Below are 56,173 nucleotides of genomic sequence, written 5' to 3' on the forward strand. Positions count from 1 at the left end.
AAATACGGACGGGAAACACGTCTGAAAATGAAAAAACGGTTACCTGATTGTTCAGGTAACCGTTTGGATGGGGTGGCCGGTATTTTGCAAAGGTCTCGGCCTTATTGCAGCTATTTAATATTTAATCAAAACGACTCAATCATTGTGCGGCAGAAGCAGCAGATGCTTCTGAAGCGGCTTGTTGGGCTTCAGCAGCGACAACTTTGGCTTCGTCAGCAGCTTGACCACCCCATACGGCAGGATATTTGTAACCGGCAAAGCGTTGTTTAGCGTAAGATTTGAATTCTTCCGAATTATAGGCGGCTTCTACGTCTTTCAACCATTGCGCGTCTTTGTCGGCGGTTTTCACGGCTGCCCAGTTGACGTAGGCAAAGCTAGGCTCTTGGAACAGGGTTTCGGTCAGTTTCATGCCGCTGCTCATGGCGTAGTTGCCGTTTACCACGGCAAAGTCAACATCGGCGCGACTACGCGGCAATTGCGCGGCTTCCAGCTCGACAATTTTGATTTTTTTCAGGTTTTCGGCGATGTCGTTTTTAGAGGCGGTCAATGGGTTGATGCCGTCTTTCAGTTTGACCCAGCCCAATTCGTTCAACATCACCAAAGCACGGGCGAAGTTGGATGGGTCGTTTGGCGCGGAAACGCTGCTGCCTTCTTTCACGTCATCCAATGAGGCCAATTTGCCCGGATACAAACCCAATGGCGCGGTCGGCACTTGGAAGGCTTCCACGATGTCTAATTTGTGTTCTTTGCGGAAATCTTCCAAGTATGGTTTGTGTTGGAAGACGTTGATGTCGATTTCACCTTCGGCCAAAGCCAGGTTAGGTCGCACATAATCGGTAAATTCGATTAATTTCACGGTGTAGCCTTGCTTTTCCAAGGCCGGTTGGATTTGTTCTTTCACCATGTCGCCGAAGTCGCCGACGGTGGTACCGAAGACGATTTCTTTTTTGGCACCGGTGCTGTCGGCAGCCGGTGAGGCGGCAGAAGCGGCCGGAGCGGCTTCTTGTTTTTGCCCGCCGCAAGCGGCCAAAGCCAAGGCCAAAGCGGCGGCTGAGAAGGTTTTCAATACGCTGTTTACGTTCATAACGATACTCCTTAAATGTGTGTAGCAGAAATCATAACATGCCGTCTGAAAAAAGATGAATGATTTTTCAGACGGCCTTTATAAACAATTCTTCTATCGTTTGTCGAGGCGGCGCGAAATCCAGTTGCCCAAGCCCTGCATGGCAATCACCATCAGCACCAAAATCGCCACGATGAAGATAATGACCTCGGTTTGATAGCGGTAATAGCCGTAGCGGATGGCCAAGTCGCCCAAGCCGCCGCCGCCGATCATACCGGCCGCCGCGCTGTAAGAGAGCAGGCCGATGGCCAATACGGTAATACTGGACACCATGCCGGCGCGCGCTTCATTGAGCAGCACTTTGCGGATGATGGTGAGCGGTGTCGCCCCCATGCTGATCGACGCTTCAATCACACCGCGCGGCACTTCGCGCAGGTTTTGCTCGACCAAGCGGGCAAAATAAAACAGGCCGGAAACGCTCAACACCAGGGAAGCCGCGTAAGGGCCGATGGTGCTGCCGATGATGGCGCGGGTGGCCGGGATCAGCGCAATCATCAAAATCACAAACGGAAACGCGCGCATTAAATTGACCAAGTTGTCCAACACAAAATTCAGCGGCTTGTTGTAGTGCAATTGGCGGTTGGAAGTGACAAACAGCAACACGCCCAATAAAGTGCCGAACACCACGGCAAACAAGGTGGATAAACCGACCATGATAAAGGTTTCGCCCAAGGCTTGGTAAATCTCACCTTTCATGCCGCTGATGGTGGCGAGGGCTTTGGAAAAAGTCAAATCCGCCATCTCAATCCTCCCGAATCAGTTCGCGCCCGATTTCCGATTGGGCATGAATTTGGTTGTTGTTCACTTCTACCACTTCCAACAGGCGGCCGTTGTCCAGCAGGGCGGCACGGTCGCACAAGCGGCGGATGACGCTCATTTCGTGGGTCACGATGACGATGGTGACGTTGAAGCGTTTGTTGATGTCTTCCAAGCACTCCAACACGCTGCGGGTCGTGGCCGGATCGAGCGCGGAAGTCGGCTCGTCGGCCAGAATCACTTGCGGATTAGGTGCTAACGCGCGGGCAATGCCGACACGCTGCTTTTGTCCGCCCGAAAGCTGGGCAGGGAAGTGACCGGCGCGCTCCTGCAAACCGACAATTTCCAAACATTCCGCCACGCGCGCACGGATTTTTTCAGACGGCCATCCGGCAATTTCCAACGGAAAAGCCACATTATCCGCCACCGTGCGGTTGCTCAACAGATTAAACTGCTGGAACACCATACCGATATTTTGCCGTGCCTGACGCAACTGCGCGCCATTTAGCGTCATCAAATCCTGATTGCCGACCAAAACACGTCCCGAATCCGGCCGCTCGAGCAGATTAATCAACCGCAATAAGGTCGATTTGCCCGCGCCGGAATAGCCCATCAAACCGAAAATTTCACCGTCTTTAATTTCCAAACTGGTCGGCCCCACTGCTGTAAACCACGATTTATCGCGCGTTTGGTAGCGTTTGGAAACTTTGTCTAAAATAATCATAATGTTCTCAAATACAACAAAGCCCGATGTCTGACACAACGGGCTGGTTTTGCAGTCGAAATAAATGTCATCTGCAAACGCTTTAGCTGTTTGTGCCCGCAAGCTGTGTCAAATCGGCATAAAAGTGTGAATGGGAAATAGTAACGAAAACGTGAAATAGTGTCAAGAATCAAGGCCGTCTGAATGTTTGGGGCGGGTTTGTTTTGAAAAATACCGAGTGTTGTGATAGAAAGCCGTCTGAAGTCGGCAGGCAAGTTTTTAGACGGCCTGTTGAGTGTTCTATATCTTATGATTAATCGATAAAAAATGAAAACCATCAAAATTTTAGCCAGCCTAGGCGGGGTAATGGCGGCGGTTCCTGTATGGGCGGCAACCTGCACACCAGCGCAATTAGACGAAATTTTAGCACCGGCAACCGCTCAGCATAACAGCGTAGAAGTTGCCTGCTCGGCCACGTTGCCGAAAAACCGTACCATTAGCAAACGTTTGTATTTTACGGGCGCGGGGGCAAGCAATCAGGTGTTTGATTGTAATGGCAATACGGTTGCACCTACCCATATTACGGGTGGAGACAGCATAGTAATTCGCTCAAAAAAACAGCAAAACCAATGGCTGCGTCCGGAAAACTTTACCATTCGCGGCTGCAAAGTGGCCGGTTCGGTACGTGTGATGGGTATGGGGACGAATGGGGAAGCGGAAGCATTGCGCTTGTCTTCGCTTGAAGCCGGCCATACGGAGCGTGCGCAGGCAGCTGCGCCAAGCCGTATTCGTTTGGAAAACATGAATATCAGCGGAAATGGCCGTATTCCTTTGTATCTGGCGCCGGGTGTGAATCATGTGACTGTTGCCAACAGCCGCATTACAGGGCATAGCAAAAGTGTGGCTGTTTATCTGGATGCAGAGAGTGGCCACAATACCTTTACCCGTAATAATATTGACGCCAAAACATCAAAGCGGGAATTGATTACCATTGACGGCTCGGCACATAATACGTTCAGCCATAACCGTTTTTCCGCGCTTAATCATGGCGGTATTTATTTTTACCGCAATTGCGGCGAAGGCGGCACCATCCGTCACCAAACGCCATCTTACAATACTTTAAGCCAAAATGTGTTTTACTATCATAAATATAGAGGACACTTGCCGGCAGTATGGCTGGGTGCACGTCATGGCAACCGCAATTATTGTGAAGCAGATGCGGGCTATGCGTTTGGCAGTAGTTTGGATAACCGCGACTTTGCCGATTTTAATGTGGTTGAGAACAACCAAATCTATCGCTTACCCATCCGTAGAATAATTCGTGATGAGGGTAGCCATAATCGAATTAGTGAGAATCGCACGATAAAATAATTTAACTTACTATTTGATTAAATTGATAAAAGGCCGTCTGAAAATGTTTCATACCTTTTCAGACGGCCTTTTTCTTTTCATTCACTTAAGGATTCATAATCCGCGCCACTAAGGCTTTTTCTTTGCCCTGCATATTTGGAATTTTCACCTGAATACCGTTGCCAGGGGCGACATCAACTGCTTCGCCTTTGCGGGTCATATGCTCAAGCGTGATGGTTTGGTTGCCGCTCGGGTGGATGATTTCGATGGTGTCGCCCACGGCAAAGCGGTTTTTCACTTCAACGGTTGCCCAGCCTTCGTTGTCGATGTCGGTCACATGGCCGACGTATTGGCTTTGTTTCGCTACGGAATGGCCGTTGAGGTAGTTTTGGTAATCTTGCGTTTTGTGGCGCTCCAAGAAGCCGGAGGTGTAGCCGCGGTTGGCCAAGCCTTCGAGTTCGCTCAACAGGCTCAAGTCAAACGGGCGGCCGGCGACGGCATCGTCAATCGCTTTGCGGTAGCTTTGCGCCACGCGGGCAACGTAATACAGCGATTTGGTGCGGCCTTCGACTTTGAGGCTGTCCACGCCGATTCGGGTGAGTTTGTCGACCACTTCAATGCCACGTAAGTCTTTGGAATTCATGATATAAGTGCCGTGTTCGTCTTCCATTATCGGCATGAATTCGCCCGGGCGGTTGCTTTCTTCAATCAGGAATACTTTGTTGGCGGCAGGATGGCGCTGCTGGCCGTTGATGCCTTCGAAGTTTTGGTTGGCTTCTTCCTGTGCTTTTTCAAAGTTGAAACCTTGCAGCAGTTTGGCATCACCCATGTCGTCGGTTTCTGCATCGTGTACTTTGTAATCCCAGCGGCAAGAGTTGGTGCAGGTGCCTTGGTTGGGGTCGCGGTGGTTGAAGTAACCTGATAATAAACAACGGCCTGAGTAAGCAATACACAATGCGCCGTGAATAAACACTTCCAATTCGGTGTCGGGGCATTCCTGGCGGATTTCGGCGATTTCGTCCATACTTAATTCGCGTGACAAGATGATGCGCTCCACGCCGATTTTTTCCCAGAATTTTACACCCCAATAGTTGGTGGTGTTGGCTTGCACCGACAAGTGAATCGGCATATCCGGCCATTTTTCGCGCACAGTCATAATCAGACCGGGGTCGGCCATAATCAGCGCGTCGGGCTTCATGGCAATTAAAGGTTCCATATCGGCCACAAAGGTTTTCAGCTTGGAATTGTGCGGCAAGGTGTTGACGGTCAGGAAGAATTTTTTATTGCGCTCGTGCGCTTCTTTAATGCCTTGTTCCAACACGTCGAGTTTGGCAAATTCGTTGTTGCGCGCGCGCAGCGAGTAGCGCGGCGAACCGGCATACACGGCATCCGCGCCGAAATCGTAAGCGGCGCGCATGCGTTCCAAACCGCCGGCGGGTAGGAGTAATTCAGGCGCTTTCATCTTGTGTTCTTTGTTTTATAAATGTTTTCAGACGGCCTTGAGATACGTGGAGGCCGTCTGAAATAAAATTAATCGGAATGGGCGGATTATCCGCTTTTTTGCTAGGGGGGTCAATTTTTATCGGCCGATTCAGCATTGTTTTTCTTGGTTTTTACATATGAAACATGGCTTGTGTCATTAAATGGTTGGGTGCGGTAGATGTGGAAGTCAACGGTTTCAGACGGCCTATATTAAGTGTAAAAAGGCCGTCTGAAATCAAATTTGTGTGATAAAAGGCATTCAAAGTTTGTATTTTCTTGTAAAATGTCTCGTTTATTTGCCACGATTTGCCGTCATGCGCTTCAGGCATGGCGGAAACTTCTGATAAGAGCGGGATATGGATTTTCGTTTTGACATTATTTATGAATATCGCTGGATGTTCTTCTACGGCGCGTTGACCACGCTGGGTTTGACTTTGGTGGCAACTTTAGGCGGCACGGTATTGGGTTTGTTCGGCGCGCTGGCGCGGTTGGTGTATTTTGAAAAAGGCGGCGTGTTGCTCAAAGCGGTGGCATGGCTGTTGCGCACGTTGTCGCTGGTGTATGTGACGCTGTTTCGCGGTACGCCTTTGTTTGTACAGATTTTTATTTGGTACTTTATTTGGGTGGTTGCGCTGATTCACCCGACCGACGGTTGGTTGGTGAGCGGTGATGCGGCGGTGGAGCTGCGTCGCGGTTATGGTGCGCTGATTGCCGGTACGCTGGCTTTGATGGTGAACGCGGGGGCGTACATTACGGAAATTTTCCGCGCAGGTATCCAGTCGATTGACAAAGGCCAAATCGAAGCGGCGCGCTCCTTAGGTTTAACTTATCCGCAAGCGATGCGCTATGTGATTTTGCCGCAGGCGTTGCGCCGTATGTTGCCGCCGTTGGCAAATGAATTCATTACCTTGCTGAAAGACAGCTCGCTGCTCTCGGCGATTGCGGTAGCCGAGTTGGCTTATGTGCAAAACACGATTTCCGGCCGCTATTCGGTGTATGAAGAGCCGCTGTATGCCGTGGCACTGATTTATCTGCTGATGACGACTTGCCTGGGCTGGATCTTCCTGCGTTTGGAAAAGCGTTATAATGTGGTACATCGTTGATTAAATGAATAGAAAAGGCCGTCTGAAACTTAATGTTTCAGACGGCCTTTGATTTTGTGCGTTCAAATATAACGTGTCCGCTTGGCGGGTGCAACCGGAGGCCGTCTGAAAGGGGTTAAGCTTGATATTCTTCCGGCCAGTATAAACGCATCGGATTATCAACCAACAGGTTTTGGCGTTCGGCTTCGGTCGGGGCGATTTGCGCAACCCAGTCAACCAGCAACCCGTCGTCCGGCATGTGGTCTTTTAAGTTTGGGTGCGGCCAGTCGGTGCCGAACAATACGCGGTCGGGAAATTCCTGCATCAGGCGGCGGGCAAACGGCACGACATCGGTGTAGGCGCATTGTTCTCCGTCGAGGGCTTTCGGGCCGGTGTTGCTCAGGCGTTCCGGGCAAGAGAGTTTGCTCCAGAAATTTTCGTTTTCGCGCATGAGTTTGACAAACAGCTCAAAATCGCCGCCGTGGGCAGGTTGGGCAACGTCAGGCCGGCCCATGTGGTCAACCACCACGGTGGTCGGCAGCGAGGTGAAGAAATCATAGTATTCGGCCAAATCGGCGGCTTCGAAATAAATCGCGATGTGCCAGCCCAAAGGCGCGATTTTGTCGGCGATGGTGCGCAAAGCTTCGACCGGCGCGGTATCGACCAAGCGTTTCACAAAGTTGAAGCGTACGCCGCGCATACCGGCGGCATGCAAGTGCTGCAATTCTTCTTCCGTCACACCGGCTTTCACCGTAGCCACGCCGCGTGCTTTGTTGCCGGCGGTTTCGAGGGCATCGACTAAGGCGCGGTTGCCGGTGCCGTGACAGGTGGCCTGCACAATCACGTTGCTCAAAGCCGAGCAAGTCGCGCAGGGCAAACAGCTTTTCTTTGCCCGCATCGCAAGGGGTGTATTTGCGATCGGGGGCGTAGGGAAATGTGTCGCCCGGGCCGAACACGTGGCAATGGGCATCGATTGCGCCTTGAGGTAAGGGCAGTTTAGGCTTGGACGGGTTAGGGTGGAAATCCAACCAGCCCGGTGTTTTTTCAAATGCGCTCATGAAGTTCTCCTATGAGGCCGTCTGAACTGTTTCAGACGGCCTTTTTCTTTTAGTAAGGCAGTCCGACGTAGTTTTCCGCCAGCGTTTTGGCTGCGTTTTCGGTCAGATTCAATTGGTTGAACTCGGTTTCCTGCATTTTGCGTTCGAAATCGTCGCTGTCGGGGAAGGTGTGCAGCAGCTTGGTCCTGTACCAAGAAAAACGCTCGGCCACCCACACGCGTTTCAAACAACGCTCGGAGTAGCCGTCGATTCCCGCCCTGCTTTGGTTGCGGTAGTAATCGTCAAAGGCATCGGCCAGACATTGCACGTCGCCCGCGGCCAGATTCAAGCCTTTGGCGCCGGTCGGCGGCACAATGTGCGCCGCATCGCCTGCCAAGAACAAAGATTTGTAGCGCATCGGTTCGCTCACGAAGCTGCGCAATGGCGCAATGCTTTTTTCCAAACTCGGGCCGGTGACCAATTTGACGGCGGTTTCGGCCGGTAAACGGTTTTTCAATTCTGCCCAGAAGCGTTCGTCTGACCAATCTTCCACTTTGTCGGCCAGCGGCACTTGCAGGTAATAGCGGCTGCGGGTGGTCGAGCGTTGGCTGCACAACACGAAACCGTTGTCGTGTTTGGCATAAATCAATTCGTCGGAAACCGGCGGCGTGTCGGACAACAAGCCCAACCAGCCGAACGGATACACGCGTTCGTAAGATTTCAACACATCCGCCGGAATACTTTGGCGCGATACGCCGTGGAAGCCGTCGCAACCGGCGATGAAGCCGCAATCCAAACGGTGTGCTTCACCGTCTTTGGTGTAGGTCACATAAGGCGCGGCGGTATCGATGTCGTGCAGGGCAACGTTGTCGGCTTCGTAAACGGTCACGCCGCCGGTGGCTGGGCGCGCGTCCATCAAGTCGCGGGTGACTTCGGTTTGGCCGTATACAACCACGTTTTTGCCGACTTCTTTTTCAAAATCGATGCGCACATGCTGGTCGTTGAACAACAACTCCACGCCGGTATACACCAAGCCTTCTTTGTGCATGCGCTCGGCGGCGCCGGCTTTTTCCAAACCTTGCACGGTGGTGTGTTCCAACACGCCGGCACGAATGCGGCTCAACACATATTCGCCGCTTTTGCGCTCTAAAATCACATTGCCGATGCCGTTTTGATACAGCAACTGGCCGAGCAGTAACCCCGACGGGCCTGCGCCGATGATGGCAACTTGGGTTTTCATGGTTTTCTCCTAAACTTGATTCAGTAACTCAATCCCAATGTATGTTCAGACGGCCTTAGGAAAAGATGTGTATAGCTTGGCCGCTTTTTATAGTTGATGTGAAGATGCGGGTGTTCGGGTGTTTCAGACGGCCTGTTTTGATTCAGGCCGTCTGAAAACGTCGGCGGTTTAGTCAATATATTTCAAACCGGCTTTTTCCAAGCCTTCGCGCATTTTGTAGTAATCCAAGCCTAAGGTGCCGTTGGCGAAGATTTGGCGTTTGTCGCCTTCGTTGGCTTCGCGTTTTTCCGCGGCATCAGCAATTCCCATGGCGTGCCCGGCCGGAACCACAACCACACCGTCGATGTCGGCCACAATCACGTCGCCCGGGTTGACCAGCGCACCGGCGCACACCACAGGCACATTCACGGAACCCAAAGTCGCTTTAATCGTGCCCTTGGCGTGGATGGCTTTGGAAAACGCCGGAAATTCCATTTCGGTCAAATCCGCCACATCACGTACGCCGCCGTCGATAATCAGACCTTTGCAGCCTTGTGCTTTGAACGAAGTGGCCAGCAGGCCGCCGAAAAAGCCGTCGGCATTGTCGGAAGTGCAGGCGGCCACGGCTACGCCGCCCGGCTGCAATTGTTCGGCGGCAACGTGCATCATCCAATTGTCGCCCGGTTGTAAGAGAATGGTCACGGCGGTGCCGCAGATTTTTGCGCTCGGGTTAAATCGGGCGTATGTAAGGTTTCATCAGGCCGATGCGACCCATGGCTTCGTGAATGGTGGCGCTGCCGAAGCGCGACAGTTTTTCTACGGCGGCAGGGGCGGCGCGTTTGATGTTGCGTTTCACCACGCCCAATTGGTTCAGATATACGTCGGTCATGATTACAGTCCTTTCGCTTTCAGGCGGGCATCCAAGCGTGGGAACACGCGGCGGGCGTTGCCTTCGTAAATTTGGTGTTTGTCTTCCGCTGAAATGTCGGCCGCTTCGATGTAGCGTTTGGTGTCATCGAAGTAGAAGCCGGTGCGCGGGTCGATATCGTGTACGGCGCCAATCATCTCGGAGGCGAACAAGATGTTTTTGTTCGGCACCACGTCGAGCAGCAAATTAATGCCCGGTTGGTGGTATACGCAGGTGTCGAAGAAAATGTTGTTCAACAAATGCTCTTCCAACTCCGGCTTTTTCAGCACCATCGCCAAGCCGCGGAAACGGCCCCAGTGGTAAGGCACTGCGCCGCCGCCGTGCGGAATCAGGAAGCGCAGGGTCGGGAAGTCTTTAAACAAATCTCCTTGCAGCAATTGCATGAATGCGGTGGTGTCGGCGTTCAGGTAATGCGCACCGGTGGTGTGGAAACAGTTGTTGCACGAAGTGGAAACGTGAATTATGGCCGGAATATCGTATTCCACCATTTTCTCGTAAATCGGATACCAGTATTTATCGGTCAGCGCGGCGAAGTCCAATGGCCGCCCGATGGGTCGGGATTCAGGTTGATGCCGACGTTGCCGAATTCATTGACGCAGCGTTCCAATTCGGCGATACAGGTTTCAATCGGTACGCCCGGGCTTTGCGGCAGCATAGCTACCGGCACGAAATTGTCGGGGAAGAGTTGCGATACGCGGTAGCACAATTCGTTACAAATCGCCGCCTAAGCGGAAGACACTTCAAAATCGCCGATGTGGTGCGCCATAAAGCTGGCACGCGGTGAGAACAGGGTCATGTCGGCGCCGCGCTCTTTCATCAGGCGCAATTGGTTTTTTTCGATGGTTTCGCGCAATTCGTCATCGCTGATTTTCAATTCGCCGGCTTTCGGCATTTGCGAAGGGTTACCGATGGCGGCGATTTGTTTGTTGCGCCATGCTTCGAGCGAAGGCGGGGCGGTGGTGTAGTGGCCGTGGCAGTCGATAATCAGGCTCATGGGTTGCTCCTTGATGATTTTTTATGGGGTAAACAGGCCGTCTGAATTAAACACAAGGGATTTGCCCTTAAGGCAGAATAATTGGAGTAAATTCAAACCGAATGGAATAAATATTTAATAAAAACAGTATCTTATTCTATTTAAAATTTATTGAATAGAATTTTTTTCTTTTTCATTGTCTCCTGTGTTGGAATTAAGATTAGTTTTTTTTTTCCAAATTCTTTTCAATTCTTTTTCATTAAGGAGAATCACAATGAAAGTTTTAACTTACCAAGATTTAGAAAATATACAAGGTGGATTTGGTCCTATTGGTGCCGTAGTAGGCGCTGCTGGCGGAGCAGCTGGCTACTTGGTAGAACAGCAGATCAGTGGAAGCAAATTTTCACCTACCGCGCTAGGGACTTATGTATTGGGCGGCGCGGCTGCGGGCGGAACCGCAGGCCCAATGGGGGTTATTTGGGGGTTTAACGGTGCATTGGCCGGAGGCAGTGTACGTGGAGTTGCTGCACGTCAAGGCTGGTAATGTATAGTTCTATTAAAATCAAGATATTGCTGAATATCTTATTAATAGCAGGATGGCTGGTTTTACAGTACTTCAACAGTAAGATCAGCAAGGCAGCCTCGGGGGATCTGATTTTGTTGTTCGCAACCATTGCACTCTGGTCTGCAAATACTCCTCAAACAAGTAAGCAGAAAACCTTTCTTATACTGGCTTATTGCTCTGCCTTTATATGTTATCTCCTAATCTATTTAGCAGGACGATACGGCATATAAATCCTACTCATAACCAACGGTGGAACGAAAGTTCCGCCGTTACTGATTAAAAATAGTGCATCTATTTTCAGACGGCCTTGAATCAAATAGGCCGTCTGAAAGTAGGGTTTAGCTGTCGCCGTAGATTTTTTGTTTCAACAGCAGGCAGACAGTCATCACCAGCGAAGGAATCGCCAGAATCACGAAAATGGTGACGAAATCCAGTTTCCAAGCAATCAATTGGCCGGTGAGGAAAGTGCCGGCAATCGCGCCGAAGCGGCCGATACCCAACATCCACGACACGCCGGTGGCGCGGCATTCGGTGGGGTAAAACTTGGCGGCCAATGCAGGCAGCGAGCTTTGCGCCGTGTTTTGCACCACACCGGCAAACAGCACCACCGCAATCAACATGCCCAAGCCTTGGCCGAGTGCCCAGCCGATACAGGCCACCGACAAAGCGGTAAGGAAAGACAATAATGCAATCAATCGGTTGCCATTGAATTTGTCCATCAGCCAGCCGCTGGCAATTGCGCCCAAACCTCCCAAGGCAAACAAGCCGGAAATGCGCGGGCCGAGTTCAGGCGGCATATTCACTTCTTTAAACAACACCGGCATCCAGTTGATCATGGCATAGAAAATAATCAAGCCCATGAAATAGGCCACCCAGAGCAAAATCGAACCGGCGCGGAAGTGGCTGCCCATTATCATCGCCATCGGATTGCTGGTTTGCTGCGCGGCCTTGTTTTCCGGCAGCACAAACACGGCGTTATCCAAATCAGCTTTCGGGTTAATGCGCTTGAGGATTTTGCGAACTTTTTCGGCAGGCTGTTTTTTCGATACCAAAAACGAAGCCGAACGCGGCATGATGAAAATCATCAATACGCCCAAAATCAAAGGCAGCAAACCGCACCACAGCATCGTCGTGCGCCAGCCGTATTCCGGAATGATAAACGACGCAAAGAAACCGCCTGCCGCCGCACCCACCGGGAAGCCGCAATACATGGTATTCAGGATTAACGAGCGTTTGTGGTCGGGGCAGTATTCAGACAGCATCGCCACCGCATTGGGCATGGCCGCGCCTAAGCCTAATCCGGTGATGAAGCGCAAAATGGTCATCTGTGTCAAATCTTGGACAAAAGCAGAAGCCACGCAAAAGCCGGAAAAGACCAAAACCGAAGCCGTCAACACGATTTTGCGGCCGAATTTATCCGCAATCGGTCCTGAAGTCATCGCGCCGATGGCCAAGCCGAACAGCGCCGCGCTTAATACCGGTGCCAACTGGCTTTTTTCAATGCCCCATTCTTCCAGTAAGCTTGGGGCGGCATAGCCGATGGCTGCCGTGTCCATACCGTCAAAAAAGGCAATCAGCAGACAGATGATAAAAATCATCCATTGATAACCGGAAAATTTATTTTCATTTAAAAAATTTTGCACATTAATCGTGCGGCCGGTGGTTTCCATGAGTTTCTCCAAATGTTATTGAATCACCATGTAATCATTAGAAACCTAATGATTTATAGGTATGTTTTTTTGGTTTCATTATTGTAGATAAAACTGTTAAGTTAAAGTGTGTAACCTTTCTAAGAGTTATAACAAAAATGCATAACAAAAAGGCCGTCTGAAAGCGAATCCGCTGCTCTGGAGCAGATTTGATAGCAAAAACGGATAGATAAAACATAAGGGCTATAATCAAAATGATATGGTTCATATGAATGAATTCACTAAAATAGCAGTATGCTACAAATGATTATAAGGGTGGAAACCATGAAGCAGCCAGTACGCGAGAGCATTGCCGATTGGCAGTGCGATATATTGATTGCCGGAAGTGGGGCAGGCGGATTGTCGGCAGCAGTGACGGCCGCGCATCACGGTTTGAACGTTTTAGTGGCCGAGCGTGCGGCAACTTGCGGCGGCGCGACGGCACGTTCGGGCGGCTGGGCCTGGACGCCGGGCAACGCTTTTGCCAAGGCAGACGGCGTCAACGAACCGCGCGATGATTTCCGCAGCTATCTCAAAGCTGTGATTGGTGGGCAGGATTATGATCACGAGCGCATTGAAATGTTTTTGGAAAACGTGCCCCACATGATCGGCTTTTTTGAGCAGAAAACGCCGCTGAAATTCACACCAGGCGCGAAAATTTGTGATATTTACGGCAATCTGCCCGGCGCCGGCACCGGTCACCGTTCGGTGGCGGCTATGCCGTTTTACGCCAAATCGCTGCCGAAACACCTGCTGGACATTCTGCCCGACCAATACAAAATGACTTCGTTTTGGGGCATCGGCATCATGGCGGGGCATTTCCTTAATGCCATGAAAAAGCCGCAGAGTTTTCTTCATGCGGCCAAACGGTTTTCGATTCACTTGTGGGACAAAGCCGTATACAAACGCAATATGCAGATGGTCAACGGCTTGGCGCTGATTGCGAAGCTGGTGCAGGCTGCCGATGAAAAAGGCGTGCGTATTGAAGTGAATACCGCCGTCAAAGAACTGATCGAAAATGAAAACGGCCGCATTATCGGTGCGTATCTCGAGACAAGGCAAGGCTTGGTGCGCGTATCGGCAGCCAAAGGCGTGATTTTGGCCACCGGCGGCTATCCGGCCAATGTCGAGCGGCGCAAGAATTTCCCGCGCAATCCGAGTGGTGAAGAACATTGGACGCTCACCCCGCCTGAAGCCGATGGTGCCGGGTTGGCATTGGCCGAAAGTGCAGGCGGTTATTTGGACGATTCCGGCCGCTCGCCGGCGGCGTGGTGCCCCGTTTCACTGGTGAAATTTAAAGACGGCAGCGAAGGCGTGTTCCCGCATATTTCCGACCACGCCAAGCCGGGCATTATCGGCGTATTGAAAAACGGCAAACGCTTTGTCAACGAAGCCAACGGCTATTACGACTATGTGGCCGGTATGCTCAAGGCCGTGCCGGAAGGCGAAAAAGTCGAATCATGGCTGATCGGCGACAAACGCGCAGTGCGCAGCTATATGTTCGGCTATGCCAAACTGCGCCCGATTCCGCTGCGGATTTACACCGATTACCTGCGCTGCATTACCCAGGCCGACACTTTGGATCAATTGGCGGAAAAGTGCGGCATCGATCCGGTGGGTTTGATGACCACGGTGGCCGAGTTTAACCAACTGGCCAAAGCGGGCAAAGACCCGGATTTCGGCCGTGGCGACACGCCGTTTAACCGTTCCGGCGGCGATGGCTCGACCGGTTTTCCCAATCTGTCTTTAGCGCCGTTGGGCAAAGGCCCTTATTACGCGGTAAAAGTGTAGGTCGGCTCGTTCGGCACATTTGCCGGTATTGCGGTGGATGCGCGGTCGCGTGTGTTGCGTTCAGACAGCCTGACAACTATTTTTTTACCAAGGAGCAAACAATGAGTAAACGCCTGATCGGTATGGCGCCTTTGAGTGTATTGGGCACCGAACCGGTGGATTTTATCCAAGCTGCGGCGAAAACCGGTTTCGATTTCATCGGTCTGCGCACCCGTCCGGTAACCACTACCGAAAAAGATTTAAACCTGCTGCACCATAATCCGCGCATGAAAGAAGTGTTGGCAGCCTTGAAAGACACCGGCATGAAAGTGGCCGATACCGAATTTTTAGTCATCGACGAACACGTCACGCCCGATGTTTGGCTGCCTATGCTGGATGCCGCGGCGCAATTGGGCGCGCAAAGCCTGACGGCAACCATCACCGACCCTGATTTGGCGCGCGCGACGGATGTGATGGCGAGCTTGGTTGAAGATGCCAAACAATCCGGCATCATCATTACCTTGGAGCCGATTTCTTATCAAACCGTCAAGCTTTTAACCGAAGCGGCGGATGTGGCCGAACAGACCGGCTGTCAGGTATTGTTCGACACGCTGCATTTCCACCGCGCATTCGGCGAGCCGGAACACATCATTCCCGCTTTACCGTATTTGGCCAATATGATTCAATTGTGCGACGGTATTCTGGCCGAACGCGCCGATACGCGTGAAGGCTTGATTGAAGAGTCGTGTGCCAAACGCGGCGTGCCGGGCGAAGGCGACTTCAAACTGGCCGAATGCGTGGCTTTGTTACCGGAAAACATGCCGGTGAGCATTGAAGCACCGAACCCGAAATTTGCCGAATTAGGCTTGGAAGGCTATTTGCGCTATTTGAAAGCGGCCACCGAACAGGTATTGGAAAAGGCGGCGGCTTTGCGTGTGTAAGTCGGCATTTTTTTTAGGCCGATATCAAAGCGGCATTATTCATGATGCTGTTTCCAATACAAATCCTGCGCCACCAAGCGCACAGGAGCGTTGGCTGCGCCGTATTGGTCGTAGCCGCCGCGGCGTTCGCAGATTTCAAAGAAAAATTGGTTTTCGATCAATTGTGAATAAGCATGCAGGAATTCGCCGCCGTTGCCGTCGGCATCGTAGAGCAGATGATGTTCGCGCAGACAGTTGATGAAATCGTCGGCAAAACCGAATCGCGCCTGCAAATCGTCGTAATAATTCTGCGGGATGTCGAGCAGGTTGGCGCCGTTTTGACGCAGGAAGGCCACAGTTTCAAAAATATCGTCGCTGGCAAAGGCGATGTGTTGCAGGCCGGCGCCTTTGTAGTTGGCCATTGAGCGTGAAACCAAAGTATTTTGGTTGTCGGAAATATTCAACGGCAGGCGGATTTGGCCGTTTTGGCTGCGCAACACGCGGCTTTTCATCAGGCCGTAAGGGTCGGGCAGGGTCAAGTCGTTTTCAATATTGAAGCCGAATAATGCGGCGAAATGCAGTGTCCACCGATCCATCATGTCGTTGGGCACGCCATAAGCGGTGTGGTCGATGTGGCTGAGTTTCGGCTCGCCTTGGAATTTGGTTTTGTGGAAATCGACGCTGTAAATGTCGCTGTCGACAAAATACTGCAAGCCGCCATTGGGCAAACGGATGGCGTGCACATGGCGCTCATTCGGGCCGACTTTGCCTTGATAGAAAATATTGCCGTATTCGATGGCGCGCTGATACATGGCTTCGGCATCGCTGACTTTATACGCCGCCGCGCACACCGATGTGCCGTGTACGTTGAAAAAGGCATCGGCCAAAGAATCCGGCTCGGCATTGAGAATCAGGTTGACACCGCCGTGTTGGTAGAGCGAAACGTTTTTGCTTTTGTGCAAACCGGTTTTTTGGAAGCCGAATTGGCGCAAAATATTATCCAAACGCTGGGCGCTGGCATCGTTGACGGCAAATTCGACGAAATCGGTGTCTTGAAATTCAGGCGCGGCAGGCGGGGTGAACAATTCGGCCGATACGGTCAGGTTTTGCTGTTTCAGACGGCCGGCGATTTGTTCTTCCAGATACAGCAGCGAGCGGATGGCATCGGATGTGGTTGATACGCCCGGTGCGGCGTGGAATTTGTCGTTGAACACTTCCAGCGACAAGGGGCCGGTGTAGCCGTTGGCGATAATCGGCGTGAGAAACGCGGCCACGTCCAAATCGCCTTGGCCGGGGAAATTGCGGTAATGGCGGCTCCATTCGAGTACGTCCATTTTCATCAGCAGCGCATCGGCCAATTGCAGGAAGACAATTTTTTCCGGCGGAATCTCGTTCAGACGGCTTAAATCATCGTTAATGGAAAGGGTATGGAAGCTGTCGAGGATAATGCCCAAATTCGGGTGACCGGCTATCCCACGCGTGGCGGTAAGAGGAAACGTGTTTGCCCCAAGCCAAGGCTTCGTAGCCGACCTGCATGTTGTGTTTGGCGGCGATTTCGGCCAGTTTGTGCAAATCATCGGCAATCAGGGCATCGTCGGTGCTGGTGTTGGGTAGGACATTGCTGCACACGAGCAGGCGGTCAGTGCCCAGTTCTGCCATCAATTCGAATTTGCGCTCGGCGCGGTTGAGCTGCTGCGCCAATCTGTCGCGTGCGCCGCCTTCAAAATCGCGAAACGGCTGAAACAGCATGATTTCGAGGTTCAGGTCTTCACACATTTTGCGGATGTCGCCGGGCGGGCCGTTGAAATACAGCAAATCGTTTTCAAAAATTTCCACGCCTTCAAAGCCGGCTGCGGCGATGGCTTGCAGCTTTTCGGGCAGGGTGCCGCTTAAAGATACGGTGGCGATACAGTGTTTCATGAGGTGGCTCCGTTGGCCGTATGGGCGGCGCGGGTGATTAGGAAAAATATGCCGGGCTTGCTGTTTTGATATAACCTTGTCGAAAGGCCGTCTGAAAATCTGATTTCAGACGGCCTATTTTAACGGCTTATTTCAACGCACTCAAACTTCAGCGCCCGGTTGGTTGCGGTACAGGAGGTATTTGATGGCCAACGACACGGCAATCAACAAAGCCGGTATGGTCAAAGCCATTGCCACGGTGGAGAAGTTCCAGCCTGCATTGAGCATCCATGCGCCGGCAAATGCGGAAATAATCGCACCGGTGCGGCCGATACCGTGCATCCAGCTGTTGCCGGTCGCGCGGGCGCTCAACGGGAAGAAGTTGCTCGACAGGGCGTTCATGCCGGTGCCGCCGCCGTTAAACGCCGCGCCGATGTAGAATGATGTGATACAAAGCAGCAGATATTCCGCGCCCAAGCTGCTCATGAATACCAACACCACGGCGCCGCTGATGTAGGAGAGTGCCAATACGCGGTGTGGCTCGAAGCGGTCCATAAACCAGCCCAGCATAATCGAACCCAGCGGGCCGCCCAATTGGAACATGGCCGAAATAATCGAAGCTTGCGCTGCTGTCATGCCGGATTCTTTAATCATGGTCGGCATCCAGCTGCCCAACAGGTATACCAAAAACAGATGGCTGAAGTAAATCACCCACAGCAGCAAAGTGCCTTTGGTATAGTGCTGGTTCAACACGGTTTTAATCGGGTTTTCATTGCTTTGTACTGTTTGCGGTTGCGGAACGAAGAAGGTCGATTGCTCGGTAGTGCTGCCCGGGGCGCATTGTTCCACGATTTTACGGATTGCTTGGCGGTCGGCGCCTTTGTGCACCATATAGGCCAGAGATTCCGGCAATTTGAAAATCATAAACAGGCTCAGCAGCATCGGCACCACGCCGCCGAACCAAAACACGCTCGGCCAGCCCCATTGCGGAATCATCCAAGCCGCCAAAAAGCCGCCGCCTGCTGCGCCGACAGTAAAGCCGGCAAATACGATGGTCACCAACAGCGAGCTGCGGTGTTCGGGTGAGTATTCTTTGGCCAAGGTCGCCACCATCGGCATGATGCCGCCCATGGCAAAACCGGCGATGAAGCGGAATACAATCATGTGCCAGATCTGCGTGGCAAACGCCACCAACAGTGTGAACAGGCCGAAAATAAACACGCTTACAATCAACACTTTGCGTCGTCCGAAGCGGTCACCCAACGGGCCGGCGGCCAGCGCGCCGAAGGTCAAACCGAACAGGGCTGCACTCAATACCGGCGCCAAATCGTTGTTGGATAAATTCCAGGCTTCTTTCAGGCTCGGGCCGACGAAGCCCATGATCACCACATCGAAGCCGTCCATCACCACAATCAGAAAGCAGAGAAAAATCACCAATTTTTGGTAGGTACTCACGCCGCGGCTGTCGAGTAGCTCGCGGACGTTGATTTCATGATTTTGCGACATTGGTTTCTCCTTATCTATCGCGTTTTTCTTATCAAACGGTGTTGAGTTGGTTTCAGACGGCCTTGAAATAAAAAGAGGCCGTCTGAAACCATCAATACTGAATACGCGCCACTTCGCGCAGATGCTCGGCGGTCGTGGTCGGCAGGCCGAAATATTCCAAGTAAACCGGAATCTGTTCAAACAGCATATCGGTACCGACCTGAATCACGCAGCCTTTGGTTTTGGCGGCGGCCAAAAATGCCGTGATTTCGCTTTGCAGCACCACATCACCGACAAACGCTTCCGGCGCAATGCGTGCCACATCAACCGGCATAGGATCGCCTTCATACATGCCCATCGGTGTGGCATTCACCACCAAATCAAAACCTTGCGGGTCGTTGCTGCCGGTTTCAACGATTAAATCGGCATAGTGCTGTTTCAGACGGCCTGCCAATGCCTCGGCAGCGGCTGCGTTGACATCAAACAAAGCCAAAAGCGCCACGCCCGCTGCCGCCAAAGAGGCTGCAATCGCGCAGCCCACGCCGCCGCTGCCGACCACCAAAGCCGCTTTGCCTTCCGGTGCAAAACCTTTGCGGCGCACACCGCGCACAAAGCCTTCGCCGTCGAACATATCGCCTTCCAGCTTGCCGTCGGCACCACGGCGCACGGCATTGCATGAACCGGTAATTTGCGCGGTCGGCGTCAGGCGGTCAACCAAATCGATGGTGGTGACTTTGTGCGGCATGGTCACCAGCGCGCCGATGACATTTTCGCAGGTGAACACGCTTTTCAGAAAATCAGGATAAACCGGCGTTTGCGAAGAAAACGGCACCACCAGCGCATTGATGTCGGCCGCTTCGAAATAAGGGTTGTAAATCATCGGCGATTTGAAGGTTTGGGTGGGGTAGCCGATGTGGGCAATGACTTGGGTCAAGCCGTTGATGTTCATGAAGCTTCCTTTGTATTTGAGTGAAATATGGGTTTTTAACGATAAATTTTTCAGACGGCATTTATATCGATGCTCAGGCCGTCTGAAAAAATAGAATCATAAACCTAATCTGCGGCGGCTGGTTGTTTATTTTTGAATATTCAACCAAGGCCGTCTGAAAAAGTAAGATTATTGTTCAGACGGCCTTTATGACTTCATGAGCCAGCCCAAACACGTGCCGGAACCATCACTTCGCCGCGCATGATGTTGCGGGCAGTGCGGATTAAAGCCGCGCCGCTGACTTTGCCGTTGCCGTCGGTTTCCAACGCCACGCTGAATTCGCCGCTTGGGTGTTCGATGGAAAGCGAAGCCGGATTGTCGGCCACGGCCAAACCGCCGGCCACGCTGTCTTTCATCACACAGGCAGTGGCGATGGTGACGGCTGCCAATACGCCGATGGCTTCGTGACAGACATACGGAATAAAGCAGCGGGTGTGTACCGCACCGCCGTCAACAGGGGCGTTGAGCAGACACATTTTCGGATAGTTTTTGGCGGAAACATCGCCCAAACCCATTTTTAAAGAGGCTGTCAGCCGCAGCTTTTCCAAGATGGTTTTGAGTTCGCCGTCGTTATTTAATTCTTCCACGCTTTCATAGGCAGTGCGCTTCACATCGGTGGCGCGCACCAATATCATCGGCATACCGTTGTCTATGCAGGTGGCTTCGAGCGGGCCGAAACCTTCGATGTCGAACACGTCGCTGGTGTTGCCGGTTGGCAAGAGGCTGCCGGCTACCGAGCCTTCGGTATCTAAGAAACGGATTCGGATGGGGGCGGATGTGCCGGTTACGCCGTCGATTTTGGTATCACCGTCGTAATTGATGATGCCGTCGGGCGTTTCGACGGTGATGTCGCTCAACATGCAGGTGTTCAAGGTCAATACGCGCACAGTCGTTTCATCGCCTTGCGCCTGAATCAACCCTTTTTCCAACACAAACGGCACCACTGCCGCCAGCATGTTACCGCAGTTGGGTTTGGTATCGACAACATCGTTTTTCGGCTGCAATTGCGCAAACAAAAATTCCAAATCCAGGCCTTCTTGTTCGCTCACGGACACCACGCCCACTTTGCTGGTTAAAGGATGCGCGCCGCCGGCACCATCGATCTGGCGCGGGTCGGGCGACCCCATCGCCGCGAGCAACACTTGATTGCGGGTCGCCTCGTCGGCGGGTAAATCGGCAGCGGCAAAAAACAGGCCTTTGGAACTACCGCCACGCATCAGCATGGCAGGGACAGCGGTTTGGGCAGCCATTTCGATTCCTTTGGAAATGTAGTGGTATGTAATGGATTATTATAGGTAAAGAAATGTTTGGCGTTGAGGCAACTATCAGCTATATCAAATTAGTATAATTGCAAAGTCAAGCTATACTATAGTCGTTTAAAATAAAAATAATACAGCGTTGCCAGCTCCCTTATGTATACCTGTACACGGTGGTCGCTGCCGCCTTGTCTTATTTCTATTTTAAACGACTATTAAGATAATCAATATCATAAAACCAATAGCCAGAGATTGAGAAAAAGTCATGGATTTGAAACAGTTACGGTATTTTCAGCAGGTGGCGCAACAAGGCGGCTACACCCGTGCTGCCGATATTTTGGGCGTGGCGCAACCGGTATTGAGCCGCCAAATCCGCCTGTTGGAAACCGAATTAAGGCAAAACCTGCTCAACCGCCACGGACGGGGCGTTTCCCTCATCTAGCCGGGCAGGATTTTGCTGGAACACTGCGGCGTGATTTTGCAACAGATTGAAATGATTCAGGAAGATTTGAGTTTGAACAGCGGCAAGCTCAGCGGCCATATCACGCTCGGCTTGCCTCCGACGATTGCCAAATTACTGTCGCTGCCGATTATCCGAGAATTCCGCCAACATCTGCCCGATGCCCAATTGCGCATTACCGAAGGCTTGAGCGCACAGCTGCAAGGCCGTTTGCAGCAAGGTAAAATCGACATGGCGCTGCTGTATAATCCTGCGTATTCGGCCGATGTGAAAACGCAGTTGCTGTATGAGGAGCATCTGTATCTGATGGCACCGAAAAATGATTGCCTCCTCAATGCCGACACGCCCGTCAACGCCGAGCATTTGGCCGCCTTACCGCTGATTCTGCCTTCCGTGCCCAATACCTTCCGACTGCTGGTCGAACAGGAAATGGCGCGGCATAATCTTGTGCCCAATATCGTGATGGAAATAGACAGTGTGGAAACCATGTTGCAACTGGTGGCTGAAGGCATGGGTTATTCTATTTTGTCGAAATATTCGATTGATTTGATGAATTATAAAGAATCGATTCAGGTGATTCCGATTGAATCGCCGCAATTCGTCAGCCGTCTGTTTTTGCGACTTCGGCCAAACATGCGCTTACGCGCACGCAGAAAGAAGAGGATAAGATTTTGAAGCGGGTATGTTTGAATTTGGTGGAGGAAGTTTCAGACGGCCTTGATGGGCATGAATCAAGGCCGTCTGAAAACAAATAATTTACGACTATCAATAAAGCAGGAGGTTGTCATGAAAGCGCAATGTTTGTGCGGTGCAGTATCGTTGGAAGTCGAGCATAATTGACGTGTTCATGCATGTCATTGCGGAATGTCCAAAACTTGGGGGTCGGGCGCATATTTTGCTGTGGACGCGTTAGGTGCTCCTAAAATCGAAGGCAGCGAATATATATAAGCAGATATCGATCATCAGATTGGAATGAACGTTGTTTTTGCAAACAATGCGGCACGCATTTATTTTGCCACCTCATTCCTTCTGACGGATATGCAGTCAACGCGGGTTTATTCAAAAATGAAGCGTTACATTTGGATATGCAATTTTTCAGCGATTTACAACCGGCCTATTATCAGTTGGAGAATCAAGTAAAGTCATGACAGAGGCGGAAGTTATGAATCAGTTTAGGCAACCGTAAAAATACAGGCTGAGACCTTTGTAAAACTCCCTAAAAACCCACAGCACAAAGAACCGACGTCATTCCCGCGCAGGCGGGAATCCATTTTTGAGCATGGCAAACTATTGAATGAAATAAGTTTCTGAAATTTTAAGATGGATTCCCGCCTGCGCGGAAATGACGGCTGTTTAGTTTTTTATTGGTGGTGCATGAGGTTTTGCAAAGATTTTGGCCTGTTTGTTTTTCAGGATTGCAAACCTAGCTTCTTCAACAAAGCCATGCTGCCAGAATCGACCAAACGGAAAGTTTCGTCAAAATCGCCGGTGTACCACGGGTCGGGCACATGGTCATAACCGCTTTCGGGAATCAAATCGGTCAGCTTGAACAATTTCTCGGGATGTTTGCCGAACAGCTTTTCCAAATCACGCAAGTTGTTGTCGTCCATCGCCAGAATGTAATCGTAATGGTCGATGTCGCTGCGTTTGACTTTGCTGCTGATGAAGCCGGTGTGGTCCATGCCTTGCTGCGCCAGTATTTGCCGTGTGCCTTGGTGCATGTTTTCACCATCGTGCCAGCCGGAAGTACCGGCGCTGTCAGTATAAACGCGGTGGCCGACACCGGCTTCTTTGGCACGGTGGCGCAACACGAATTCACCCATCGGCGAGCGGCAGATGTTGCCGAGGCACACGAATAAAATACGGTATGTTTTCATGATTATTCCGCGAAAAACGGGTTGTGGCCTGCCGATTTCAAGGCTTGGGCGTAAGTTGGCAATTCGCTGTTTTCCGGCACCACATCATGCAGCATGTAAACATGTTCCACGCGGCATTCGGCCATCAAATCCAAGAAGTTTTGCTGGATAACGGCGATATTGTCGGTTGGCGATAAGGCCCAAGTATAGACTTGCGGTGTAATTTCAAACGCGCTGTCGGTGGCATTAAAGCCGAACTGAATCTGTCCGCCGGCTTTGGCGGCCACTACCACACCGACGCGCGGGCTTTGCATGCGGATAGCACGGATGGCGTTGGTGGAGAAGACGTCCATCGCCATCCGTTGGCGCATGTGGCTGCCGGCCGTTAATGCAGACAGCGGCGTATCAGGCGACAGGGGATTGACGAATAAGGTTAAGCCCGGCTGGGCGAGGGCTTCCTGCCACACCTGCATCAGTGGTAAACCGGCTTTTAACAAATTTTGGTTGAGCGAGTCTTGCAGCTTTTTGTCGCCGTAGCCTAAGGCAAACACCACATGCACCGATTGGCCGCTTGGAATCTGTAATTCAGACGGCCTAAACTGCGCAGCAAACTGCGCAGCGGCTTCGGGGTTTTGTTTTGCTTCAAACCATTGTCCGGCGTTGATTTCGCTCAATGCTGTCGAAGGCACGAGAAACGGCAGCCATGTCGCTTGGTTGAACGCACGCAAATGCGGATGGTTTTCCAACACGGCAAACAGCGTGGCAGTCGGTACGTTCAAAGGCAGAGTTTGATCTTGATTGCAACCGGCCACCAATACCAAAGGCATGACAAACCATTGGCTTTCTTCTTCTTTTTCGGCATTCAAAACCGTGGTCAGGTTGTCGAGTAAGACTTTGTAGCTTTCGGCATCGGCTACCATGCTCATGGCCACCGACAAACCTAAATAAAAATTTTGCTGAAACATCCCGCGGATTTCGGTTTGCAGCGATTCGGCGGATAATTTTCGTTGCGCGGCAGACGTGCTGTGTGCCAAGTTAGAAGCGTGCAGCAAGAGATTGTTTTTAACCGGTGTTTCAGGGTAAGGTCGTGTATCGGCAAGAATGAAAGGGTTGTTCATTTTCTACCTTTGATATTGTTGTTTTGAAAAGAGCAAAGATTATAGCAATAACTGACTGAAACAGTCGGGAATAAAGCGGAAAAAATTTCTATCCGCTTGATTTAGCTGATATAGAAATGAAAAACGCACTGATATGAATCAGTGCGTTTTAGTTTTGGCGCGGCGGACGGGGCTCGAACCCGCGACCCCCGGCGTGACAGGCCGGTACTCTAACCAACTGAGCTACCACCGCGCAAGCAATTGCGTTGCCACAACTGCAAGAAACTTGGTGGGTGATGACGGAGTCGAACCGCCAACATTCTGCTTGTAAGGCAGACGCTCTACCAACTGAGCTAATCACCCAAGGATTCGAATTAAACCAAATATCCCCGTTATACGCAAGTGATTTATGCGGCTTGCTTTCCAGCTTGTTGAAACTAAAATAAAAATTTTCAGACGGCCTATCGGTAATTAGGATTTTTCATAAAGAAAATGACCCAATTTATCCGCTTTTGTGTGCAGATAGCGCTCGTTTTCGACATTTTCACCCACCTGTAACGGGATGCGCGCCACAACATTAATGTCGGCTTTTTGCAGCGTTTTGACTTTTTCCGGATTATTGGTCAACAGTTTGACTTCATGCACGCCCAAATGGTCGTAAATGCTTTTTGCTAAAGTGAAGTCGCGTGCATCGACCGGCAGGCCGAGCTCGACATTGGCTTCCACTGTGTCGCGGCCTTGGTCTTGCAATTGATAGGCACGGATTTTGTTAATCAAGCCGATGCCGCGGCCTTCTTGGCGCAGGTAAACAATCACGCCACGACCTTCTTGCTGCACCGCCCGCATGGCTGCCTGCAATTGTGGGCCGCAATCGCATTTTTGTGAGAATAGGGCATCGCCGGTCAAACATTCCGAATGAATGCGTGATAAAACAGGCAGGCCGTCTGAAACATCGCCCATTACCAAAGCAACGTGTTCTTGGCCGCTTTCTTCTTCAAAACCATGCATGGTGAAGACGCCGAATTCGGTCGGCAAACGGCATGAAGCCACAAATTTTACTGCTTTAGTCATCTTGTGCTTCCTCGTCTTCCACTACGTTCAACAGCACTTTCATCGGCTCGCCCAAAGCCAGCGCTAAGGCCGTCCATTCGGTTAACGCCACATCATCCGCTTGGTTTTTATCGTTAAACTCAATATGCACTACGCCCAAAACTGCGCCACTTTTCGTACAAATCGGCACAGATACTTGCGCCTTGCCGGCCGCATTGCGCTCACCGGAAATTTCGCCCAAAGTCAGCCAGTAGCCAATATCGTTGGCCACATTCATCCAACCGCTTTGCGCAGTTCGGGAAGCCAGATAGATTTGGCTGTTGTCGTCATTAACATCCAAATGCGGCTCCAACCCTAAACCTTGTTGGGTGAGTAAAACCAATTTCGGCGTTAGCGTTTCAGACGGCATATGCGCATAAACAGCCGCGCTTTTGATGTTGGTTTGGCGGCTGTACACCGAATCCAAAACCATAAAAATTTTTTTCAATAAAGCACTGTTATCGACATTCGGTTCGATGTGTTCCGCCAGCTTAAAACCGTTTTTTTCTGGCCACAATACCGAGCGGTCAACCTCGGCATTACCCATGTTAATCACTGCCTGAGCCGCGGTATAAGCAACATACACGTCATCGGCAGACAGCTTCAAACCTTGTATTTGAAGGAAATCTTTAATTAGTAATCTTGGCATGTGCCATTCCTCAAGATACAACAGCGAGGCCGTCTGAAAAAATAAGTTAAGCGTTTTCAGACGACCGAGGCCTTTGCAAAATTTCCATCTTTGGTACATTTCTTCGCAATGAGCTTCATTTAACGCGTACCTATCTGTACCTATCTTCGGTAATACGTCTGCGTATTCCGCGCTGCTATTGCTTTGAACTGTAGTTAAATCATGGGGGTTTTTGCAAAGGTCTCGGCTATTAAAATAGTTAATTTATTCCGATATGGTGTTGATTATGCCTTTTTTCAAGACAGAATAGGATTTGCATGCTTGTTGATTGTGTGTATAATTCGCTACTTGGTTTGCGGACGTGGCGAAATTGGTAGACGCACCAGATTTAGGTTCTGGCGCCTCGAGGTGTGAGAGTTCGAGTCTCTCCGTCCGCACCACCCAACCCCTTTTTAGGGGTATTTTTTTGTCTAATGCAATCTAACGCAATCGACCAAATTCAATACCAGCAAGGCTTTCAGGCTGATTCAATGCTTGCTTGGTGTCCAATATCATCTAATGCCGTCTAATTGAATAAACCATAAATTTACGGTATTTTATACGGTAGTAGAAAAATGCCTTTAAAAAAGTACCGTAAAATGCCCTTAAATGACCGACAAATAAAGAATGCAAAACCCGCTGATAAAGCCTACAAGCTGAATGATGGGCGCGGCTTATATTTGTATATCAACACCAGCGGCGGTAAGTTATGGCGGCTTGATTTTGCCATTCATGGAAAACGTAAAACCCTATCAATCGGCAAATACCCCGAAATCTCTTTAGTGGAAGCCCGAGAAGCAGCCGAGAATGCCCGCCGTATGATTGCCCAAGGCCAAGACCCCGCCGCCATGAAGCAGCAGGCCAAGCAAGAGCGTAGGGCGGCCTTACTCAATACCTTCGCCCACGTTACCAAGGCATGGCACGAAAAGAACATCATGCGCAAAGGCTGGAAGCCCAATCATGCCGCCCGTGTTTGGCGGTATTTTGAAACTGATGTTTTCCCCGTTATTGGCGAAATGCCGGTAAACGAAATCGGCAAGAAAGAGATAAAGGCCGTATTGGATAAAGTGACCGAGCGGGGTGTATCAGAAACCGCCGAGAAAATCAGGCAATGGATAGGCGCGGTATTTACCTATGCGGGCTTTGAAGAATTAACCGACCGCAACCCCGCCGCCTTGCTGCAAGGCTATATCAAGCCGTCTGAAACACGCCCTATGCCCGCCTTGCCGCGTGAAGAGCTGACCGAGTTTTACCGCCGTTTGATACTGGCAGACTGCAAGCCGTCAAACCGTATTTGTATTATGCTGATTATGCTTTGTTTTGCCCGCAATAAAGAGATACGCGGCGGCCAATGGCAGGAAATCGACTTTGAGCGCAAGATATGGACTATCCCAGCCCAGCGCATGAAGCGGCCGCGTGAGCATATAATCCCCTTATCTGATTGGGCGATTGAGCTGTTAAACGAGCTGCACGGCCAAACAGGGGATACCCCCTATCTGTTCCCCAGCCGCACCGCCGCAGATGGCTATATCAGCGAAAATACGGCAGGCAAAATCATCAACAGCATGGGCTATTACGGCATTGCCACGCCACACGGTTTCAGAAGCCTCGCCAGCAGTGTATTAAACGAACAGGGCTACAACCCTGATGCCATCGAGCGGCAGTTAGCCCACATTGAAGAAAACCGAATCAGAGCAGCCTACAACCGCGCCGACTATATGGCCGAACGTACCGAGTTTATGCAATGGTATAGCGACTTATTGCGCAGCAATTATCGGGAAGCACTGGCCATGCTTGAAGCAGGCGGGGAGCAAAGGCCGTCTGAAAACACACCAGTTTAACCGGCTGGTGTTTTTTATTGCCTTGAGAAAAACACCATACGCGCGCGAGAAAAGTAGCGGGAACAGCGGGAACGCGGGAACACTAATACATAACTATATAATATATATACATATTTTTATAATTAACTATATTCTATCAGCGGGAACAGAGCGGGAACGCAACGGGAACATTTTCAGTTTTCCCGCTTTGGTTGCTGATTGGATTGTTGGTGTGATGGCTGGATATTCAGAAAATCGACAGCAGGGCGGTAAATTTCATCACAGAGCGCATTTTTTGGTTTGGAAATACCTCTTTTTGCATGTCTTTTGAGATAAATGCCGTTAAATCGCAAATTTGAGCCATTTCTGACAGGGCGGATTTTCAGGCCGTCTTGCATTGGGTGTTTGGCCGGTTGCCGGTTCAACATTTCTAAACATACACCGGCTTACTTTTGGCCGTCTGAAGTTCAACATTTCTAAACATATCGACCCTATATCATGCCTGTTCAATAGCGTGCAGCCGCGTCTAATCCCGTGCTACAATGTAGCGACATATCAAACATATTCGAAAACAGGGGGACAGCGCATGAAAACCATGACAGCCCGAGAATTTAGCCAACACAAAAGCAAAGCATACAGAGACGTGCAAACCGCGCCCGTTGTCGTGACCAACCGCAGCAAGCCCGTTTACGTATTTATGACCTATGCCGACTATCAGAAAATGGCAGCCCGCCCGCAAAGCGCGTTAGACGTGTTGCTTTCGTTGGACAGCCCCGATACCGCAGGCGTTGGTTTTGAAGTACCGGCACGCAGCCGTGCGCAAAGACAGCCGGTTGATTTGAGCATGGGGGATTGAGCCGTGTATCTGTTGGACACCAACATTATCAGCGAAATGCGGAAAGTGAAAAGCGGCCACGCCGATCCAAACCTTACCGCATGGCTGGCAGAGCAGGACAGCAACAGCTTCTACACCAGCGCAGTAGTCATGATGGAACTGGAACGGGGCATTTTGGGCATGGAACGCAAAGACCCACAGCAAGGCCGCGCATTGCGGGCATGGTTCGACAGCATGACCGCCGCCCTGCTTTCAGGCCGCGTATTGCCGATAGACGAAACCACCGCCGCCGTTTGCGCCAAGCTGCACATACCCGACCGCAGCCCCGAAAACGACGCATGGATAGCGGCCACCGCAAGGCAATACGGCCTGACCTTGGCAACGCGCAATACAAAGGATTTTGAGCCGATGGGCATCAGATTGTGCAACCCGTTTGAGGCCGTCTGAAATGTTTACCGCCACACCTAGCCCGCGATTAGCTACCAACGGCGAAAACAGGGCATTCCCTAGCCTTGCCGGTGTGGCTTTGATTTTGATTTTAGGGGGCTTTAGGGAGAGTTTTAGATGGGTATTATTACCACTTCCAATAAGAAACAGACAGATGATTATTTACTAGCAGCAGATGCAATCAAGTACTTAGCCTATATCGACGATAGCACAGACTATTCAGCAATAGCTAAATTTTTAATCAGAAATAGATTTGATGAAAGCACCGCTGAAATTACTTATGGCAAAAGATTGGATGAAACTTTTTATTGTGTAGACAACCAATACGATGAGTTTGGTAATTGGATTAGCCCAGCATCAATAGATGAAGAGGGTAATTTTTATTCAGCAGATACAAGAAATTTCATTCGTCACGTTGCCATTTGCAACAGTCTTGATAACGAGGATATGCTTTCTGGTTATAGACAGCCTTTTAATTTATATTGGAAAAAGGAATTTTTTAAAAAATGGGTAGAAGAAATTTTTAAGTTGGAATCTGCTAATCAAAATACAGATTTGATTAATTTGCCCGATATTGATGGAGTACTATCAAAAATCAAAAAAGAGGAGATGGATTTATCAATAATAAAGTCTAAATATCGTAACGATTCTACTAAAGAAAACAATAAAAAAGCGATTCGAGAACTTCGTACTATTTTGAAATCAAAAGATGAAATTGAGGAATTGAAAGAAGAAAACCAAAATCTTAAATTGGAAATTGAGAAATACCGCAAGCTAACCGAAGTACTAAAAATAGAACTTGAAAAAAAGGTACAGGAATCAGAAAACAATCTTAACTCAGAGTTTGAGATAATTCGAAGGCATCGGCAATACGCCCCTGAATTTGCCGCCCTAATCCAAACTTTATTGCACCATTCAAATGAATATAAGTATAAGACAGGGGAGCAGCCACTAAAGAAAAATGTTGCCCTTACTTTTAAAGAAAAGGCAAATCTATCTAATTCTAGTAGAAGGCCGGATGAAGTAGCCAGAATATTAGGTTTGCCGGAAGATAAAACCTAATAAAATCAGTTATGACAGGGTGTCATGGCAATATGTCATATATTGCCTGACACCCTATTTTATTTTGCACAATGCCCCTATCTCAACCCGATAGGAATCTATCCAATGCAAACAAATAAACTTATCCGAGCTAAAGAATGCGCCGCCCTGTTTGGCGTTTCTGTTTCCACATGGTGGAACTGGAATAACCCTAAAAGCCGCCATCACCGTGCCGATTTGCCCCGCCCGATTAAAGTAGGGGAAAACAGCACCGCATGGCTGGAAAGCGAAATCAGCGACTATATCGGCAATTTGGCCGCCAACAATCGGGCATAAAGGGGGGAAGCATGGAACAAAAAAACAGCCGCCCAAACACCGGCACCAACACCAGCGTTTCAGACGGCCTTAACCACGCCCGCCATGATAACCGTTTCAGCCCTACATCTCAATGCGGCGAAATACTGGCCGTGTTGCAGGGCGGCCGCAGCATTACCCACTATCAAGCCGCGCAAATGGGCATTATGGGCTTCCCAGCGCGTATCAGCGAATTGCGGGCGGCAGGCTATCCGATTGTCTGCACCATGCAAGAGCATGAAAACAAGCACGGCAAAACGGTAAAGCGCGGCATTTACACGCTGGCGGCAGAGAAAGGGGCAGCGGTATGACACCCAAGCAAGAACAGTTTGCCCGTCTGTATGTTGAAACAGGCAATGCAAGCAAAGCATACCGGCAGGCATATGACGCGGAAAACATGAAGCCCGAAACCGTTACCAATGAAGCCTACAAGCTGTTGCAATCCCCCGATATTTCCGCGATGGCGGACGGCCTGAAAGCAGAGCATAAGGCACGGCATTGTGTGATCGTTGATGATGTTATTTCAGAGCTGGAACAGGCGCGGCAGGCGGCGTTAAGTACACCGACACCGCAATCGGGCGCGGCAGTATCGGCCACAATGGGCAAGGCTAAGATTTTGGGCTTGATTGTGGATAGGGCGGAAATCAAAGCGGAAGCGGAAGTACATAGCCGCAAAATCGAACCGCCCCTTGTATCACCGTTGAGCAAAGAAGAGTTGGATAAAGTCATTGATATGGCCGTGAGTGATTTAAACACCGTTACCCTTGCCGATATTCATGCGGTAACGGGTAATGATGACGACAAGCTGTATTGGGCGGTTTTAACCATCGTCTCAATCAAGAAAATAACCCGATAACGGGATTTTCAGACGGCATTAGGGGGCGGGGGGGGGGGGAGTCAAAATCCAAGCGGATTTAGCCTGACAACCGGCTCGACAGCTTAGATTGTGTGCTAACCGAAAATATTTTCATGCATTAGGCCGCCTGATTTGAATTTTCCGCCAAGTACGCGCGTGCGCGCGCGAGGAAACCGCCCAAGATGTCGGAAAATTCAGACGGCCACACGCCAACAAAAAACACCGCTTAATCAGCCCGTTAAATCTTGGCAGGCATTTACCGCTTGCAAAGCTGAAAGCAATCGGGCAATAATACGGCCATCTGTTCAATAGCAGATTCAGCCGTGAGAAGCTGACACAAACAGGCAAGCAGCCGCCTTATTCTCAATGAATTTGAGCGGGATTTTTACGCTTGCATTACCCCCTTGCGTTATCTCTTTCAATGGTAAGCGGGGGCAGAGTAAGGCTATGCCTTGCTGGTTCTGTTTGCCAGTTTCTCACCCTTTGCCCTTTGCTTGCCGCCCCGCAACCGTGAGAAGTTGCAGCGGCTTGATTAAGCCAAACAGAAAGAGAGCATTTCAATGCAAAACCATCAAACACAGGCTGCAAAGCCTATCCGCAGCGCATTCACGCGCCCGATTATTTCTCAAAAAATCCGCAGTTTTGACACGCTGGCCGAAGCAGGCCGCCATATCGGCCGCCTGCAACGCCACAAACTCAATTACCGTTTCAACATCATTCAGACCGGCCGCCGCTGGTGTGTTTGCCGTATCGTTTCAGGCGAGGTGTAACCATGAATCACACCGCCGCTTATCGTGTTTACCGCGACACATGGGATACCGACCAACCACACACCAGCTATACGGTTGAAATCATGCGCCCCGACAATCAGCGATGGCAGCGTATTGCCGTTGCTGACACGCGTGAGAGCGCATTACTGGCCGCGCGTTTGTTTTGCAGTCGTTACGGCTGGCAGCTTTCAGACGGCCACATGCCAAACTAACCCCCGATAACCGCCCTTGCTATTGCTGATATGCGTTACAGCAGGGGGAACTACATCTTTAATTGAGCGTGTGTTTCTGTAAGTGATTGATTTATATCAGTCATGACAAAAGCAAAGCACCGCCGGAAAGTGAGCAAATATCATGAAAACCAACACCACCAACGCCCCTAAAACCATCAACGCCACCGCAGGCTATACCTGTCTTTGCAGCTTGTTGGACAACCTGTTCAAACTGGCCGAGCCGCAAATCCGCCAATTGAGCAAGCAGGAGACGGAAATCTTAACCGAATTGATGAAGGGCGCGGAAAACCATCTTGCCGATATTCAGCACGGTATGGGCATAGTAATGAACTCAATACCGCAAGAGAACTTGGAATTGCAGGGAGCTGACTTTTACCACGGCCTGACCCAAACCCTGCTATTGGGCGAAAGCCGAACCATGTTGAGCGATTTGGCCGATGATTTGGCCTTTGCCGCCGAGCAACGCGGCTGAAAGGATAACCGCCATGAAATACGCTATCCGCACCGCTTTGGCCGCCGCCGTTGTCATGACGGTTTACGCCTGCACCAAGCCCGCCACCGCCGAACCGATGGCAGCAGAGCCGCCCGCCGCATGGGAGCAAGTCTATACCGCCGATCCGATGGCAGCCGTGGTTTATGAGCCGATACCGAAAGGAGCAGCGCAATGAGCCGCCTTGATTATCACGAAATCCGACAATGCGCCGCCGGTAACTGGCACGGCATTTTAACCGCACTTGGCTTGCCGTCTGAAAGCCTGACCAACAAACACCAGCCATGCCCTGCTTGCGGCGGAACAGACCGCTACCGCTTTGACGATAAGGGCGGTAACGGCGGCTTTATCTGCACCCACTACAAAAACGGCGCGGGCGACGGCTTTGACTTGCTGATGCACTACTTCGGTTATTCATTCCATGAAGCAGCGTTAGCCGTTGCCGGTGTATTGGGCATGGCAGAGCAGACACCAGCCGCCGCGCCGCGTGCGGTACCGCTCCCACCCCCGAAAACACCGCCCAAAGACCGCCTGAATAAACTGGCCGCGATATGGGAACAGGCCGCACCGTTGACCGATGGCGACCCTGTTTGCGGTTATCTGCAAGGCAGGGGGCTGTCCATTGCCGAGCCATACCCCGAAGCATTGCGTTATCACGCCGCCTTGCCCTATTGGGCGGAATGTTTGGAAGGCTGGAAAGAAATAGGCCGCTTTCCCGCCATGATTGCCGCCATTACCGAAACAGACGGCACATTGGCAGGCCTGCACATTACCTACCTGAAACGCTGCTACACCAAACCGCAGGGCGACGGCGGCGGCCATACGCAGAGCTACACCAAACTGAATTTGCACCACCCCGAAACAGGGGCGCAATTACCGGCCAAAAAAATGCAAGTGAGATTCGAGGGAGTGAGCTGGTTATCAGGCCATGCCGTGCGGCTGTTTCAGCCGGTAAGCAATGCTTTGATGGTGTGTGAGGGCATAGAAACCGCTTTAGCCGCACATGAATTGACCGGCTGGCCGGTATCGGCCTGTTTAAGCACCGGCGGCCTGAAATCATTCAAATGGCCGTCTGAATTGCAGGCATTGGGCATTTACGCCGACCATGACGCAGCAGGATTGGAAGCGGCCGGCAAGCTGGCACGGCGGGCAAAACAGGCGGGCTTAGACGTGTTTATTTGGAAAAGCGACACGCCCGATACCGATGCGCTGGATGAATTGAACGCCATGCGGGCAGCGGAAGCAGCAGGCGGTATCAACGATTGACGGCAAAGCAAAAGCCGCCTGATTTTCAGACGGCCTTTGCACACGGAAAAAGCATTTAACGGAGATTGAATAATGACAGACACCGCAGAGAAAGACAAGCAGACCGGCAGAAAACCCGATTTTATTAAACTGTTCGAGGGCGTGGACAGCATGAACGGCGAAAGCTATCAATTGAAACCCCGCTACGAAGTAAGCAGTAATGGCGTACAGTACATCGGCATTACCCACGATAAAGACGGTAATTCCCGCGAGCAGCCGCCGTTATTGCTGGCCGATCCGATTGAGCTAATCGGGCGGGGCATAGACGAACAGGGCAGCCATTACCGCATTATCGAATGGCGCGACCGCCTGACCCGCCAAACCAAGCAGGCGGCTATACCGCAGGCCGATATAGGCAGCAATGCAGGCTGGCGGCAATTACAGCAATACGGCATTACCATCTTAAGCGGGCGCGTGAAGCGTGAACGTTTGGCCGATTATCTGCAAAACCACGGCAGCAACCGGCCATATACCATTACCGACCGCGCAGGCTGGCATGGCGGCGTTTATCTGTTACCCAATGGCGAAGCAATCCACCACGGCAAGGAAGCCCCGCGCATTATCTACAATGGCGACACCAGCCAAGCAGCAGCCTACACACCGGCGGGAACGCTGGAAGCATGGCAGCAGCAGATAGCCCGTTATGCAGCCGGTAACAGCCGCCTATGCCTTGCCCTTGGCACCGCCTTAGCCGCGCCGCTGTTGTCGTTATTGGGCGAAGAATCGGGCGGTTTTCATCTGTATGGCGATTCATCGGACGGCAAGACCACCGCCGCGCGTGTTGCCTTGAGCGTATGGAGCAGGCCGTCTGAAAGTATCATGACATGGCAGGGAACGGCCTTAGCGTTTAACAACACCGCCGCCGCCCGCAATGACGGCTTGCTGGTGTTGGACGAAATCAGCCAAGCCGCCCCCAAAGTAATCGGCAATACCGTGTATAGCCTGATGAACGGTGTAAACAAAGCACAGGGCGCAAAAGACGGCGGCAATCGGGCTTTGACCCGCTGGCGTGTGTTGATGCTTTCCACCGGCGAAAAAACACCGAGCAGCATTCTGAAAGCAGATAACGACTGGAACGCAGGGCAGGCAACCCGCTTGCCCAATATCCGAGCCGCCGCACAATACGGCATTTATGACACGCTGCACGGCTTTACCGATGGCGCGTTATTGTCGGAGCATTTGCAGGAAGCAGCAGAGCAGCACCACGGCCACGCAGGACGCGCATTTATCCGCCTGACAGACCAAACCGCACCCGCCGCCGTCAAAGAGCGCATCGCCGCATTTACGGCAACGTTGCCCGAGCTTTCAGGCCAAGCCCGCCGCTTTGCCCGCCGCTTTGCATTGGTTGCCGCCGCCCTGGAGATGGCCGCCCCTGTTACCGGCTTGCCCGCCGGTGTGGGCATGGCCGGTGTGAAACAATGCTTTGACGAATGGTTAGCAACCAACGGAACAGGCAAGTATGAAGATGAAAAAATCAAAGAGCAGACAAGCGACTTTATGCAGCGGTTCGGGCAGAGCGTGAGATTTACCGATTGGAACAGCACCATAGGCGGCAGCACCGACCGCAACCACGCAGGCTGGATTAAGCGGGGCGGGCAGAAAGAAGCTGACGAGTATTGGATTATTCCCGCCGTGTTTATTGACGAAATATGCGGCAGCTTTGACCGGAATAAGGTTTGCCGCGTGTTATATGATGCAAACTGGTTAAAGCGCAACGAAAAAGAAAACCGCTTTACCTACAAAAAGCGTGGGTATGGGGCGCATTATGTACTGATCGGCATTGAGCCGCCCGAGCCGAAATAACACCGGCCAAGCAAAGGCCGTCTGAAAATTCAGGCGGCTTTTTTGTGTTTCTAGGGTATTTGGGGCAGGGAAACAGGCTGACCGGCTGAAAATGTTCCCGCTGTTCCCGCTGGTGTATTTTCGATATTTATTGTTTTAAATCATTGGGATAGATAGTAAATAGGGCGGTTTTGGCGGAAAGTGTTCCCGCTGGCCAAAAAGGGAGCGGGAACATTTTGTTACCAAAAATCAATTATTTAAGTCAAATGTTCCCGCGTTCCCGCTGTTCCCGCTGTTTTTTAGCACCTATATACGCTTATTTTTAATTTGGGGTGGATGGGGCTGTTTCAGCCGATAGGTTAGGCCGTCTGAAAAATGATGCAGGCGGCCTAAATCTGATTTGCGCCGGTAAGCAAAAAACAGGGCGAAAAATGGGTGACTTGTGCAAATTTACGGTATTTTTTACGGTATTTTTAAATATTGAATAAATTTAGTTATTTAAAATCATATATTTGAATTAAAAATCAGGGTCTCTCCGTCGCAATCTAACGCATTCCGTCACTATGGTTTAAGTAAAAACCGCTTTTAATTATAAAGCGGTTTTGTTGCATCTGAGGCTTTGTTTTTATCATCTATGTGCTAGTATGATTTATTGCTTTAGTTACGCACAATAATTAATATCAGATTATCTTAAATAAACTAATGTTTTTTTACGCTATCATTTTAACTATTTCTTTTTCTTATAAAAAATAAGTAAAGAAAATGGTGTTTTGCTACTTGTGTCTGTTTTTTTAAAGGATAAATAGGGTATTTTTAACCAAACCGGTTTGCTATCTCAAATTAGTTTTGCTAATATGAAATTGTAGTCTGGTGAAATGAATTTATTAATATTAATAATTTAATACGATAGGAGATGGATATGAAAGTAGCTCATTTATTAGCAGTTTTGCCGGTTGCGGCGATTTTGGCTGCGTGTAACTCGGTGCATCCGCAACAGGTTGAGGCGGAGCATGATTTTGTGTGTGACAATGGTGCAAAAATCCGTGTTTCCGGTACGACTAAAGGCGGTGCGGATCGTGTGAAAGTGACTGCTCTGAACGTGGCGGGCAATCCGAGTGCGGTATTGCAAAAAGCGCCTGCAGGCCAAGGTGAGCGTTTCCAAAATAATGCCGGTTTCTTTGGCAATGCGACAGAATTGCGCATTGTAGACGGTGTTACAACCCTGACCTACGATGATAAAAACAATAAATTCCAAACCAAGTGTGAACCGGTACCGCGTTAACGTTAAGAAGTGATTGGCTTGGATGTGAATATAAAAGCCGTCTGAAAATTTATTTTCAGACGGCTTTTTGTATTAATAACAGAATGACGGAATTAATCTAACAATAAAAAAGGATTGCCGCCGGCGCGGTCGAAACCTGCTTCGCCGACCACAATGTCCAAGCCCAGTGAGGCCAAGTCATCGGCTACAGGGTCGGCATATTGCTGTTTGTCGAGCCGGTAAAGTTTGCGGTAGCTGTGGCAGGATTTACAGCTTTCGGCATGCGCACCTTGATATACCGGCGCCAATTCCGGGGTGCTTTTTTCATCGATGTGCTGAATGCGCATATTGCCTGCATCGCCGCAAGTCGGGCATTTGGCGCGCAGTACGTTCCAGCGGCTGTTGCACAAGGGACAATGCATGTAGCGCAAACCGTTTAAATCGCCTTTGATCAACACCACGCTGCCGACCGGTTCGGTGCCGCAGCAAGGGCAGATGGTGCGGTCTTCGGTTGGGCGGACATGGTCTTCGGTCAGTTGCAATGTCCATGCTGTCCAAATTACTTGCAGCGCGGCTTGCGCCCAGATTTCGGCCGATCGGTCTTGGTCTTCGGTGGTTTGGGTCAATACGCGCTTGGCCAAGGCTTCGGCTTGTGCTTGGCTCAAGGCTTTCAACTTGCTCACTTCGATGGCGGCGGTGGCGGTGATTTTGCCGTTCACTTCTTTCAGAATGTCGCCAAAGACTTCAAAAAATTCAGACGGCACATTGCCACTCAAGGCTGCCGGCAAAACGGTTGCGCTTTCTCCCAATTGGTTTAGGGTTAAATCATGGCGCGCCATCACAGTTTGTTGCGCTTCGCAAACGGTGGCAAGCAGTGACAGGTAAAGATTCCATTTGCTTTTGTCTGCCTGCGCCAATTCCTTGAAACGCACCGCACGTTCGGTAAAAATTTCTTTTTCCGGTGCCAGCCAGAAAGGAGTGTGGAACAAGCCTTTTTGGATTTCTTCAACTGGCTTGATGGTGGTGGTTTTCATGTATTTTCCTTGTGGTGTGTTTCAGACGGCCTATTCATCAACAGTCGGTCTGAAAAAATATGTGTCAAGCGGATTTGAATATTTATTTCACAATATATTGCGGATGGGTATAAACGGTAAACTTATGCGGGCGGGCGAAACCGATTAAGGTCATACGGGCTTGTTCGGCCAAGCGCACTGCCAGCGCGGTTGGGGCGGATACGGCGACGATGCTGCCTATGCCTATGGCGGCGGCTTTGGCGACCATTTCGTAACTGGCGCGGCTGGAAATCAGCGCGAAGCCGTGCTGCCAATCGTAAGCTTGTTGCGTGCCGTGGCCGATTAGTTTATCTAAGGCATTATGTCTGCCGACATCTTCAAACGTGGCTGAAATACGGCCGTTTTGCACCCAAGCAACGCCGTGCACGGAGCCTACGGATTGCCGTAAGGGTTGATGGTTATCGAAATCGGCTAAGACCGTCTGAATGTCGGTGATGGTCAAGGCTTGACCGCGTGGTACTTGCGGCAATTGCGGTTTGACCGCGGCTAAGCTGTCAATGCCGCACAAACCGCAGCCGGTGCGGCCGGTCATGTTGCGGCGGCGTTCTTTTAAAACTTGAAAACGTGCGGAAGCGATGTCGAGATGAACTTCAATGCCGTCGCAGGCTTCGTTGACTTCGATGTCGTACAGTTCGGAAGCTGTGGTCAAAATGCCTTCGCTCAAGCTGAATCCTAAGGCCAAGGTTTCCAAATTTTGCGGCGTGGCCATCAAGACCACATGGGTAATGCCGTTATAGACCAGGGCAACGGCGGTTTCTTCGGCCAGCACGTCTTGTTCTTTATGCAGGCCGTGTGTATCGGCACGATATACGGTGTAGCTTTGCAAGGGGAGGGAAGTCATGAGTGAGGTCGTCTGAAAAGCACTATTATAGCGCGGTTTTTTCTGCTTCTTAACCCGAATAAACCAAAGTTGGGCGCATAATTGAAATCGTTCATTGAATGATTAAGGTTATCAGCATGAATGCAGTAAATAAAACATTATTGACGGTTGCCGTGGCCATAGGCTTGGGTGCTTGTGCGGCCGTATCAGGTAAGGTGAACCATGACTTGGATTTTTCCAAACAGCCATACACCGAGCAAAGCATGGTGGTAAATGGCGAAACGATTAGATTCCGTGCTTATGAGGGCATTGTGTACGTCAAAAATCTGATCGATGCCGAGTATGAAGTGATGAATATTTATGTGCCGGAGCAATATTATCAAAATGGCAGCATTGACGGCTTTACAGCAGAGACAGCACCGATTTTCTTTCCCAATCAAATTGGTGGCTATATGCCTGCCAAACCGGCGAAGCCTGAATTGAAAAGCCCGTACGGGTCAATAGCTGAAAATGCGGTGCAATCACCGAATGCGGCAGCGGTGGCCTTATCGAAAGGCTATGTGGTGGCTTTGGCAGGTGCGCGCGGCCGAACTTCTGCCAACGGTAAAGCTCCGGCAGCAATTGTCGATTTAAAAGCGGCAGTACGTTACTTGAAAGCCAATGATAAAGTGATGCCGGGAAATGCTGAAAAAATTATTTCCAACGGCACCAGTGCGGGTGGTGCGCTTTCTTCATTATTGGGCGCAAGCGGCAACCATCCGGATTATGAAGCGCATCTGAAAGCCTTGGGCGCAGCGAATGCGCGCGATGATATTTTTGCCGTTTCCGCATATTGTCCGGTTACCGATTTGGAACACGCCGACATGGCTTATGAATGGCAGTTCAACGGTGTCAACGATTACAAAAAAATGAGCGTAACCATGCTCGATTACAACGTCAAGCGCGAATTGGTGCCGGGCACGCTCACCGAAGCGCAAAAAAACTTGTCGGATAGACTCAAACCCATGTACCCCGCCTACATCAACAGCTTGAACCTGAAAGATGCGAAAGGCCGTGCATTGACTTTGGATCAACATGGCAACGGCAGCTTTAAAGATTTCGTGACCGTATTTTTGGCGCAATCGGCACAGAAACAATTAGATGCCGGCAAAGAAGTGGAAGCCGCTTGGTTGGCGGTGAGCAACGGTAAGGTAACGGCGGTTGATTTTGTCCAATATGCAAAAACCGCAGGCCGTCAGAAAACGCCGCCTGCATTTGACGGCGTGGATTTATCGACCGGTGAAAACCAATTGTTCGGCAATGCCGATACCGACAAACAGCATTTCACCGCATTTGCCATGACCAACAGCACCGTAAAAGGCGCAACCATGGCTGCCGCAAAAGACATTAAAATGATGAATCCGTTGAATTATGTGGGCGACGCCAACGCGAAAATGCCGAAAAACTGGCGCATCCGCGTCGGTACCAATGACCGCGACACTTCATTAGCGGTGTCTGCCGTATTGGCGGCCAAGCTGCAAAACAATGGCGCAAAAGTTGATTATGCTTTGCCTTGGGGAGTGCCGCACAGTGGAGATTATGATTTAGACGAATTATTTGCGTGGATGAAGCAAGTAAGTACGCAATAAAAATCAATGCCGTCTGAACCTTTTCAGACGGCATTGATTTTTAGAAAACACAAAAGAATAAAAGCCTGAACATATGTTCAAGCTTTTTAATTTGGCTCCCCGACCTGGGCTCGAACCAGGGACCTGCGGATTAACAGTCCGTCGCTCTACCGACTGAGCTATCGGGGAATGGAGCGTATTATAGCGTCTGCAAAAAATGTGTCAACCGATAAAAGGTAATAAACTCGTAGCAATATTACAAATAATTGAAAGCTAAGAAAATTTATTTTATCTGTAGCATTCGATGGCAAGGTTATGTTATTAAGCGGTCTGAAAGCTAGGCGTCATCATGATTTGCGTAAGCTGTGTATTTTGCAGTAATCAGTATTTTGCGCTAACCAATTTGCCGTTTTGGAAAACTTGCTGCTGCATAACGTTGCCGTTGTAAGCATAAGTCGTCAGCGAGCCATTGGCCGGTGTCGCGCGAAATTGCATTAATTGGTCACGGTTGATGGTGTAAGGGTCGGTGCGCTTGATGCTGTTGTCGCTGTAAAAATCTTGCACCACATATTCGTTATTGCGCTTGCTTAACAATTGACGGTAAAAACCGCCTTTCACCGCATTATTAGAAGCATTGCCGTGTGTGTCAAAATAAGTCACGATTTGTTCGTCAATGATATTCACGCCACTGTTTTTGCTTTGGTCGGTGTTGGAACCGATTTTGGTTTGATCCAAGCGAACAGGGATATTCAAAGAAGTGCCCAAGCCGACATGGCTGCCCAATCGGGTACCTACGCCCAAGCCCACAGACATGCCGGGTGTGCCTACCGAGCAGGCGCTTAAGGCGGCAATGGCGAGTGCGGCTGACAGAATTTTTTTCATTGTTTTCCTTTGGAAATTTCTTCATTAAAACTGACGGTTATGAGTATACCGTTTCTTTTGCTGATTTTCGTTATGCTAGGTAAAAATCAAAAATTAGCAGATGTTTTGTTGGTTTTTGGAAACGAAAACGCCAACAAGCGCTTTCTTGGGAAAGTGCTTGTTGGCGCTCGGGGTAAACAAGGAGATGTAATAGTTTATTTCAAGCTGGCTTGTTGAATATTTTTGCCTTCTGAAAATTTGATTTCTTTCACAACACTGAATTCTTGAGCAATGCCGTTGATCAATACAGGTGACATGGTCTGCGCTTCCATCCATTGAACAGCGCTGTTGTCGATGCTGCTTGAGCCGCTGCTGCGAACCACGCGTACATTATGAACATCGCCGTCTGCACCAATAGTCAATCGCATGGCTACCTTGCCGGTAATCGGTGTAGTGGCTTCAGAGACTTTTTGATAGAAAGCAACATTGCTTGCCATGACGGTTTGTGAACCGGCTAAAAGGGTGAAAGCAACTAAAGCGGTTAAAGTTTGGCGGATGTTCATGATATTGTCCTTATGAGTTAAACGTTTGTCGTAATTTTGTTAATGTGTAATTTTTTAATTTATAAAAATTTTGTTTTGTCGGAACATATTGTTGTGTTCCGTGTTTCGATGTATGCATTTTGCAATGTTTGTGGATAAATGACAAGCGATAAATGAGCAAAAATTTCGATAAGCGGTTTATTTTTTAGTAGTTATTATTCTAATTGTTGACATTTTAATTTTGAAATTTATTTTATATTCAAGCGGCTTTAAAAAAATATGACAAATTAATTATTTAAAAATCATATATTTGTTTTGGATAAAACGTTAAGGGGTGAAAGATGCTGATGCTTTAAAATTTAAAAATACCGTTTATTTCCTTAAAAATACCGTTTGTCGTATTTTTGCACCGATTGTTAGGAGTGTTGTTTTTCGTGCACAATATTGGGGTTGTGATGAAATATTTTTAGATGATTCTTACAAAATGTAATCAAGATGCTGTGTTATTTCGCTTCAATGTTGTCATAGCTAGAAGTGGTAGGACGTAAAAATTGAGCTGAACTAAGGTAGAATGTGTTCCGATGGTATTTTGAACCAAAATAATTTTAGTATTTAGCAGTTGAAATAGTTTAATTTGACGAGCATGACGCTTTATATATTTATATTTATATTTAAGTCATATAGTAAGTCTGTCTGCTGGCTGAATAATACCTTCAGGCAGATAACGGTTAGGAAGTAATGATGAAAACTTTAAAATTTACAAAAATGCACGGCTTAGGCAATGATTTTATGGTGGTTAACGGCATTGAGCAGCAGTTTGATCCAAAAGAAGCGCCTTTGGCGCAATGGTCTGACCGTTTTCGCGGAGTGGGTTTTGACCAGCTTTTGGTGGTGGAAAAGCCATCATCCGAAGCGGTGGATTTTCGTTACCGAATCTTTAATGCAGATGGCAGAGAAGTAGAGCAATGCGGTAACGGTGCGCGTTGTTTCGTGCGGTTTGTCGTGGATAAAGGCTTAACCGACAAGCAGGAAATATTGGTAGAAACCGCCGGTGGTGTGATTGTGCCGAAATTACTGGATAACGGTTTGATCACAGTAAATATGGGCAAACCGAAATTTATGCCGTCTGAAATTCCGTTTGTACCGGTGAGCAATGAAGCAGATGATGCTTTAACGCATATTGTGTTGGTGGGTCTGGAATCGATTTCGGTGAGCTGCGTCAATATGGGTAATCCGCACGCAATCATTGTGGTTGAGGACACGCAGAATGCACCGGTCGAGCGTTGGGGCGAAGCCATCGAATCGCACAATCAATTTCCGGAACGCGTGAATGTTGGTTTTATGCAGATTGTAGATCGACAATCGATTCGGTTGCGTGTTTATGAGCGTGGTGCGGGCGAAACGCAGGCATGCGGTACAGGTGCTTGCGCGGCAGTTGTGGCCGGTGTGCAGTTAGGTTTACTGGATAGCGGTGTGCCTGTTAAAGTGAGATTGCCCGGTGGGGAATTGTTTATCAGTTGGCAGAATGGTGATGATGTGATGATGACCGGCCCTGCTGAGACGGTGTTTGAAGGCGAGTTGCAATATTAAGATGGTTTTTCATTTTGATTTATGGGCGGCCGTGATTTATGCCGTATTTTTCTTGGGGCTGATTTTCAAAGCTGAGAAATTCCAATGGTTTTGGGCGGCAGTAATCACATGGCTGGCTGTGGGCTTTTTAGGTGCCGAATTGATACCGGGTGCTTGGGGCATCACCCATATCGGGCCTTTGTTTATTCCGCATTTTTATTTAACGGTAGGCAGTATTTTTTTCTTTTTAAATCATTGGCTAAAAACGCCCGACGGCCAATTTTGGCAGGCTGATGAAGCGCATCCCTTGTTAAGCTTGTTTGCAGTCAGTAATGCGTTGATGACTTCGGTGTTTATTTTGCTGGCAGGTATGGTTTGGTATCATTATCCAGAAGGCACTTCTGTTTTTTCCATGCCGGCATTGTTGGTTTTTTATGCTCTGGAACCAAGCTATTGGTTTGTATTGCAATTGGTTTTAATGGCAGTATTTTATGTGCACCGCGCTAAAATTATGAATCAATCGGCCAGCTTATTCAGCAGCCGGCAATTGCAAAGCGGTTTTTTGATGTTGTTGATTGTTCAGGTGGCGGTAATTTTATCCATCATCATGGTAGGGCGTTTTTAAACAAAAAGTTATAAAGTAAGAAATATTAAATATTGGTTTTTCAGACGGCCTCAGATTAACATGCAGGCTGTATTATCTTTATTCAGGAGCAGAACATGAAAATTGCAAACAGCATTACCGAACTAATCGGCAATACCCCGTTGGTGAAATTAAACCGTTTGACCGAAGGTTTAAAAGCCGACGTTGCTGTGAAGTTGGAATTCTTCAACCCGGGCAGCAGCGTAAAAGACCGTATTGCAGAAGCGATGATTGAGCAGGCGGAAAAGGCCGGTAAAATCAACAAAAATACCGTGATTGTTGAAGCAACCAGCGGTAATACCGGTATCGGTTTGGCAATGGTATGTGCTGCCCGCGGCTATAAACTGGCCATCACTATGCCGGAGAGCATGAGTAAAGAGCGCAAAATGTTGTTGCGTGCATTTGGTGCCGAATTGATTTTGACACCGGCTGCAGAAGGCATGGGTGGCGCGATTGCCAAAGCACAATCTTTGGTTGACGAAAATCCAAGCACTTACTTCATGCCGCGTCAATTTGACAATGAGGCCAATCCGCAAATCCACCGTGAAACCACTGCCGAAGAAGTTTGGCGTGATACCGATGGTAAAGTAGATATTTTTGTGGCTGGTGTCGGTACTGGCGGCACAGTAACGGGTGTGGGAGAAGTATTGAAACAACACAAACCCGATGTCAAAATTGTTGCGGTAGAGCCGGAGGCATCGCCGGTATTGAGCGGTGGTGAGAAAGGTCCACACCCGATTCAAGGTATTGGCGCCGGTTTCGTACCGAGTGTATTGAATACTTCTATTTACGATGAAATCATCCAGGCGCCAAATGAAGCTGCATTCGAGACTGCTCGTGCGATGGCGGAAAAAGAGGGTATCTTGGTGGGTATTTCTTCCGGTGCAGCCGTTTGGAGTGCATTGCAATTGGCGAAGCGCCCTGAAAACGAAGGCAAATTGATTGTGGTATTGATTCCTTCTTATGGCGAGCGTTATCTTTCTACGCCATTATTTGCCGATTTGGCATAATATTGGTTTTTGGCATAATATTGGTTATTGAAGAGGCCGTTTCAGACGGCCTTTTTTGTTGTGTTTCATTTTCCACATGATGACGACTTATTCGAAATATGTTGTAATTGAGCAAACTTGATCATGTATCAGTGCGACCATCATTTGGACTATTCGACGAATCTGATTATAATGACCCACATGAAAAAATATATCCCCCTCTTATTTACATTGGCGGCACTTGCCGGTTGTCAATCTATCTACGTGCCAACCTTAAAAGAAGTGCCGGTGCGTCCGACTAATGTCCAAGTAACTGAGAAGCCGGCTGCCGGTTTCCGTTTGGCTTCTAGCCACTGGTCAGATGTTTCCAAAATCCGTGACGAAGCGACACGCTTGAGTTATCAGGTCAGCCAAGGAAAGATGACTAAGGTTCAAGCTGCCCAATACTTAAACCGCTATCGTATTCAATTGGTGGGTCGCAACTCTGTTGACGACAGCATGTATGAAGTTTATCTGCGTTCTGCCGTGGATAGCCAACGTGGTGAAATCACTACTCAACAATCCAAGTTGTATATCCAAAACGCTTTGCGCGGTTGGCAGCAACGTTGGAAGAGCATGAACAGCAAACCAAGTAATCCGGCATTTACCAATTTCCTGATGGAAGTGATGAATATGTCTCCGTTGCAATAATGTGATTTAAAATAAAAAGGCCGTCTGAATTTCAGACGGCCTTTTTTTTGCTGTTTATTTTTTACCTAAAATCTTAGCGGTGGCAATGCGGGCTTGTTCACGAATATCTTCGGTCAGATAGGCTTTCATTTGGCTGTAAACCAATGTGATTACGGCAATATCATCGGTGAATCCCAAGGGTCCCAATAAATCGGGAATGGCATCAATTGGGCTGAAAAAATACACTAATGCACCTACGATAATCATTTTTGCCTGTTTGGGCGTGTGCGGTGATTTCCACAAAAAATACAATGCATAAAGCTGGCGGACTACCGGTGCGCCCAATCTGCCCGCAAAGCGCCCAAGCTTGCGTAGAAAGCCGGGTTCATTGAGTTTTTTGCGTCTGAATTTTGGAATATAGTTTTCAGGGGAAGCTGAGTTTGAATCGTTCATAGCATTCATAGAAAAGCCCTTTTAATCGTTGTCATGATATGTGTTGCTTGGCCATTCTTCTTGTTTGATTTGATGAAAAACATTGGAACGGGAAATTATAAGAAGTATAAGAGATTGGATGATTAAGATACGTCAACTCAATGCAGTTTTATGATAAGCAGCAAAATAATGAAATGCTAAAGCAGGATTAAATGATTACCGTACTTAATTAATATCAAAATAATGTCGATTGATCATGAGCGAATGGGAGTTTTACAAGCGCAGCCAGGTGAATAAATTCAGATAAGTTGAATGTTTTTTTGCGGGATAGCAGTTTAGGTTGATATTATCAATTATCAGGCGAAAGGAGTAGTCAAAAAGAAATACGATAAAATTATTTTGTCTCATTTTTGTAAAAATTTATTAGATTGTTTACAAATTGGGCTGTTCAAATGGCGATAAACCATGTAAATTATAGCAAGTGTAATTCATTGTAGTTTTGCGCTACCCGATTTTGAGAAGAAAATAAATTCAGAGGAACAGACCATGTCCGCCAAACCACGTCCTGTCTTTCTAGAAATCCCTAATATCCGCTTACCGATACCGGGGATTGTTTCTATTTTGCACCGTATTAGCGGTGTTGTTTTGTTTATTGCTCTGCCGGTATTGCTTTACTTACTGTCAGGCACATTAAGCCAACAGTCAGATTTTGAAGCCTATCGTGCCTTTGTTTCCAATCCGCTGGTGAAGTTGGCGTTGATTGGCTTGTTGTGGGCGTATCTGCATCACAGCTTGGCCGGCATCCGCTTCCTGTTGTTGGACGCGCATAAAGGTTTGGAATTGAACACAGCCCGCAATACGGCGAAACTGGTGTTTGTTGCTGCTTTGGTATTGACTGTAGTGATTGGAGCCTTGTTATGGTAGATCGTAAATTAACCGGTGCCCACTACGGTTTGAGAGATTGGGCGATGCAGCGTGCAACTGCTGTCATCATGCTGATTTATACTGTTGTGCTGATTGCATTCTTATTGGCATTGCCAAAAGAATATGCCGCATGGCAGGCATTTTTTGACCAAACTTGGGTGAAATTGTTTACTCAGGTGAGCTTTATTGCTTTGTTCCTGCATGCATGGGTTGGTATTCGTGACTTGTGGATGGACTATATTAAATCGTTTGGTCTGCGTTTATTTTTGCAAGTAGCTACTATTGTTTGGTTGGTTGGCTGCTTGGTATATTCAGTTAAAGTTATTTGGGGGTAAGTATGAGTTTTCCTGTTCGCAAGTTTGATGCCGTGATTGTTGGCGGCGGTGGTGCAGGTCTGCGTGCTGCCCTGCAATTGTCTAAATCCGGTCTGAATTGTGCCGTATTGTCTAAAGTGTTTCCGACCCGTTCGCATACTGTTGCTGCACAAGGCGGTATTTCTGCTTCCTTGGGTAACGTACAGGAAGATCGTTGGGATTGGCATATGTACGACACCGTAAAAGGCTCTGACTGGTTGGGCGACCAAGATGCGATTGAATTTATGTGTCGTGCGGCACCTGAAGCGGTTATCGAGCTGGAACACATGGGTATGCCTTTTGACCGTGTGGAAAGCGGCAAAATTTACCAACGTCCGTTTGGTGGTCATACGGCTGAACATGGTAAGCGTGCGGTAGAGCGTGCCTGTGCGGTTGCCGACCGCACCGGTCATGCCATGCTGCATACTTTGTATCAGCAAAACGTTCGCGCCAATACCCAATTCTTTGTAGAGTGGACGGCATTAGACCTGATTCGTGATGAAGAAGGTGATGTGGTTGGTGTGACTGCTATGGAAATGGAAACTGGTGATGTGTACATTTTCCACGCTAAAGCGGTAATGTTTGCTACCGGTGGGGGGGGGCGTATTTACGCATCTTCGACCAATGCCTACATGAATACCGGTGACGGTTTGGGTATTTGCGCCCGTGCAGGTATTCCATTGGAAGACATGGAATTCTGGCAATTCCATCCGACCGGTGTGGCAGGTGCCGGCGTATTGATTACCGAAGGTGTGCGTGGTGAGGGTGGCATTTTGCTGAACGCTAACGGCGAACGTTTCATGGAACGTTATGCGCCAACCGTTAAAGACCTGGCGTCTCGTGACGTGGTTTCCCGCGCCATGGCGATGGAGATTTATGAAGGTCGTGGCTGTGGTAAAAACAAAGACCATGTATTGCTGAAAATCGACCACATCGGTGCCGAAAAGATTATGGAAAAACTGCCGGGTATTCGTGAGATTTCTATCCAGTTTGCCGGTATCGACCCAATTAAAGACCCGATTCCTGTTGTGCCGACAACCCACTATATGATGGGTGGTATTCCGACTAACTATCATGGTGAAGTGATTGTGCCTAAGGGCGACGAATATGAGTCAGTGGTAAAAGGCTTGTATGCTGCCGGTGAGTGTGCGTGTGCTTCTGTTCACGGCGCCAACCGTTTGGGTACCAATTCATTGCTTGACTTGGTAGTGTTTGGTAAAGCAGCGGGCGATAGCATGATCGATTTCATTAGAGCGCAAGAAGGTTGGAAAGCTTTGCCGGAAAATGCCGGTCAGTTGACTGCGCAACGCTTGGATCGTTTGGATAACCAAACTGATGGTGAAAATGTTGATGAATTGCGTCGTGATTTGCAGCGTTCTGTTCAACTTCACGCAGGTGTATTCCGTACCGATGAAATTTTGAGCAAAGGCGTAAAAGAAATTATGGAAATCGCCGAGCGTGTGAAACGCACCGAAATCAAAGACAAGAGCAAAGTGTGGAATACTGCGCGCATTGAGGCTTTAGAATTGGATAACCTGATTGAAGTAGCGAAAGCAACTTTGGTATCTGCTGAGGCGCGTAAAGAGTCACGTGGAGCACATGCTTCAGATGACCACCCTGAGCGCGATGATGAAAACTGGATGAAACATACCCTGTATCATTCATTGAGCAACACCTTGAGTTATAAACCGGTACACACCAAGCCGCTGACCGTTGATTATATCGAACCGGCCAAACGCGTTTACTAATGTATCCAGATTTCAGGCGGCGTATTAGCGTATTAAAGGCTGCCTGAAAATATCAGAAAAATAGACCCTACACCGACGGTTTGAAATTCTATAATCATTCATCAAGCCGCTCGTGAGAAAAGGAACACTTCTCATGGAAAAAGTAAGTTTTGAAGTTTACCGCTACAACCCTGATGTTGATGCAAAACCTTATATGCAGAAATACGAGTTGGAGATCGAACCAACCGACGTGAAATTATTGGATGCATTGGTTAAGCTGAAAGCTCAAGACGATACCTTGTCGTTCCGTCGCTCCTGCCGCGAAGGTATTTGCGGTTCAGACGGCATGAACATCAACGGTAAAAACGGCTTAGCTTGTTTGACTGACATTCGTAGCCTGAAGCAGCCGATTAAAATCCGTCCATTGCCGGGCTTACCGGTTATCCGCGATTTGATCGTGGATATGACTCAATTCTTTAAACAATATCATTCTATTAAACCTTATGTGGTAAACGATACGCCGATTGATTCGGATAAAGAGCGTTTGCAAACTCAAGAAGATCGTAAAGAACTGGATGGTTTGTATGAGTGTATCTTGTGTGCATGTTGTTCGACTGCATGCCCTTCATTCTGGTGGAATCCTGATAAATTCGTAGGCCCGTCTGGTTTGTTAAATGCTTACCGTTTTATTGCTGATAGTCGCGATACCATTACCAACGAGCGTTTGGATGATTTGAACGATCCGTATCGTTTGTTCCGCTGCCATACCATTATGAACTGTGTTGATGTTTGCCCGAAACACTTGAATCCTACTCGTGCAATCGGTAAGATTAAAGAAATTATGTTGAAACGAGCAGTCTAAAATGGTATTTGATGATACTGCAAAACGAAAAATCCGTTTTCAAACCCGTCGAGGGCTATTAGAGCTTGATTTGGTTCTTGGCCGGTTTATAGAAAGAGAATTTGAGCAATTAAATGATGAGGAATTATCCGCGTTTGTTGAAATTCTTGAGTTTCAAGATCAAGACTTGTTAGCTTTGGTTAACGGTTATACGAAAACTGAAAAAACTCATCTTATTCCATTGCTTGATAGAATCAGACAGGCATAAAATAAAATATTGATACAGTGTTTTTCAATATATTGTGAAATAGTTTATAGTTCGTCTGAAAATAAGACCGTGCTGTAAAGCAAAACGCATAAAAGCCTCATTTTACAAAGGAGCAGAGAATGTCTAAAACAGTAAAACTCAACACCCCAAACCAAGAGGCATTGGAATTGCCGGTATTGGAAGCATCATTAGGAAATGATGTCATCGATATCCGCGCATTAACCAAACACACTGGTTTGTTCTCTTTTGACCCTGGTTTTGTGTCCACTGCAAGCTGTGAATCTAAGATTACCTATATCGATGGTGAAGAAGGTTTGCTTTACTACCGCGGTTATCCAATTGAGCAATTGGCAGAAAAATCCGATTATTTGGAAGTTTGCTACTTGTTGATTTATGGCGAATTACCGAATGCAGAACAGAAAAAAGAATTTACCAATATCGTAAGCCACCACACTATGGTGCACGAACAGTTGACTTGGTTCTTCCGCGGCTTCCGTCGCGATGCGCATCCAATGGCAATGATGGTGGGGGTAGTTGGCGCCTTGTCTGCTTTCTACCAAGACAGCTTGGATATTACCGATCAGAAACACCGTGAAATTGCCATTTATCGTTTGATTTCCAAAATTCCGACGATTGCGGCAATGTGTTACCGCTACTCAAATGGCTTGCCGTTTAACTATCCGAAAAATAATCTGACTTATGCAGAAAACTTCCTGCATATGATGTTTGCCACGCCATGTGAAGAATATAAGCCAAATCCTGTTTTGGCCCGCGCCTTAGACCGTATCTTCATTCTGCATGCGGATCACGAGCAAAATGCATCTACTTCAACTGTACGCTTGGCCGGCTCTTCCGGCGCCAATCCTTTTGCATGTATTGCAGCGGGTATTGCCTGTTTATGGGGGGCATCGCATGGAGGTGCCAACGAAGCTGTTTTGAATATGTTGGATGAAATCGGCGACGTTTCTAATGTAGAAGCCTACATGGAAGGCGTGAAGCAACGTAAATACCGCTTGATGGGTTTTGGTCACCGCGTTTACCGCAACATGGATCCACGCGCCAACATCATGCGTGAAACCTGCTATGAAGTTTTGAAAGAATTGGGTTTGGAAGACAGTCCTAAATTCAAACTGGCCATGGAATTGGAACAAATTGCATTAAAGGATCCATTCTTTATTGAACGCAAACTTTATCCAAACGTTGATTTCTATTCGGGTATCGTATTGTCTGCCTTGGGTATTCCAACAGAGATGTTTACCGTTATCTTTGCCTTGGCGCGCAGTGTAGGTTGGATTTCTCATTGGCATGAGATGATTGGTGATCCGGCACTGAAAATCGGCCGCCCGCGTCAATTGTACACCGGTGAAGGCCGTCGTGATTTCGTGCCGGTTGATGAACGTTAATTAGTTTTTTAATCGATTGTCAATTTACATTTTTAAAGACTAAAAAGTCTGTTAGATTAGTTTTATTGATTTAAGACAAAATATTTACAGGCAATTAGTTCGGAATAGGGTAGAATAAAGTGTCATCTTCAGACGGCCTGAAATCCGTTAAAGTAGCACAAAGTTCTACCCTTTATTTATATCTTAAAGAAAAGAGCGCACGCCATGATGGAAGAAAAACTTAATTTCTCTTATCTGTTTGGTTCGAATGCCCCTTATATTGAGGAGTTATACGAAGCTTTCTTGGTTGACCCAAACTCAGTAGAAGATAAGTGGAAGCAATACTTTACTGACTTAACCAAGTTACCGGGGGCAACTGATGTAGACGTTGCCCATGCACCGATTCGTGAATCATTTGCCAATTTGGCTAAGACAAAATCAACGGCTGCTATTGCAGGTAACGTTGATGAAGCGATGTTGAAAAAACAGGTTGGCGTGTTGCGTATGATTTCTGCTTACCGCATCCAAGGCGTTGGTGCGGCGCAATTGGATCCGTTAAAACGGATGCCGCCTAAATATTTAGAAGCATTGGATCCTAAATTCCATGGTCTGACAGATGCCGATATTGCTGTGAAATTCAGTATGGGGGAAGGCGATTTCGACGGCCAAGAAAAAATGGCCTTATCTGAAATCGTTAAGAATTTGAAGCAAACTTATTGCGGCCATTTGGCGGTGGAATATATGTATATTCCGGAAACCGAAGAGCGCCGCTGGATTCGCAATTACTTTGAAAGCGTGCTGTCTACTCCACGATATACTAAAGAACAAAAACGATACTTATTGAAACAATTAACTGCTGCGGAAACCTTAGAGCGTTACCTGCATACCAAATACGTCGGTCAAAAACGTTTCGGTGTTGAAGGTGGCGAAAGTGTTATCGCCGGCTTGAATTACTTAATTCAAAATGCCGGTAAAGATGGCGTAGAAGAAGTCATCATCGGTATGGCACACCGTGGCCGTCTGAACGTGTTGGTAAACACTTTAGGCAAAAAACCGGGCGACTTGTTTGCCGAGTTTGAAGGTCGTGCCGAAATAAAGCACCCAAGCGGTGACGTGAAATACCATATGGGTTTCAGCTCTGATATCGCAACACCAAATGGTCCTATGCATGTTTCATTGGCTTTTAATCCGTCGCACTTGGAAATCGTGAACCCGATGGTAGAAGGTTCTGCTCGTGCAAAGCAAGAGCGCTTGGGTAAGAACGGCCGAGAAAAAGTATTGCCGGTTTTGATTCATGGTGACTCTGCATTTATCGGTTTGGGTGTTAACCAAGCGACGTTCAACTTATCGCAAACCCGTGGTTATACTACCGGCGGTACGGTTCATATCGTCATCAATAACCAAATCGGCTTTACCACTTCCGATACGCGCGATACCCGTTCAACAGTATATTGTACCGATGTGGCAAAAATGGTTTCTGCGCCGGTTATCCATGTTAACGGAGATGATCCGGAACGTGTATGCTTTGCTATCCAAGCAGCTTTGGATTACCGCAAAACCTTCAAAAAAGACATCGTTATCGATGTAGTATGTTATCGCAAATGGGGTCACAACGAGGGCGATGACCCGACTTTGACCCAACCGATGATGTACAAAAAAGTTGCCCAACATCCGGGCACTCGCGCCATGTATGTTGAGAAATTGATTGCTGAAAATGTGATTACTCAAGCCGAAGCAGATGCTTTGGTTCAGGCTTATCGTGATGCCTTGGATAAAGGGGAACATGTCGAACAAACCACATTAAGCAATTTCCAACGCACCAGCATTGATTGGAGCAAATACCAAGGCCAAGACTGGCGTGAAGATGTCGATACCAGCTTGCCTGCTGCCGATATCCAACGTTTGGCTGATAAGTTCACCAATATTCCGGATAACTACACCCTGCATGCCACTGCTAAACGTGTAAATGAAGCCCGTAAAGCCATGGCTGCCGGTAAGCAGCCGATTGACTGGGGTATGGCTGAAACCATTGCCTATGCCAACTTGGTGACCAAAGGTGCGGGCGTACGTATTTCCGGTGAAGACTCAGGTCGCGGCACCTTCTCACACCGTCATGCAGTCATTCACGATCAAAAACGTGAAAAATGGGACGATGGTGCCTATGTGCCATTACGTAATATGGGCGAAGGCGCAGCCGATTTTTTAGTTATCGACTCGATCTTGAACGAAGAAGCAGTAATGGCCTATGAATACGGCTTTGCCTGCTCGGCGCCGGATAAACTGACCATTTGGGAAGCTCAATTCGGTGACTTTTCCAACGGTGCACAAGTAGTGATTGATCAATTCTTGTCATCAGGCGAAACCAAATGGGGGCGCTTATGTGGTCTGACCACTATTCTGCCTCACGGCTATGATGGCCAAGGTCCTGAGCATTCGTCAGCCCGTTTAGAACGTTGGTTGCAATTGTGTGCCGAGCACAACATGCAGATCGTGATGCCGTCTGAAGCGTCGCAAATGTTTCACTTGTTGCAACGTCAGGTCTTGGGCTCTTACCGTAAACCTTTGGTAATCTTTATGTCGAAACGCCTGTTGCGTTTCAAAGATGCCATGAGCCCATTGTCTGATTTCACCGAAGGTTCGCGCTTCCGTCCGGTGATTGAAGACAAAGCAGAACGCAACAGCGATGACAGCGTAAAACGTGTGATTCTGTGTGCCGGTCAGGTTTACTATGATTTGGCTTCAGGCCGGGCCGAGCGCAAGCTGGAAGACGATTTGGCCATTATACGTGTAGAACAGCTATATCCGTTCCCGGATAATGAGGTGAAAGCGGAACTAGCAAAATATCCGAATGCCAAACAAGTGGTTTGGGCGCAAGAAGAACCGCAAAATCAAGGTGCTTTCTATCAAATCCGCCACCGTTTGGAGGCAGTTATCGCCGAAGATCAAAAACTGTCTTATGCCGGCCGCCCAAGCAGTGCATCGCCTGCAGTGGGTTACATGAGCAAACATGTTGCCCAACTGAAGCAATTAGTTGGAGACGCATTGAATGGCTAATTGAAGAGAGAAACGCCTACGGCCTGACTCGGGCCGTAGGAATAAGAACACATCACAAGGCCGTCTGAAAGGCGGTAAACCGGAGACTAAAATGATTATTGAAGTAAAAGTGCCAATGTTGTCTGAAAGCGTATCGGAAGGTACCTTGTTGGAATGGAAAAAGAAAGTTGGTGAAGCAGTTGCCCGCGATGAAATTCTGATTGAAATCGAAACCGACAAAGTGGTTTTGGAAGTGCCTTCTCCACAAGCCGGTGTATTGGCTGAAATCATTGTTGGCGATGGTGAAACCGTTGAAGCTGACCAAGTGCTGGCGCGCATCGATACTGAGGCTGCCGCGCAACCTGCTACTGAAGTTGCACCGCAAGCCGAAGCTGCTGAATCCAAACCAGAACCTGCTGTACAGGCCGGTGCCCCTGCTATGCCAGCCGCTGCTAAATTGGCTGCTGAAAAAGGCGTAGATGTGAATTCGGTTCAAGGTTCAGGCCGTGACGGTCGTGTCTTGAAAGAAGACGTTCAAAATGCTGTTGCTAAACCTGCCGCCACTGCCAGCGCGCCAGTTCCTGCCGGTGCACGTCCAGCGCAACGCGTTCCAATGAGCCGCTTGCGTGCACGTGTGGCAGAGCGTCTGTTGGCTTCTCAACAAGAAAATGCCATATTGACCACTTTCAACGAAGTGAACATGAAGCCAATCATGGACTTGCGCGCAAAATACAAAGACAAATTCGAGAAAGAACACGGCACTAAATTGGGCTTTATGTCTTTCTTTGTTAAAGCTGCTGTCGCTGCGCTGAAGAAATATCCGATTGTGAATGCTTCTGTTGATGGTAACGAC

The 56,173-nt window shown here is 49.0% G+C and carries 58 protein-coding genes, 4 tRNA genes and 1 pseudogene (1 of these 63 cut by a window edge); 35 read left to right on the plus strand and 28 right to left on the minus strand.

Annotated elements, in window-relative coordinates; genetic code table 11:
• Positions 1-139: 139 nt before the first annotated feature.
• The 3 genes from ACFPVS_RS06565 to ACFPVS_RS06575 all read right to left on the minus strand — a co-directional run bounded on the left by ACFPVS_RS06565 (position 140) and on the right by ACFPVS_RS06575 (position 2,603).
• Positions 140-1,084 carry a MetQ/NlpA family ABC transporter substrate-binding protein gene (locus ACFPVS_RS06565; RefSeq protein WP_096295611.1) on the minus strand — a complete coding sequence of 315 codons (945 nt, stop codon included), beginning with the start codon at positions 1,082-1,084 and terminating at the stop codon, positions 140-142.
• A gap of 93 nt (positions 1,085-1,177) precedes the next feature.
• A complete protein-coding gene (locus ACFPVS_RS06570; protein WP_096295610.1) occupies positions 1,178-1,864 on the minus strand; it encodes a methionine ABC transporter permease in 687 nt (228 codons plus the stop codon).
• 1 nt (position 1,865) lies between these two features.
• Positions 1,866-2,603, minus strand: coding sequence for a methionine ABC transporter ATP-binding protein (locus tag ACFPVS_RS06575; protein ID WP_096296156.1), 738 nt, complete (start codon positions 2,601-2,603; stop codon positions 1,866-1,868).
• A gap of 306 nt (positions 2,604-2,909) precedes the next feature.
• Here ACFPVS_RS06575 and ACFPVS_RS06580 point away from each other — a divergent pair, with 306 nt between their 5' ends.
• A complete protein-coding gene (locus ACFPVS_RS06580) occupies positions 2,910-3,953 on the plus strand; it encodes a right-handed parallel beta-helix repeat-containing protein (protein ID WP_378595519.1) in 1,044 nt (347 codons plus the stop codon).
• A gap of 85 nt (positions 3,954-4,038) precedes the next feature.
• Here the strand turns inward: ACFPVS_RS06580 and trhP are convergent, their stop codons facing one another.
• A complete protein-coding gene (trhP, locus tag ACFPVS_RS06585; RefSeq protein ID WP_378595520.1) occupies positions 4,039-5,394 on the minus strand; it encodes a prephenate-dependent tRNA uridine(34) hydroxylase TrhP in 1,356 nt (451 codons plus the stop codon).
• A 376-nt stretch (positions 5,395-5,770) separates the two neighbouring features.
• Here trhP and ACFPVS_RS06590 point away from each other — a divergent pair, with 376 nt between their 5' ends.
• The gene (locus ACFPVS_RS06590) at positions 5,771-6,517 is read left to right on the plus strand and encodes an amino acid ABC transporter permease (protein ID WP_096295607.1); all 747 of its coding nucleotides are present in this window, start codon (positions 5,771-5,773) and stop codon (positions 6,515-6,517) included.
• A 115-nt stretch (positions 6,518-6,632) separates the two neighbouring features.
• On the opposite strand, the gene ACFPVS_RS06595 is transcribed toward ACFPVS_RS06590, so the two are convergent.
• The 6 genes and pseudogenes from ACFPVS_RS06595 to ACFPVS_RS06620 form a co-directional block, all read right to left on the minus strand.
• Positions 6,633-7,373, minus strand: a complete 741-nt coding sequence (locus ACFPVS_RS06595) for an amidohydrolase family protein (RefSeq protein WP_232507419.1) — start codon at positions 7,371-7,373, stop codon at positions 6,633-6,635.
• Between the two features lie 230 nt (positions 7,374-7,603).
• Positions 7,604-8,773 (minus strand): 4-hydroxybenzoate 3-monooxygenase, encoded by a 1,170-nt coding sequence (gene pobA, locus ACFPVS_RS06600; protein ID WP_123804912.1) that lies wholly within the window; start codon positions 8,771-8,773, stop codon positions 7,604-7,606.
• A gap of 168 nt (positions 8,774-8,941) precedes the next feature.
• The gene (locus ACFPVS_RS06605) at positions 8,942-9,454 is read right to left on the minus strand and encodes a 4-carboxy-4-hydroxy-2-oxoadipate aldolase/oxaloacetate decarboxylase (RefSeq protein WP_232507418.1); all 513 of its coding nucleotides are present in this window, start codon (positions 9,452-9,454) and stop codon (positions 8,942-8,944) included.
• 28 nt (positions 9,455-9,482) lie between these two features.
• Entirely contained in the window at positions 9,483-9,641 is a 159-nt protein-coding gene (locus ACFPVS_RS06610) for a hypothetical protein (RefSeq protein ID WP_232507417.1), read from the minus strand.
• 2 nt (positions 9,642-9,643) lie between these two features.
• On the minus strand, positions 9,644-10,219 hold the full coding sequence (locus ACFPVS_RS06615; protein ID WP_378595521.1) for an amidohydrolase family protein: 576 nt from the start codon (positions 10,217-10,219) through the stop codon (positions 9,644-9,646).
• A pseudogene (locus ACFPVS_RS06620) lies at positions 10,201-10,674 on the minus strand (amidohydrolase family protein). The gene ACFPVS_RS06615 and the pseudogene ACFPVS_RS06620 overlap by 19 nt, the downstream one beginning before the upstream one ends.
• Positions 10,675-10,927: 253 nt before the next feature.
• On the opposite strand from ACFPVS_RS06620, the gene ACFPVS_RS06625 reads away from it, so the two are divergent.
• Complete coding sequence (locus ACFPVS_RS06625) at positions 10,928-11,197, plus strand: class IIb bacteriocin, lactobin A/cerein 7B family (RefSeq protein ID WP_123804910.1); 270 nt, start codon at positions 10,928-10,930, stop codon at positions 11,195-11,197.
• Between the two features lie 359 nt (positions 11,198-11,556).
• Here the strand turns inward: ACFPVS_RS06625 and ACFPVS_RS06630 are convergent, their stop codons facing one another.
• Entirely contained in the window at positions 11,557-12,888 is a 1,332-nt protein-coding gene (locus tag ACFPVS_RS06630) for an MFS transporter (RefSeq protein WP_096295604.1), read from the minus strand.
• 303 nt (positions 12,889-13,191) lie between these two features.
• Between ACFPVS_RS06630 and ACFPVS_RS06635 the strand changes: the two genes are divergently transcribed.
• Together ACFPVS_RS06635 and ACFPVS_RS06640 are read left to right on the plus strand one after the other, a co-directional pair.
• On the plus strand, positions 13,192-14,697 hold the full coding sequence (locus ACFPVS_RS06635; RefSeq protein WP_378595522.1) for an FAD-dependent oxidoreductase: 1,506 nt from the start codon (positions 13,192-13,194) through the stop codon (positions 14,695-14,697).
• 101 nt (positions 14,698-14,798) lie between these two features.
• Entirely contained in the window at positions 14,799-15,617 is an 819-nt protein-coding gene (locus ACFPVS_RS06640) for a sugar phosphate isomerase/epimerase family protein (protein WP_096295601.1), read from the plus strand.
• Positions 15,618-15,652: 35 nt separating this feature from the next.
• On the opposite strand, the gene ACFPVS_RS06645 is transcribed toward ACFPVS_RS06640, so the two are convergent.
• The 5 genes from ACFPVS_RS06645 to ACFPVS_RS06665 form a co-directional block, all read right to left on the minus strand.
• Positions 15,653-17,050: a bifunctional sugar phosphate isomerase/epimerase/4-hydroxyphenylpyruvate dioxygenase family protein gene (locus tag ACFPVS_RS06645; RefSeq protein WP_269768598.1), complete on the minus strand. Its 1,398-nt coding sequence runs from the start codon at positions 17,048-17,050 to the stop codon at positions 15,653-15,655.
• Positions 17,010-17,516, minus strand: coding sequence for a sugar phosphate isomerase/epimerase family protein (locus ACFPVS_RS06650; protein ID WP_269768597.1), 507 nt, complete (start codon positions 17,514-17,516; stop codon positions 17,010-17,012). The genes ACFPVS_RS06645 and ACFPVS_RS06650 overlap by 41 nt, the downstream gene beginning before the upstream one ends.
• Before the next feature lie 141 nt (positions 17,517-17,657).
• Positions 17,658-19,001, minus strand: coding sequence for an MFS transporter (locus ACFPVS_RS06655; RefSeq protein ID WP_096295600.1), 1,344 nt, complete (start codon positions 18,999-19,001; stop codon positions 17,658-17,660).
• 91 nt (positions 19,002-19,092) lie between these two features.
• On the minus strand, positions 19,093-19,929 hold the full coding sequence (locus ACFPVS_RS06660; RefSeq protein WP_096295599.1) for a shikimate dehydrogenase family protein: 837 nt from the start codon (positions 19,927-19,929) through the stop codon (positions 19,093-19,095).
• 194 nt (positions 19,930-20,123) lie between these two features.
• Positions 20,124-21,218, minus strand: coding sequence for a 4-oxalomesaconate tautomerase (locus ACFPVS_RS06665; protein ID WP_096295598.1), 1,095 nt, complete (start codon positions 21,216-21,218; stop codon positions 20,124-20,126).
• Positions 21,219-21,489: 271 nt separating this feature from the next.
• Here ACFPVS_RS06665 and ACFPVS_RS06670 point away from each other — a divergent pair, with 271 nt between their 5' ends.
• Both ACFPVS_RS06670 and ACFPVS_RS06675 read left to right on the plus strand, forming a co-directional pair.
• The gene (locus ACFPVS_RS06670; protein ID WP_096295597.1) at positions 21,490-21,666 is read left to right on the plus strand and encodes a helix-turn-helix domain-containing protein; all 177 of its coding nucleotides are present in this window, start codon (positions 21,490-21,492) and stop codon (positions 21,664-21,666) included.
• Positions 21,667-21,678: 12 nt separating this feature from the next.
• Positions 21,679-22,359, plus strand: coding sequence for a LysR substrate-binding domain-containing protein (locus tag ACFPVS_RS06675; RefSeq protein ID WP_096295596.1), 681 nt, complete (start codon positions 21,679-21,681; stop codon positions 22,357-22,359).
• Between the two features lie 734 nt (positions 22,360-23,093).
• Here ACFPVS_RS06675 and ACFPVS_RS06680 read toward each other — a convergent pair.
• The 6 genes from ACFPVS_RS06680 to ACFPVS_RS06705 form a co-directional block, all read right to left on the minus strand.
• The gene (locus ACFPVS_RS06680) at positions 23,094-23,561 is read right to left on the minus strand and encodes a low molecular weight protein-tyrosine-phosphatase (RefSeq protein ID WP_096295595.1); all 468 of its coding nucleotides are present in this window, start codon (positions 23,559-23,561) and stop codon (positions 23,094-23,096) included.
• Positions 23,562-23,563: 2 nt separating this feature from the next.
• A complete protein-coding gene (locus tag ACFPVS_RS06685) occupies positions 23,564-24,658 on the minus strand; it encodes a conjugal transfer protein (RefSeq protein ID WP_096295594.1) in 1,095 nt (364 codons plus the stop codon).
• Between the two features lie 155 nt (positions 24,659-24,813).
• Positions 24,814-24,890, minus strand: a tRNA-Asp gene (locus ACFPVS_RS06690).
• Between the two features lie 34 nt (positions 24,891-24,924).
• Positions 24,925-25,000, minus strand: a tRNA-Val gene (locus tag ACFPVS_RS06695).
• 108 nt (positions 25,001-25,108) lie between these two features.
• On the minus strand, positions 25,109-25,708 hold the full coding sequence (gene ribA, locus ACFPVS_RS06700; RefSeq protein WP_096295593.1) for a GTP cyclohydrolase II: 600 nt from the start codon (positions 25,706-25,708) through the stop codon (positions 25,109-25,111).
• Entirely contained in the window at positions 25,701-26,375 is a 675-nt protein-coding gene (locus ACFPVS_RS06705) for a hypothetical protein (RefSeq protein ID WP_096296155.1), read from the minus strand. The genes ribA and ACFPVS_RS06705 overlap by 8 nt, the downstream gene beginning before the upstream one ends.
• Positions 26,376-26,709: 334 nt before the next feature.
• Between ACFPVS_RS06705 and ACFPVS_RS06710 the strand changes: the two genes are divergently transcribed.
• From ACFPVS_RS06710 to ACFPVS_RS06780, 15 genes are all read left to right on the plus strand, one after another.
• A tRNA-Leu gene (locus tag ACFPVS_RS06710) sits at positions 26,710-26,794 on the plus strand.
• Between the two features lie 198 nt (positions 26,795-26,992).
• The gene (locus ACFPVS_RS06715) at positions 26,993-28,234 is read left to right on the plus strand and encodes a tyrosine-type recombinase/integrase (RefSeq protein WP_096296154.1); all 1,242 of its coding nucleotides are present in this window, start codon (positions 26,993-26,995) and stop codon (positions 28,232-28,234) included.
• Positions 28,235-28,799: 565 nt separating this feature from the next.
• Positions 28,800-29,069 (plus strand): type II toxin-antitoxin system Phd/YefM family antitoxin, encoded by a 270-nt coding sequence (locus ACFPVS_RS06720; protein WP_378595523.1) that lies wholly within the window; start codon positions 28,800-28,802, stop codon positions 29,067-29,069.
• A gap of 3 nt (positions 29,070-29,072) precedes the next feature.
• Positions 29,073-29,495: a type II toxin-antitoxin system VapC family toxin gene (locus ACFPVS_RS06725; protein WP_096295591.1), complete on the plus strand. Its 423-nt coding sequence runs from the start codon at positions 29,073-29,075 to the stop codon at positions 29,493-29,495.
• A 117-nt stretch (positions 29,496-29,612) separates the two neighbouring features.
• A complete protein-coding gene (locus tag ACFPVS_RS06730; protein ID WP_096295590.1) occupies positions 29,613-30,557 on the plus strand; it encodes a hypothetical protein in 945 nt (314 codons plus the stop codon).
• A gap of 105 nt (positions 30,558-30,662) precedes the next feature.
• Entirely contained in the window at positions 30,663-30,872 is a 210-nt protein-coding gene (locus tag ACFPVS_RS06735; protein WP_096295589.1) for a helix-turn-helix transcriptional regulator, read from the plus strand.
• Positions 30,873-30,883: 11 nt separating this feature from the next.
• A complete protein-coding gene (locus ACFPVS_RS06740) occupies positions 30,884-31,201 on the plus strand; it encodes a helix-turn-helix domain-containing protein (RefSeq protein WP_096295588.1) in 318 nt (105 codons plus the stop codon).
• Entirely contained in the window at positions 31,198-31,746 is a 549-nt protein-coding gene (locus ACFPVS_RS06745; protein WP_096295587.1) for a terminase small subunit, read from the plus strand. The genes ACFPVS_RS06740 and ACFPVS_RS06745 overlap by 4 nt, the downstream gene beginning before the upstream one ends.
• Positions 31,747-32,306: 560 nt before the next feature.
• Positions 32,307-32,516, plus strand: coding sequence for a hypothetical protein (locus ACFPVS_RS06750; protein ID WP_096295586.1), 210 nt, complete (start codon positions 32,307-32,309; stop codon positions 32,514-32,516).
• Between the two features lie 2 nt (positions 32,517-32,518).
• The gene (locus ACFPVS_RS06755) at positions 32,519-32,728 is read left to right on the plus strand and encodes a hypothetical protein (RefSeq protein ID WP_096295585.1); all 210 of its coding nucleotides are present in this window, start codon (positions 32,519-32,521) and stop codon (positions 32,726-32,728) included.
• 142 nt (positions 32,729-32,870) lie between these two features.
• Positions 32,871-33,221 (plus strand): hypothetical protein, encoded by a 351-nt coding sequence (locus ACFPVS_RS06760; protein ID WP_096295584.1) that lies wholly within the window; start codon positions 32,871-32,873, stop codon positions 33,219-33,221.
• Positions 33,222-33,234: 13 nt separating this feature from the next.
• A complete protein-coding gene (locus tag ACFPVS_RS06765; protein WP_096295583.1) occupies positions 33,235-33,417 on the plus strand; it encodes a hypothetical protein in 183 nt (60 codons plus the stop codon).
• On the plus strand, positions 33,414-34,505 hold the full coding sequence (locus ACFPVS_RS06770; protein ID WP_096295582.1) for a DUF7146 domain-containing protein: 1,092 nt from the start codon (positions 33,414-33,416) through the stop codon (positions 34,503-34,505). The genes ACFPVS_RS06765 and ACFPVS_RS06770 overlap by 4 nt, the downstream gene beginning before the upstream one ends.
• Before the next feature lie 72 nt (positions 34,506-34,577).
• Positions 34,578-36,347: a DUF927 domain-containing protein gene (locus ACFPVS_RS06775; RefSeq protein ID WP_332457914.1), complete on the plus strand. Its 1,770-nt coding sequence runs from the start codon at positions 34,578-34,580 to the stop codon at positions 36,345-36,347.
• An 898-nt stretch (positions 36,348-37,245) separates the two neighbouring features.
• Complete coding sequence (locus tag ACFPVS_RS06780; RefSeq protein ID WP_096295581.1) at positions 37,246-37,608, plus strand: hypothetical protein; 363 nt, start codon at positions 37,246-37,248, stop codon at positions 37,606-37,608.
• Positions 37,609-37,700: 92 nt separating this feature from the next.
• Here ACFPVS_RS06780 and ACFPVS_RS06785 read toward each other — a convergent pair whose 3' ends face one another.
• The gene (locus tag ACFPVS_RS06785; protein WP_096295580.1) at positions 37,701-38,621 is read right to left on the minus strand and encodes a formate dehydrogenase accessory protein FdhE; all 921 of its coding nucleotides are present in this window, start codon (positions 38,619-38,621) and stop codon (positions 37,701-37,703) included.
• A gap of 82 nt (positions 38,622-38,703) precedes the next feature.
• Positions 38,704-39,501 carry a formate dehydrogenase accessory sulfurtransferase FdhD gene (fdhD, locus tag ACFPVS_RS06790; RefSeq protein WP_123804410.1) on the minus strand — a complete coding sequence of 266 codons (798 nt, stop codon included), beginning with the start codon at positions 39,499-39,501 and terminating at the stop codon, positions 38,704-38,706.
• A gap of 116 nt (positions 39,502-39,617) precedes the next feature.
• Here fdhD and ACFPVS_RS06795 point away from each other — a divergent pair, with 116 nt between their 5' ends.
• Entirely contained in the window at positions 39,618-41,108 is a 1,491-nt protein-coding gene (locus tag ACFPVS_RS06795; RefSeq protein ID WP_096296152.1) for a subtype B tannase, read from the plus strand.
• Between the two features lie 92 nt (positions 41,109-41,200).
• Here ACFPVS_RS06795 and ACFPVS_RS06800 read toward each other — a convergent pair.
• The 3 genes from ACFPVS_RS06800 to ACFPVS_RS06810 all read right to left on the minus strand — a co-directional run bounded on the left by ACFPVS_RS06800 (position 41,201) and on the right by ACFPVS_RS06810 (position 42,511).
• Positions 41,201-41,276 (minus strand) — tRNA-Asn (locus ACFPVS_RS06800).
• A 192-nt stretch (positions 41,277-41,468) separates the two neighbouring features.
• Entirely contained in the window at positions 41,469-41,969 is a 501-nt protein-coding gene (locus ACFPVS_RS06805) for a lipoprotein (RefSeq protein ID WP_096295579.1), read from the minus strand.
• 194 nt (positions 41,970-42,163) lie between these two features.
• Positions 42,164-42,511 carry a TonB family protein gene (locus tag ACFPVS_RS06810; protein WP_096295578.1) on the minus strand — a complete coding sequence of 116 codons (348 nt, stop codon included), beginning with the start codon at positions 42,509-42,511 and terminating at the stop codon, positions 42,164-42,166.
• A gap of 720 nt (positions 42,512-43,231) precedes the next feature.
• Between ACFPVS_RS06810 and dapF the strand changes: the two genes are divergently transcribed.
• The 4 genes from dapF to ACFPVS_RS06830 all read left to right on the plus strand — a co-directional run bounded on the left by dapF (position 43,232) and on the right by ACFPVS_RS06830 (position 46,381).
• On the plus strand, positions 43,232-44,080 hold the full coding sequence (gene dapF / locus ACFPVS_RS06815) for a diaminopimelate epimerase (RefSeq protein ID WP_096295577.1): 849 nt from the start codon (positions 43,232-43,234) through the stop codon (positions 44,078-44,080).
• A 1-nt stretch (position 44,081) separates the two neighbouring features.
• Positions 44,082-44,684: a hypothetical protein gene (locus ACFPVS_RS06820; protein WP_096295576.1), complete on the plus strand. Its 603-nt coding sequence runs from the start codon at positions 44,082-44,084 to the stop codon at positions 44,682-44,684.
• A gap of 95 nt (positions 44,685-44,779) precedes the next feature.
• A complete protein-coding gene (gene cysK, locus ACFPVS_RS06825; RefSeq protein ID WP_096295575.1) occupies positions 44,780-45,712 on the plus strand; it encodes a cysteine synthase A in 933 nt (310 codons plus the stop codon).
• A 171-nt stretch (positions 45,713-45,883) separates the two neighbouring features.
• Entirely contained in the window at positions 45,884-46,381 is a 498-nt protein-coding gene (locus ACFPVS_RS06830) for a lipoprotein (protein ID WP_095502149.1), read from the plus strand.
• A 54-nt stretch (positions 46,382-46,435) separates the two neighbouring features.
• On the opposite strand, the gene ACFPVS_RS06835 is transcribed toward ACFPVS_RS06830, so the two are convergent.
• Positions 46,436-46,813, minus strand: coding sequence for a YkvA family protein (locus ACFPVS_RS06835; RefSeq protein ID WP_123804432.1), 378 nt, complete (start codon positions 46,811-46,813; stop codon positions 46,436-46,438).
• A 525-nt stretch (positions 46,814-47,338) separates the two neighbouring features.
• On the opposite strand from ACFPVS_RS06835, the gene sdhC reads away from it, so the two are divergent.
• The 8 genes from sdhC to odhB form a co-directional block, all read left to right on the plus strand.
• Complete coding sequence (gene sdhC / locus ACFPVS_RS06840) at positions 47,339-47,716, plus strand: succinate dehydrogenase, cytochrome b556 subunit (RefSeq protein ID WP_096295573.1); 378 nt, start codon at positions 47,339-47,341, stop codon at positions 47,714-47,716.
• Positions 47,710-48,051, plus strand: a complete 342-nt coding sequence (sdhD, locus tag ACFPVS_RS06845; protein ID WP_096295572.1) for a succinate dehydrogenase, hydrophobic membrane anchor protein — start codon at positions 47,710-47,712, stop codon at positions 48,049-48,051. Before sdhC ends, sdhD begins: the two co-directional genes overlap by 7 nt.
• A 2-nt stretch (positions 48,052-48,053) precedes the next feature.
• Positions 48,054-49,817: a succinate dehydrogenase flavoprotein subunit gene (gene sdhA / locus ACFPVS_RS06850; protein WP_123804412.1), complete on the plus strand. Its 1,764-nt coding sequence runs from the start codon at positions 48,054-48,056 to the stop codon at positions 49,815-49,817.
• A 133-nt stretch (positions 49,818-49,950) separates the two neighbouring features.
• Positions 49,951-50,658 carry a succinate dehydrogenase iron-sulfur subunit gene (locus tag ACFPVS_RS06855; RefSeq protein ID WP_095502133.1) on the plus strand — a complete coding sequence of 236 codons (708 nt, stop codon included), beginning with the start codon at positions 49,951-49,953 and terminating at the stop codon, positions 50,656-50,658.
• 1 nt (position 50,659) lies between these two features.
• Positions 50,660-50,905: an FAD assembly factor SdhE gene (locus ACFPVS_RS06860; RefSeq protein ID WP_096295571.1), complete on the plus strand. Its 246-nt coding sequence runs from the start codon at positions 50,660-50,662 to the stop codon at positions 50,903-50,905.
• A 119-nt stretch (positions 50,906-51,024) separates the two neighbouring features.
• The gene (gltA, locus tag ACFPVS_RS06865) at positions 51,025-52,308 is read left to right on the plus strand and encodes a citrate synthase (RefSeq protein WP_123804415.1); all 1,284 of its coding nucleotides are present in this window, start codon (positions 51,025-51,027) and stop codon (positions 52,306-52,308) included.
• 204 nt (positions 52,309-52,512) lie between these two features.
• Positions 52,513-55,341 (plus strand): 2-oxoglutarate dehydrogenase E1 component, encoded by a 2,829-nt coding sequence (locus ACFPVS_RS06870; RefSeq protein WP_378595524.1) that lies wholly within the window; start codon positions 52,513-52,515, stop codon positions 55,339-55,341.
• Positions 55,342-55,432: 91 nt separating this feature from the next.
• A protein-coding gene (odhB, locus tag ACFPVS_RS06875; RefSeq protein ID WP_096295570.1) for a 2-oxoglutarate dehydrogenase complex dihydrolipoyllysine-residue succinyltransferase crosses the window boundary here: on the plus strand, positions 55,433-56,173 show its 5' portion. It continues 438 nt past the right edge of the window; 741 of the gene's 1,179 nt are visible here — the first part of the coding sequence; it begins with the start codon at positions 55,433-55,435; its stop codon lies beyond the right edge, outside the window.

The organism is Neisseria weixii, from assembly GCF_042658245.1.
Taxonomy (GTDB): Bacteria; Pseudomonadota; Gammaproteobacteria; order Burkholderiales; family Neisseriaceae; genus Neisseria; species Neisseria weixii.

Excerpts from the sequence above, each read along its gene's own strand:
- ACFPVS_RS06730 (WP_096295590.1), top strand. The coding sequence starts at position 29,613 with ATGGGTATTATTACCACTTCCAATAAGAAACAGACAGATGATTATTTA.
- ACFPVS_RS06770 (WP_096295582.1), top strand. The coding sequence starts at position 33,414 with ATGAGCCGCCTTGATTATCACGAAATCCGACAATGCGCCGCCGGTAAC.
- ACFPVS_RS06785 (WP_096295580.1), bottom strand. The coding sequence starts at position 38,621 with ATGAAAACCACCACCATCAAGCCAGTTGAAGAAATCCAAAAAGGCTTG.
- ACFPVS_RS06760 (WP_096295584.1), top strand. The coding sequence starts at position 32,871 with ATGAAAACCAACACCACCAACGCCCCTAAAACCATCAACGCCACCGCA.
- ACFPVS_RS06580 (WP_378595519.1), top strand. The coding sequence starts at position 2,910 with ATGAAAACCATCAAAATTTTAGCCAGCCTAGGCGGGGTAATGGCGGCG.
- ACFPVS_RS06625 (WP_123804910.1), top strand. The coding sequence starts at position 10,928 with ATGAAAGTTTTAACTTACCAAGATTTAGAAAATATACAAGGTGGATTT.
- ACFPVS_RS06795 (WP_096296152.1), top strand. The coding sequence starts at position 39,618 with ATGAATGCAGTAAATAAAACATTATTGACGGTTGCCGTGGCCATAGGC.
- ACFPVS_RS06860 (WP_096295571.1), top strand. The coding sequence starts at position 50,660 with ATGGTATTTGATGATACTGCAAAACGAAAAATCCGTTTTCAAACCCGT.
- ACFPVS_RS06855 (WP_095502133.1), top strand. The coding sequence starts at position 49,951 with ATGGAAAAAGTAAGTTTTGAAGTTTACCGCTACAACCCTGATGTTGAT.
- pobA (WP_123804912.1), bottom strand. The coding sequence starts at position 8,773 with ATGAAAACCCAAGTTGCCATCATCGGCGCAGGCCCGTCGGGGTTACTG.
- ACFPVS_RS06630 (WP_096295604.1), bottom strand. The coding sequence starts at position 12,888 with ATGGAAACCACCGGCCGCACGATTAATGTGCAAAATTTTTTAAATGAA.
- fdhD (WP_123804410.1), bottom strand. The coding sequence starts at position 39,501 with ATGACTTCCCTCCCCTTGCAAAGCTACACCGTATATCGTGCCGATACA.
- ACFPVS_RS06735 (WP_096295589.1), top strand. The coding sequence starts at position 30,663 with ATGCAAACAAATAAACTTATCCGAGCTAAAGAATGCGCCGCCCTGTTT.
- ACFPVS_RS06830 (WP_095502149.1), top strand. The coding sequence starts at position 45,884 with ATGACCCACATGAAAAAATATATCCCCCTCTTATTTACATTGGCGGCA.
- sdhA (WP_123804412.1), top strand. The coding sequence starts at position 48,054 with ATGAGTTTTCCTGTTCGCAAGTTTGATGCCGTGATTGTTGGCGGCGGT.
- ACFPVS_RS06610 (WP_232507417.1), bottom strand. The coding sequence starts at position 9,641 with ATGACCGACGTATATCTGAACCAATTGGGCGTGGTGAAACGCAACATC.
- ACFPVS_RS06570 (WP_096295610.1), bottom strand. The coding sequence starts at position 1,864 with ATGGCGGATTTGACTTTTTCCAAAGCCCTCGCCACCATCAGCGGCATG.
- dapF (WP_096295577.1), top strand. The coding sequence starts at position 43,232 with ATGAAAACTTTAAAATTTACAAAAATGCACGGCTTAGGCAATGATTTT.
- ribA (WP_096295593.1), bottom strand. The coding sequence starts at position 25,708 with ATGACTAAAGCAGTAAAATTTGTGGCTTCATGCCGTTTGCCGACCGAA.
- ACFPVS_RS06835 (WP_123804432.1), bottom strand. The coding sequence starts at position 46,813 with ATGAACGATTCAAACTCAGCTTCCCCTGAAAACTATATTCCAAAATTC.
- ACFPVS_RS06780 (WP_096295581.1), top strand. The coding sequence starts at position 37,246 with ATGAAAGTAGCTCATTTATTAGCAGTTTTGCCGGTTGCGGCGATTTTG.
- ACFPVS_RS06715 (WP_096296154.1), top strand. The coding sequence starts at position 26,993 with ATGCCCTTAAATGACCGACAAATAAAGAATGCAAAACCCGCTGATAAA.
- ACFPVS_RS06670 (WP_096295597.1), top strand. The coding sequence starts at position 21,490 with ATGGATTTGAAACAGTTACGGTATTTTCAGCAGGTGGCGCAACAAGGC.
- ACFPVS_RS06720 (WP_378595523.1), top strand. The coding sequence starts at position 28,800 with ATGAAAACCATGACAGCCCGAGAATTTAGCCAACACAAAAGCAAAGCA.
- ACFPVS_RS06650 (WP_269768597.1), bottom strand. The coding sequence starts at position 17,516 with ATGAAACACTGTATCGCCACCGTATCTTTAAGCGGCACCCTGCCCGAA.
- ACFPVS_RS06775 (WP_332457914.1), top strand. The coding sequence starts at position 34,578 with ATGACAGACACCGCAGAGAAAGACAAGCAGACCGGCAGAAAACCCGAT.
- sdhC (WP_096295573.1), top strand. The coding sequence starts at position 47,339 with ATGTCCGCCAAACCACGTCCTGTCTTTCTAGAAATCCCTAATATCCGC.
- cysK (WP_096295575.1), top strand. The coding sequence starts at position 44,780 with ATGAAAATTGCAAACAGCATTACCGAACTAATCGGCAATACCCCGTTG.
- ACFPVS_RS06565 (WP_096295611.1), bottom strand. The coding sequence starts at position 1,084 with ATGAACGTAAACAGCGTATTGAAAACCTTCTCAGCCGCCGCTTTGGCC.
- ACFPVS_RS06575 (WP_096296156.1), bottom strand. The coding sequence starts at position 2,603 with ATGATTATTTTAGACAAAGTTTCCAAACGCTACCAAACGCGCGATAAA.
- sdhD (WP_096295572.1), top strand. The coding sequence starts at position 47,710 with ATGGTAGATCGTAAATTAACCGGTGCCCACTACGGTTTGAGAGATTGG.
- ACFPVS_RS06820 (WP_096295576.1), top strand. The coding sequence starts at position 44,082 with ATGGTTTTTCATTTTGATTTATGGGCGGCCGTGATTTATGCCGTATTT.
- ACFPVS_RS06660 (WP_096295599.1), bottom strand. The coding sequence starts at position 19,929 with ATGAACATCAACGGCTTGACCCAAGTCATTGCCCACATCGGCTACCCC.
- ACFPVS_RS06740 (WP_096295588.1), top strand. The coding sequence starts at position 30,884 with ATGGAACAAAAAAACAGCCGCCCAAACACCGGCACCAACACCAGCGTT.
- ACFPVS_RS06640 (WP_096295601.1), top strand. The coding sequence starts at position 14,799 with ATGAGTAAACGCCTGATCGGTATGGCGCCTTTGAGTGTATTGGGCACC.
- ACFPVS_RS06590 (WP_096295607.1), top strand. The coding sequence starts at position 5,771 with ATGGATTTTCGTTTTGACATTATTTATGAATATCGCTGGATGTTCTTC.
- ACFPVS_RS06745 (WP_096295587.1), top strand. The coding sequence starts at position 31,198 with ATGACACCCAAGCAAGAACAGTTTGCCCGTCTGTATGTTGAAACAGGC.
- ACFPVS_RS06755 (WP_096295585.1), top strand. The coding sequence starts at position 32,519 with ATGAATCACACCGCCGCTTATCGTGTTTACCGCGACACATGGGATACC.
- ACFPVS_RS06665 (WP_096295598.1), bottom strand. The coding sequence starts at position 21,218 with ATGGCTGCCCAAACCGCTGTCCCTGCCATGCTGATGCGTGGCGGTAGT.
- ACFPVS_RS06685 (WP_096295594.1), bottom strand. The coding sequence starts at position 24,658 with ATGAACAACCCTTTCATTCTTGCCGATACACGACCTTACCCTGAAACA.
- trhP (WP_378595520.1), bottom strand. The coding sequence starts at position 5,394 with ATGAAAGCGCCTGAATTACTCCTACCCGCCGGCGGTTTGGAACGCATG.
- ACFPVS_RS06805 (WP_096295579.1), bottom strand. The coding sequence starts at position 41,969 with ATGAAAAAAATTCTGTCAGCCGCACTCGCCATTGCCGCCTTAAGCGCC.
- ACFPVS_RS06655 (WP_096295600.1), bottom strand. The coding sequence starts at position 19,001 with ATGTCGCAAAATCATGAAATCAACGTCCGCGAGCTACTCGACAGCCGC.
- ACFPVS_RS06765 (WP_096295583.1), top strand. The coding sequence starts at position 33,235 with ATGAAATACGCTATCCGCACCGCTTTGGCCGCCGCCGTTGTCATGACG.
- ACFPVS_RS06705 (WP_096296155.1), bottom strand. The coding sequence starts at position 26,375 with ATGCCAAGATTACTAATTAAAGATTTCCTTCAAATACAAGGTTTGAAG.
- gltA (WP_123804415.1), top strand. The coding sequence starts at position 51,025 with ATGTCTAAAACAGTAAAACTCAACACCCCAAACCAAGAGGCATTGGAA.
- ACFPVS_RS06810 (WP_096295578.1), bottom strand. The coding sequence starts at position 42,511 with ATGAACATCCGCCAAACTTTAACCGCTTTAGTTGCTTTCACCCTTTTA.
- ACFPVS_RS06635 (WP_378595522.1), top strand. The coding sequence starts at position 13,192 with ATGAAGCAGCCAGTACGCGAGAGCATTGCCGATTGGCAGTGCGATATA.
- ACFPVS_RS06680 (WP_096295595.1), bottom strand. The coding sequence starts at position 23,561 with ATGAAAACATACCGTATTTTATTCGTGTGCCTCGGCAACATCTGCCGC.
- ACFPVS_RS06750 (WP_096295586.1), top strand. The coding sequence starts at position 32,307 with ATGCAAAACCATCAAACACAGGCTGCAAAGCCTATCCGCAGCGCATTC.
- ACFPVS_RS06870 (WP_378595524.1), top strand. The coding sequence starts at position 52,513 with ATGATGGAAGAAAAACTTAATTTCTCTTATCTGTTTGGTTCGAATGCC.